This window comes from Shewanella sp. SG41-3, from assembly GCF_014164545.1.
GTDB classification, from domain to species: Bacteria; Pseudomonadota; Gammaproteobacteria; order Enterobacterales; family Shewanellaceae; genus Shewanella; species Shewanella vesiculosa.
Genome location: NZ_JACJFJ010000001.1, coordinates 173,014 through 230,684, shown reverse-complemented (window position 1 = coordinate 230,684; position 57,671 = coordinate 173,014). Strand labels below are relative to the sequence as shown.

General features: G+C 42.4%; 47 protein-coding genes and 1 tRNA gene (2 of these 48 only partly in view). 35 read left to right on the top strand and 13 right to left on the bottom strand.

Annotated features, from left to right (window positions below):
• Positions 1-1,979 carry the final stretch of a glutamate synthase large subunit gene (gene gltB, locus H5164_RS01045; RefSeq protein WP_182754341.1) on the top strand. The gene continues 2,470 nt to the left of window position 1, outside the view, so the window shows 1,979 of its 4,449 coding nt (coding positions 2,471-4,449); the start codon falls outside the window, past its left edge; its stop codon occupies positions 1,977-1,979.
• A 5-nt stretch (positions 1,980-1,984) separates the two neighbouring features.
• A complete protein-coding gene (locus H5164_RS01040) occupies positions 1,985-3,391 on the top strand; it encodes an FAD-dependent oxidoreductase (protein ID WP_182754338.1) in 1,407 nt (468 codons plus the stop codon).
• Positions 3,392-3,530: 139 nt separating this feature from the next.
• On the opposite strand, the gene H5164_RS01035 is transcribed toward H5164_RS01040, so the two are convergent.
• Positions 3,531-4,199, bottom strand: coding sequence for a flagellar brake protein (locus H5164_RS01035; protein WP_182722521.1), 669 nt, complete (start codon positions 4,197-4,199; stop codon positions 3,531-3,533).
• Between the two features lie 605 nt (positions 4,200-4,804).
• Between H5164_RS01035 and H5164_RS01030 the strand changes: the two genes are divergently transcribed.
• Positions 4,805-6,655 (top strand): cytochrome c/FTR1 family iron permease, encoded by a 1,851-nt coding sequence (locus tag H5164_RS01030; RefSeq protein ID WP_182754335.1) that lies wholly within the window; start codon positions 4,805-4,807, stop codon positions 6,653-6,655.
• Between the two features lie 141 nt (positions 6,656-6,796).
• Here H5164_RS01030 and H5164_RS01025 read toward each other — a convergent pair whose 3' ends face one another.
• Positions 6,797-7,210 carry a hypothetical protein gene (locus H5164_RS01025; protein ID WP_182754332.1) on the bottom strand — a complete coding sequence of 138 codons (414 nt, stop codon included), beginning with the start codon at positions 7,208-7,210 and terminating at the stop codon, positions 6,797-6,799.
• Positions 7,211-7,454: 244 nt separating this feature from the next.
• Here H5164_RS01025 and H5164_RS01020 point away from each other — a divergent pair, with 244 nt between their 5' ends.
• The 14 genes from H5164_RS01020 (at position 7,455) to H5164_RS00955 (ending at position 25,016) form a co-directional block, all read left to right on the top strand.
• Positions 7,455-9,815 (top strand): TonB-dependent siderophore receptor, encoded by a 2,361-nt coding sequence (locus H5164_RS01020; RefSeq protein ID WP_182754767.1) that lies wholly within the window; start codon positions 7,455-7,457, stop codon positions 9,813-9,815.
• A gap of 11 nt (positions 9,816-9,826) precedes the next feature.
• Entirely contained in the window at positions 9,827-11,980 is a 2,154-nt protein-coding gene (locus tag H5164_RS01015) for an FAD-dependent oxidoreductase (RefSeq protein WP_182754328.1), read from the top strand.
• A 145-nt stretch (positions 11,981-12,125) separates the two neighbouring features.
• On the top strand, positions 12,126-13,049 hold the full coding sequence (locus H5164_RS01010) for a DUF547 domain-containing protein (protein ID WP_182754325.1): 924 nt from the start codon (positions 12,126-12,128) through the stop codon (positions 13,047-13,049).
• Positions 13,036-14,328: an ABC transporter substrate-binding protein gene (locus H5164_RS01005; RefSeq protein ID WP_259396707.1), complete on the top strand. Its 1,293-nt coding sequence runs from the start codon at positions 13,036-13,038 to the stop codon at positions 14,326-14,328. The genes H5164_RS01010 and H5164_RS01005 overlap by 14 nt, the downstream gene beginning before the upstream one ends.
• Positions 14,325-16,049, top strand: a complete 1,725-nt coding sequence (locus H5164_RS01000; protein WP_182741374.1) for an ABC transporter permease — start codon at positions 14,325-14,327, stop codon at positions 16,047-16,049. Before H5164_RS01005 ends, H5164_RS01000 begins: the two co-directional genes overlap by 4 nt.
• Positions 16,050-16,051: 2 nt before the next feature.
• Entirely contained in the window at positions 16,052-16,720 is a 669-nt protein-coding gene (locus H5164_RS00995; RefSeq protein ID WP_259396706.1) for an ATP-binding cassette domain-containing protein, read from the top strand.
• Between the two features lie 127 nt (positions 16,721-16,847).
• A complete protein-coding gene (locus H5164_RS00990; protein ID WP_182754322.1) occupies positions 16,848-17,513 on the top strand; it encodes a CDP-alcohol phosphatidyltransferase family protein in 666 nt (221 codons plus the stop codon).
• Positions 17,510-18,325 carry a sterol desaturase family protein gene (locus tag H5164_RS00985; RefSeq protein ID WP_124017079.1) on the top strand — a complete coding sequence of 272 codons (816 nt, stop codon included), beginning with the start codon at positions 17,510-17,512 and terminating at the stop codon, positions 18,323-18,325. The genes H5164_RS00990 and H5164_RS00985 overlap by 4 nt, the downstream gene beginning before the upstream one ends.
• A gap of 425 nt (positions 18,326-18,750) precedes the next feature.
• Positions 18,751-21,015, top strand: a complete 2,265-nt coding sequence (locus H5164_RS00980; RefSeq protein ID WP_182754319.1) for a bifunctional diguanylate cyclase/phosphodiesterase — start codon at positions 18,751-18,753, stop codon at positions 21,013-21,015.
• 520 nt (positions 21,016-21,535) lie between these two features.
• Entirely contained in the window at positions 21,536-22,228 is a 693-nt protein-coding gene (locus H5164_RS00975; protein WP_182754315.1) for a 5'-methylthioadenosine/adenosylhomocysteine nucleosidase, read from the top strand.
• 89 nt (positions 22,229-22,317) lie between these two features.
• On the top strand, positions 22,318-23,325 hold the full coding sequence (locus H5164_RS00970) for a cobalamin biosynthesis protein (protein WP_124017077.1): 1,008 nt from the start codon (positions 22,318-22,320) through the stop codon (positions 23,323-23,325).
• A gap of 200 nt (positions 23,326-23,525) precedes the next feature.
• Positions 23,526-23,915 (top strand): DUF2721 domain-containing protein, encoded by a 390-nt coding sequence (locus H5164_RS00965; RefSeq protein WP_124017076.1) that lies wholly within the window; start codon positions 23,526-23,528, stop codon positions 23,913-23,915.
• Positions 23,912-24,538, top strand: coding sequence for a trimeric intracellular cation channel family protein (locus tag H5164_RS00960; protein ID WP_124017075.1), 627 nt, complete (start codon positions 23,912-23,914; stop codon positions 24,536-24,538). Before H5164_RS00965 ends, H5164_RS00960 begins: the two co-directional genes overlap by 4 nt.
• Positions 24,539-24,605: 67 nt before the next feature.
• Positions 24,606-25,016, top strand: coding sequence for a nuclear transport factor 2 family protein (locus H5164_RS00955; protein ID WP_235781991.1), 411 nt, complete (start codon positions 24,606-24,608; stop codon positions 25,014-25,016).
• A gap of 137 nt (positions 25,017-25,153) precedes the next feature.
• On the opposite strand, the gene tyrS is transcribed toward H5164_RS00955, so the two are convergent.
• Entirely contained in the window at positions 25,154-26,350 is a 1,197-nt protein-coding gene (tyrS, locus tag H5164_RS00950; protein WP_124017073.1) for a tyrosine--tRNA ligase, read from the bottom strand.
• A gap of 125 nt (positions 26,351-26,475) precedes the next feature.
• On the opposite strand from tyrS, the gene H5164_RS00945 reads away from it, so the two are divergent.
• The 4 genes from H5164_RS00945 to H5164_RS00930 all read left to right on the top strand — a co-directional run bounded on the left by H5164_RS00945 (position 26,476) and on the right by H5164_RS00930 (position 30,120).
• Entirely contained in the window at positions 26,476-27,996 is a 1,521-nt protein-coding gene (locus H5164_RS00945; RefSeq protein WP_182754312.1) for a peptidoglycan DD-metalloendopeptidase family protein, read from the top strand.
• A gap of 34 nt (positions 27,997-28,030) precedes the next feature.
• Positions 28,031-29,143, top strand: a complete 1,113-nt coding sequence (locus tag H5164_RS00940) for an anhydro-N-acetylmuramic acid kinase (protein ID WP_182742058.1) — start codon at positions 28,031-28,033, stop codon at positions 29,141-29,143.
• A 114-nt stretch (positions 29,144-29,257) separates the two neighbouring features.
• Positions 29,258-29,644: a DUF2750 domain-containing protein gene (locus H5164_RS00935; protein ID WP_165870124.1), complete on the top strand. Its 387-nt coding sequence runs from the start codon at positions 29,258-29,260 to the stop codon at positions 29,642-29,644.
• Between the two features lie 5 nt (positions 29,645-29,649).
• Positions 29,650-30,120 (top strand): hypothetical protein, encoded by a 471-nt coding sequence (locus H5164_RS00930; protein WP_124017069.1) that lies wholly within the window; start codon positions 29,650-29,652, stop codon positions 30,118-30,120.
• Between the two features lie 111 nt (positions 30,121-30,231).
• Here the strand turns inward: H5164_RS00930 and erpA are convergent, their stop codons facing one another.
• The gene (gene erpA / locus H5164_RS00925; protein WP_124017068.1) at positions 30,232-30,582 is read right to left on the bottom strand and encodes an iron-sulfur cluster insertion protein ErpA; all 351 of its coding nucleotides are present in this window, start codon (positions 30,580-30,582) and stop codon (positions 30,232-30,234) included.
• Positions 30,583-30,591: 9 nt separating this feature from the next.
• Positions 30,592-31,377: a DUF6776 family protein gene (locus H5164_RS00920; protein ID WP_182754310.1), complete on the bottom strand. Its 786-nt coding sequence runs from the start codon at positions 31,375-31,377 to the stop codon at positions 30,592-30,594.
• 311 nt (positions 31,378-31,688) lie between these two features.
• Here H5164_RS00920 and H5164_RS00915 point away from each other — a divergent pair, with 311 nt between their 5' ends.
• The 4 genes from H5164_RS00915 (at position 31,689) to nhaD (ending at position 37,692) form a co-directional block, all read left to right on the top strand.
• A complete protein-coding gene (locus H5164_RS00915) occupies positions 31,689-33,413 on the top strand; it encodes a chloride channel protein (protein WP_124017066.1) in 1,725 nt (574 codons plus the stop codon).
• Between the two features lie 387 nt (positions 33,414-33,800).
• The gene (locus H5164_RS00910) at positions 33,801-34,820 is read left to right on the top strand and encodes an aspartate carbamoyltransferase (RefSeq protein WP_124017065.1); all 1,020 of its coding nucleotides are present in this window, start codon (positions 33,801-33,803) and stop codon (positions 34,818-34,820) included.
• Positions 34,821-34,846: 26 nt separating this feature from the next.
• Complete coding sequence (gene hemL / locus H5164_RS00905) at positions 34,847-36,133, top strand: glutamate-1-semialdehyde 2,1-aminomutase (RefSeq protein WP_124017064.1); 1,287 nt, start codon at positions 34,847-34,849, stop codon at positions 36,131-36,133.
• 311 nt (positions 36,134-36,444) lie between these two features.
• The gene (gene nhaD / locus H5164_RS00900) at positions 36,445-37,692 is read left to right on the top strand and encodes a sodium:proton antiporter NhaD (protein ID WP_124017063.1); all 1,248 of its coding nucleotides are present in this window, start codon (positions 36,445-36,447) and stop codon (positions 37,690-37,692) included.
• Between the two features lie 155 nt (positions 37,693-37,847).
• Here nhaD and H5164_RS00895 read toward each other — a convergent pair whose 3' ends face one another.
• Positions 37,848-38,960, bottom strand: coding sequence for a general secretion pathway protein GspB (locus tag H5164_RS00895; RefSeq protein ID WP_182754307.1), 1,113 nt, complete (start codon positions 38,958-38,960; stop codon positions 37,848-37,850).
• Complete coding sequence (locus H5164_RS00890) at positions 38,960-40,633, bottom strand: ExeA family protein (protein ID WP_182754304.1); 1,674 nt, start codon at positions 40,631-40,633, stop codon at positions 38,960-38,962. The genes H5164_RS00895 and H5164_RS00890 overlap by 1 nt, the downstream gene beginning before the upstream one ends.
• Positions 40,634-40,763: 130 nt before the next feature.
• On the opposite strand from H5164_RS00890, the gene H5164_RS00885 reads away from it, so the two are divergent.
• Both H5164_RS00885 and H5164_RS00880 read left to right on the top strand, forming a co-directional pair.
• Complete coding sequence (locus tag H5164_RS00885; protein ID WP_182754301.1) at positions 40,764-41,996, top strand: multifunctional CCA addition/repair protein; 1,233 nt, start codon at positions 40,764-40,766, stop codon at positions 41,994-41,996.
• Between the two features lie 280 nt (positions 41,997-42,276).
• Positions 42,277-42,543, top strand: coding sequence for an Lpp/OprI family alanine-zipper lipoprotein (locus tag H5164_RS00880; protein ID WP_124017059.1), 267 nt, complete (start codon positions 42,277-42,279; stop codon positions 42,541-42,543).
• 343 nt (positions 42,544-42,886) lie between these two features.
• Here H5164_RS00880 and H5164_RS00875 read toward each other — a convergent pair whose 3' ends face one another.
• The 4 genes from H5164_RS00875 to folB form a co-directional block, all read right to left on the bottom strand.
• The gene (locus H5164_RS00875; RefSeq protein ID WP_182754298.1) at positions 42,887-43,729 is read right to left on the bottom strand and encodes a putative RNA methyltransferase; all 843 of its coding nucleotides are present in this window, start codon (positions 43,727-43,729) and stop codon (positions 42,887-42,889) included.
• A gap of 88 nt (positions 43,730-43,817) precedes the next feature.
• Positions 43,818-44,618 (bottom strand): undecaprenyl-diphosphate phosphatase, encoded by an 801-nt coding sequence (locus H5164_RS00870; protein WP_124017057.1) that lies wholly within the window; start codon positions 44,616-44,618, stop codon positions 43,818-43,820.
• A 38-nt stretch (positions 44,619-44,656) separates the two neighbouring features.
• Positions 44,657-45,169 carry a 2-amino-4-hydroxy-6-hydroxymethyldihydropteridine diphosphokinase gene (gene folK, locus H5164_RS00865; protein ID WP_124017056.1) on the bottom strand — a complete coding sequence of 171 codons (513 nt, stop codon included), beginning with the start codon at positions 45,167-45,169 and terminating at the stop codon, positions 44,657-44,659.
• Positions 45,170-45,207: 38 nt separating this feature from the next.
• Positions 45,208-45,561: a dihydroneopterin aldolase gene (folB, locus tag H5164_RS00860; protein WP_182722506.1), complete on the bottom strand. Its 354-nt coding sequence runs from the start codon at positions 45,559-45,561 to the stop codon at positions 45,208-45,210.
• Between the two features lie 278 nt (positions 45,562-45,839).
• Here folB and plsY point away from each other — a divergent pair, with 278 nt between their 5' ends.
• Complete coding sequence (gene plsY / locus H5164_RS00855) at positions 45,840-46,433, top strand: glycerol-3-phosphate 1-O-acyltransferase PlsY (RefSeq protein WP_371697747.1); 594 nt, start codon at positions 45,840-45,842, stop codon at positions 46,431-46,433.
• 72 nt (positions 46,434-46,505) lie between these two features.
• On the opposite strand, the gene tsaD is transcribed toward plsY, so the two are convergent.
• The gene (gene tsaD / locus H5164_RS00850) at positions 46,506-47,522 is read right to left on the bottom strand and encodes a tRNA (adenosine(37)-N6)-threonylcarbamoyltransferase complex transferase subunit TsaD (protein WP_182698996.1); all 1,017 of its coding nucleotides are present in this window, start codon (positions 47,520-47,522) and stop codon (positions 46,506-46,508) included.
• Positions 47,523-47,980: 458 nt separating this feature from the next.
• Here tsaD and rpsU point away from each other — a divergent pair, with 458 nt between their 5' ends.
• The 4 genes from rpsU to rpoD all read left to right on the top strand — a co-directional run bounded on the left by rpsU (position 47,981) and on the right by rpoD (position 52,453).
• Complete coding sequence (gene rpsU / locus H5164_RS00845; protein WP_006080725.1) at positions 47,981-48,196, top strand: 30S ribosomal protein S21; 216 nt, start codon at positions 47,981-47,983, stop codon at positions 48,194-48,196.
• Positions 48,197-48,203: 7 nt separating this feature from the next.
• Positions 48,204-48,647, top strand: coding sequence for a GatB/YqeY domain-containing protein (locus H5164_RS00840; protein WP_124017052.1), 444 nt, complete (start codon positions 48,204-48,206; stop codon positions 48,645-48,647).
• An 89-nt stretch (positions 48,648-48,736) separates the two neighbouring features.
• Positions 48,737-50,464 carry a DNA primase gene (gene dnaG / locus H5164_RS00835; protein WP_182754292.1) on the top strand — a complete coding sequence of 576 codons (1,728 nt, stop codon included), beginning with the start codon at positions 48,737-48,739 and terminating at the stop codon, positions 50,462-50,464.
• A 150-nt stretch (positions 50,465-50,614) separates the two neighbouring features.
• Positions 50,615-52,453: an RNA polymerase sigma factor RpoD gene (gene rpoD, locus H5164_RS00830; RefSeq protein WP_124017050.1), complete on the top strand. Its 1,839-nt coding sequence runs from the start codon at positions 50,615-50,617 to the stop codon at positions 52,451-52,453.
• 182 nt (positions 52,454-52,635) lie between these two features.
• Here rpoD and H5164_RS00825 read toward each other — a convergent pair whose 3' ends face one another.
• The gene (locus H5164_RS00825; RefSeq protein ID WP_182754289.1) at positions 52,636-55,476 is read right to left on the bottom strand and encodes an FAD-binding and (Fe-S)-binding domain-containing protein; all 2,841 of its coding nucleotides are present in this window, start codon (positions 55,474-55,476) and stop codon (positions 52,636-52,638) included.
• 938 nt (positions 55,477-56,414) lie between these two features.
• Between H5164_RS00825 and H5164_RS00820 the strand changes: the two genes are divergently transcribed.
• The 3 genes from H5164_RS00820 to H5164_RS00810 all read left to right on the top strand — a co-directional run.
• Positions 56,415-56,491 (top strand) — tRNA-Ile (locus H5164_RS00820).
• A 173-nt stretch (positions 56,492-56,664) separates the two neighbouring features.
• Positions 56,665-57,042, top strand: a complete 378-nt coding sequence (locus H5164_RS00815) for a hypothetical protein (protein WP_182754286.1) — start codon at positions 56,665-56,667, stop codon at positions 57,040-57,042.
• A 54-nt stretch (positions 57,043-57,096) separates the two neighbouring features.
• A protein-coding gene (locus H5164_RS00810) for a hypothetical protein (RefSeq protein WP_182754282.1) crosses the window boundary here: on the top strand, positions 57,097-57,671 show its 5' portion. It continues 91 nt past the right edge of the window; only the first 575 of its 666 coding nucleotides appear in the window; the start codon lies at positions 57,097-57,099; the stop codon falls past the right edge of the window.

Genomic DNA, 57,671 nt, shown 5'->3' with positions numbered 1-57,671 from the left:
GCCCAGTGGCAACGCTGCGCGATTTAATTGGCATTAAAGGCCAGCTTGACCCAGTTGAGCAAGAGACTGTTGAAGGCGCTGAAACACTTTACTCACGCTTTGATAGTGCCGCCATGAGTATTGGCGCATTAAGCCCTGAAGCCCATGAAGCATTAGCGGTTGCGATGAATCGTCTTGGCGGTCGCTCAAACTCAGGTGAAGGCGGAGAAGACGCGCGTCGTTTCAATAGCGAACGTAACTCAGCCATTAAGCAAATTGCATCTGGTCGATTTGGAGTGACAGCTCACTATCTGGTTAACGCTGATGTGCTGCAAATTAAAGTGGCACAAGGGGCAAAACCCGGTGAAGGTGGTCAGTTACCTGGTCATAAAGTGAGTGTGGAAATTGCCGGATTACGTCATGCACGTCCCGGTGTGACCCTCATTTCACCGCCACCACATCATGATATATATTCTATTGAAGATTTGGCTCAGCTGATTTTTGATTTAAAACAAATCAATCCAAAAGCCTTGGTGTCGGTCAAGCTGGTTTCAGAACCAGGCGTGGGCACTATTGCAACGGGTGTCGCCAAAGCCTATGCCGATATGATCACCATATCGGGTTACGATGGCGGTACTGGTGCAAGCCCAATCACCTCAGTGAAATATGCTGGTTCTCCTTGGGAACTCGGTTTAGCGGAAGTGCATCAGTCACTGGTAGAAAATGGCTTACGTCATAAAATTCGCTTACAAGTGGATGGCGGTTTAAAAACCGGTACTGATGTGATTAAAGCTGCATTACTCGGGGCTGAAAGCTTTGGATTTGGCACTGTGCCTATGATTGCGCTTGGGTGTAAATACTTACGTATTTGTCATCTTAATAACTGTGCCACAGGTGTTGCGACTCAAGATAAAAACTTACGTGATAATCACTATCACGGCTTACCAGAACGTGTCATGACCTACTTTGAGTTTGTTGCTCAAGAAGTGCGTGAATGGATGGCAGCATTAGGTGTCACCAAGTTCGAAGATTTAGTTGGACGCAGCGACTGGTTATATGCGATTGAAGGTCAAACAGACAAGCAACGTGGCTTAGATTTAGCGCCGATTTTATACAAGCCTAAAGTGCAGCCAAATACATCACTGACATGGAAAGAAATCAATCCGCCATCCGATGTGGGTCAGTTAAACCAAACCTTGTTAGCTGATTGTCGTACGGCAGTTGATCTCGGTGAACCGTTTACTTATCAATATCAAATTAATAATACCGATCGCTCTGTTGGCGCAACACTGTCAGGCTATATTGCCACTAAAGTCGGGGTCGCGGGCGCAAAACAACCGTTAACCCTTGGTTTTAGCGGTAGCGCAGGACAAAGTTTTGGGGTTTGGAATAGTCCAGGCCTTGAACTTAGGCTTTGCGGCGACGCCAATGATTATGTTGGTAAAGGGATGTCAGGCGGTAAAATCGTTATTCATCCTCCTATTGGTAGCCCGTTCCAGAGTGAACGCAGTGCCATTATGGGCAACACCTGTTTGTATGGCGCAACGGGCGGTAAATTATTTGCCGCAGGCCAAGCGGGTGAGCGTTTTGCTGTGCGTAACTCTGGCGCCATCGCTGTCGTTGAAGGCAGTGGCGATAATTGTTGCGAATACATGACCAGTGGTATCGTGGTTATCCTAGGTAAAACTGGAGTTAACTTCGGTGCAGGTATGACAGGCGGATTTGCTTATGTGTTTGACCAGTTTGGGCGTTTTAATCGTCGGGTAAACACCGAAATGGTCGACACCCATAAAGTAGAATCAAAAATCCACCAGCAGCACTTAAAAGGTCTTATTGAAACTCATTATGAAGAAACAGGCAGTGAGCATGCCAAAATGATATTGAGTGATTTTGAAAACTGGTTGGATTGTTTCGTATTAGTTAAACCAACGAATATTGCCGTTGCTGACCTGCTAAAAATTGAGCAGAAGAGTCCGGAATTAGTGGTAAAAGCAGGGTAATTATTATGAGCAATGACTTTCAATTTATCGAAGTGGGTCGAGTAGACCCGGTAAAACATGAAGCCAAGAAACGTGCCACACAATTTATTGAAATTTATCAGCCGTTTACACAACCAGAAGTCAAGCAGCAAGCTGATCGTTGTCTGGACTGTGGTAACCCGTATTGCGAATGGAAATGCCCACTGCATAACTACATTCCAAACTGGTTAAAACTGGCAGAAGAAGGCCGGATTATGGAGGCGGCAGACTTGGTGCATGAAACCAATACGCTGCCAGAAATTTGTGGCCGAGTGTGCCCACAAGACCGCTTATGTGAAGGTGCCTGTACCTTAAACGATGACTTTGGTGCTGTGACTATTGGTAGTGTTGAAAAATACATTACCGATACTGCCATATCACAAGGTTGGCGCCCAAACATGACTCAAGTGACTCCTCGTAAAGAGCGTGTTGCCATCATTGGAGCGGGTCCTGCAGGTCTTGGTTGTGCTGATATTCTGGCACGCAATGGTGTGCAAACAGTAGTGTATGACAAGTATCCACAAATTGGTGGTTTGCTCACTTACGGCATACCGTCATTTAAGCTTGATAAAGAGGTCATGGCGACACGTCGCTCAGTGCTTGAAGGTATGGGCATCAAATTCAAAATGGGTGTCACTGTCGGAAAAGATGTGAGCTTCCAAAGCCTGTTAGATGAATACGATTCTGTATTCTTGGGTATGGGTACTTACACCGCCATGAAAGCAAAACTGCCTAATGAAGATGCCCAAGGCGTGATCCAAGCCCTGCCGTATCTTATTGGTAATACTCATCACATTATGGGTACTCAAGACGAAGCGACACCGTATCTAAGCCTTGAAGGTAAAGATGTCGTGGTGCTAGGCGGCGGTGATACTGCAATGGACTGTTTACGAACAGCCGTTCGTCAAGGAGCTAAAAGCGTGACATGTGCTTATCGCCGTGACGAAGTCAACATGCCGGGTTCACGTCGTGAAGTACAAAATGCTCGCGAGGAAGGCGTTAATTTCTTATTTAATCGTCAACCTGTGGCCATTAAAGCTGAAAACGGTCAAGTGGTCGGGATTGAGTGCGTTGAAACCCGAATGGGCGAAGCTGATGCCAGCGGACGTCAACGCGCTGAAATCATTCCAGGTAGTGAGCAAGTGTTAGCAACTGATGCGCTGATTATTGCCTTTGGTTTCCAAGCTAGCCCTGCCGCATGGTTTAGTGATTTTGGTATCGAAACCAATGAATGGGGCCTAGTGAAAGCCAATAAAACAGATGACAACCCGTTTCAAACCACCAATCCAAAAGTGTTTGCTGGCGGAGATATGGTGCGAGGCTCTGACTTAGTCGTGACAGCGATTGCAGAAGGTCGAGACGCGGCATTAGGGATTTTAAACTATTTAGATTAATAGCTTGCTAGCCTAACAGGATAGACATTCTAGGTTAGCTTGATAATAACAAGCTGTTATAACGTGTTTGCTTGTGAATTTTTGCGCATCTTATGATGCGCTTTTTTTTTAGTTTATTTTTACTATGACTCACTGTTAATTATGAGTGTCGAGTCGAATTAACTAAAAAATAGCTGAAGATATTGTCTTTTAATAACGAATTATCATCTGAAAATTTGATCCCCACGTGTAATAGCCCTTCAACATTTTTAACTTTTACCGCACTGCCAGATAAAATGCCAGAAAGTTCAGTATTGATCGAAATAGACACGTGTATTTGCTCGCCTTCGGCAAAACTTGCCGCGTTGGCGTCTAAGGTTAGCAAACACCCCGAAAATGAAAAATCAACCATTTTGGCGCTCACTTTAGCGTCATTGTGAATAACAAATACATCTTGTTCAATATTAACTCTGAGCTGATCGCGTAACTTTTTCTTAATGATGATTTTCGGAACACTGAGACATAACATCTTAATTGGTTGATTAACGATAGATAAAATAGATGACTTAAACGCAATGATGTCTTTAAAGCCGCTATTGGTCATGGCTCTTACAACAATTTCAGCATTCACTAGCATATGCTGATAAGCCTCAGAAAGACCTTTGTTTGGATACTCAATTAAGATAAAACGCCCAAGTTGATAACCAATCATACTCGAACGTGATTGGACGGTTTTGCCATTGGCAAAATGAATTTCAATAAATAAATCCATGCCTATGTCGATCAAACTAAGATCACCATAAATTGGAGCGCTTGCTGGGGTAGTCATTGTCTACCTGCTCTTATATAACTCGTCATTATCGGCCTGTGTGTTATCAAAACATCTCGTCAGAATAGCTATAATAAACAGAATAATCTTATTTTGCTCATTATAGCTAACCCGAGCCAGATTCAAATCGGATAAATGGTCAGATAACGCAGACGGCAAGATAAAGGACGATTGCCAAACCGTTTATTATCTTAAATGAATGTGACTTATACCAAACAGTAATAATGAATACTGCACGCCAACTAATCATAACTCAATGTTTTAGTGACTATAATAATAAAAAAATTATTGCAGAATCATTTCTTCACCCTGAAATCAGATCATACTTGCGCAAATAAACTGGATTAATACTCACCAGCCTCACCAACAAGCTTTCACAGTGATTGATAAGCTACTAACAAATAAGTAGAATACAAATCATTATCATTTACTTGGTTTATTTTAGAGAATAATTCTTTTATTCCTATTGGGGCAATACCTTGAATACTTTCTTAAACAGCTTGACGTTAAGACGGCAATGGCTCAACTCATCCTTCTTCAATCGATGCCTATTGCTTGCTATTAGTGCGATTTTTTCAACGACGCTATGGGCGCAGAGCCCGGCAATGACATCTGACGATATTGTCAAACAAACACGACAAATTCTCCAGTTAGCTGAATATATTGGGGTGGATTACTCAGAAGCGGTTACAGCAGGTAATATTACTAATCCTGATGAATTTGCTGAAATGCAGCAATTTGCCAGCATTATTATTGAAAAAACCAACCTGCTCGCGAATGATATGCAAAATTCAGTAATGACAGATGCATTGCAATTACAACAAGCCATTGAAGACAAAGCGCCACTGGCTGTTATTCAAGGATTTAGCCAACAAATCCGCCAACAGTTATTAAGCCAGTCCCCGGCCTTAATACTGCCATCACAGCTATTAACCAAAGATCATGTTCAGCAATTGTTTATCGAAAATTGCTCAAGCTGTCACGGTGATTTAGGCCAAGGCAATGGGCCATTAGCCAAATCATTAGCACCTGAACCAACCAATTTCACCGATCAAGAACGGGCGTTAAATCGTTCGTTACTGGGACTGTATGACGCCATTTCTGATGGCTTAGATGGCAGCGCGATGCGGGCTTTTAGTGAGTTAAATGATCAACAACGTTGGTCACTGGCTTTCTATGTTGGCAGCTTAGCATTTGAGCCAACGACCACGGCAACTGAACATAGCAAACATGATACTAATGTTGAATTACAACAATGGGTCAATAACAATCCAATACAATTACTTCAGCAAGATATCGGCATTGATCGTAGCCAACTTGAGTTATTACGCTCACAACCTGAATTACTGTTTCAACACGCCGAGTCGCCGATTTCAACTGCACGCACAAACTTGCAAGCTGCAGTAGAGGCTTATCACGCCAATGAGTTAGCGCAAGCACAAACCTTGGCGGTAAGTGCATACTTAGATGGATTTGAGTTAATTGAAAATACCTTAGATGCTCATGACAGTAGTTTACGAAAATCGATCGAGAGCCAACTGCTTAACTTTAGAAACTTACTGAAAGTACCAGGCCAAACCACACAGATTAATCAAGAGTTTGCCAGTATAATGACTCAGCTTAATCAAGCTGACACTGTATTAACAGGCCAATCGTTATCAAATAATGCCATGTTTTCGGCGGCATTAATTATTCTATTGCGCGAAGGTTTAGAAGCACTGTTGGTGATCATTGCCTTAATGACAGTGTTAATTAAAACCGAGCGCCATGATGCGATTAAATTTGTTCATTTTGGTTGGATATCGGCACTCGCTGCGGGAGTATTAACCTGGTGGGCGGCAGATAATCTGATTAGCATTAGCGGCGCATCGAGGGAGTTAATGGAAGGCGGCGCTGCATTAATGGCTGCTCTGGTGTTGTTCTATGTCGGTTATTGGATGCACAGTAAAACCCAGGGTTCCAAATGGCAAAGTTACATTAAAAATAATGTTGATCGTCATTTAAACACTGGTACCTTATGGGGTCTCACAGGGCTTGCGTTTATTTCGGTTTATCGTGAAGTCTTTGAAACCATTTTGTTCTATCAGTCATTACTGACTCAAGCCATAGGCTCTGATAGCAGTAATGAGCAGGTCAGTTACCTGGTTTACGGCTTGCTAGCCGGTATGGCTATTTTAGCTGTGATTGCTTGGTTAATGATGCGCTACTCAGTTAAATTGCCATTAGCCCGCTTCTTTGCGGTGAGTTCATACTTCATGCTGGTGCTAGCGTTTATCTTGGCAGGCAAAGGTATTTCAGCATTACAAGAAGCTGCGGTAATTAGCCTTACGCCCTTCCCTTTAGATGTGTCGATTAGCTGGTTGGGTATAGCGTCGACATGGCAAGGCTTAAGTACGCAAATGGTAATTGTGGTGTTATTTAGCTTTTTGGTTATTCGTAATCGTTACGCCAAATAATACCCAAAATTGACAGCATGACCTTGAGTGCTTAACCCTCAAGTTTGGTGTTTTGTATTCGAGTTTAACATTGAGCAGCCAATAAAAAGGCCGGCTAAATATATTTAGCCGGCCTTTTTGTGCCTAAAATCGGTTAGTCATTTATTGCACAGTAAACTTAGTATCTTCATCTCTTAACATGTACAGCGCAAAACACGCGGCCCACATTGGCCATGCAGCAAAAAACAATAAGTTATTAAACGCATCAAAATATTGATTAAATGCCGACAAGGTTGAAGCGCCGTGCATGAGGAAGATAATCCCGTAAGTAATACGCTTTTTAAACCCCAATACAAACGTAAATACTAAGATTAATTGCAGTGCGCCCATAATATAGGCGGCAACTTCATTCATGCCGCTAATGCCATAAAACTTTTCAAATATCTTCATGCTATGGCCAGGATTAACAAACTTATCCAATGTCCACACTAGCATCACCAAAAATACGCCTAAACGTAAAGCCAGTAATGACCATTGCAATTTGCGTTGAACATCGCCGCTAAGTGTTGTTTGCATCATCATTCCTTAAAAAATAATAATAAAGTGGTATCTATCTAAAACTAATGAGCTTTTAATAGGCTAAACTGACTTTTTAATCAAAAATCGCATTTGCCACTAATTGACCGAATAACGCGCAACTATGTTGCACTGACATCTATGCCATTTAGACCTAAGCCTATAAAAATAGGCATAACATGGTTGAAACAAAAAAGTTAATTAGAAGGTCTCTTTAACCATGTTCATCACAGCAGAAAATATTATGCCTACTCATCGCCATCAAAATCGTTCACTTATCGCGCTAGCGGTTAGCCTAGCCTTGTATTCATCTTTGACAACTGCAGCTGAAGACACTTCCACTATCGAAGTGATTCAAGTATCAGGTAAAGCGATTAACGATACAGGCATGTCACCTAAAAACACTAAGATCAACGGCCCCTTTGGGGATGGCATAGCATTAAAAGATATCGCCCGCTCGGTCACGCCTATCACCAGTGAAATGATTGAACACCTTAATATCACTGATTTATCAGACATTCAAAAAGTCAGCCCTAACAGTTATTCAGCCAGCGGCTTCGGTGCATCGAGTTTGCCAACCATTCGCGGTCAATTAGGTGAACTGTACCAAGATGGTGTTCGTCGCCAGGCCGGTAATAACGGCTTTGGGATTCCCATGTCATTTAATGCAGTAGAGCAAATTGATGTAGTCAAAGGTGCACCACCAGTGCTACTCGGTACCAGTCAACGTAACGGTGGTTTTGTTAATTTACATTCGAAAACTGCGCCAACTGACAGTAAATTTGGCAAGATCACGGCATCGGGCGGCAGTTGGGACCATTATCGCGCTCAATTAGATGTCGCCACAGACATAGTCGCCAACAAAAGTGGCATACGTTTAAGCGCTGAACACATAGATAACGGCAGCTATTACGATTACTCAGGCTTCAAAAGTGACAGTATTTTTGTGGCATTTCGATTACTGCCCGACGATGTCAGTACTTGGGATATTAACGTCGAATACTATGATGTTGAATTTACCGATAACGCGGGGATTAATCGCCCTACTCAAGCATTAATCGACAACGGTTTATATATTACTGGTCAAGGTGTTCAACCTAATGGCAGTACTATTGCTGGAGCCAATGCCATCGTATCGCCAACCGGCTTAGTTGAGATATATCGCAGCCAAGTATTAACCGATCCCGATAACACTAACGACGCACAAACCTTTTTGCTGCACAGCACATATGTGCGCCAACTTAGTGATAATGCAACCCTTAAAAACATTACTTATTATCAGCATTTAGAACGTGAAGAAATTGCTCAAAACAGTTTTGTTGAAATCATTGATGGTGCTGACACAGCCCAAAACCGCCTTGAATTAGCCTATCAATGGAATGACAGTCAAAGTACCATTACTGCGGTGGATATTCGCTACAACAAAGTGTTAGGTTACAGCCAATTTACCACCGAAGCTGACTTACCTATCGACTTGACGGGTCCAATTGAAAACCGCCGTATTCCACTGACTGCTGAGCAGCAAGCAAAGCTAGTTGAGCTGCGCCCAGGTGTGTTTGTGTCACCCGGGGCCCAATACGATACCAACGGCGATGGCAGTGGCAACTTTTCATTGTCTGACACCACAGACTCCAGCAGTTGGCAAACCGGCTTGGCGATCCAACACAACAGTCAATGGACCGATAAGTTTTCGACCAGCATAGGTTATCGAGCTGATTTTTATGATGTCCAGGCACGCGATCCTATTGCGCCACAAGGTCAAATTGCGGCCAGCGATTCTATTCATGAAATGCTAGAGTCTGGACAAATTAGTCTCAGCTATAAACTCACCGATGCTATCACTACCTATGCCAGCGCTAGCTATAATGAATCAACCTCAAACAGCATGGGTGGTGGTAATACCTTAGGTGCAAACAACCAAATTAGTCGTCAAAACTTTGCCACTGAAAATACCCTTAATGAAGTCGGTATAAAATACTCACCAACAGACAGCGCTTGGTATGTCGATGCCGCTGTGTTTGATCAAAAACGCAGCCTGCGTAATCGAGATGGCAGCAATACCGGCATTCGCACCAAGGGATTTGAGGCACAAGCCTTTTTTGATGCCGATCCATATTGGTTTAGCGCAGGTTACAGCTATTTAGACGCTCGCTATGATGACTCAGCAAGTAGCCAAGACACAGTGCAAGTGGCCGACAGCTTTGACAACTCGCGCCCGGATATCATCCAAGGTACAGGAATTGGAGCGCCAAACTTTGCCTCATTTGCACCATCAAATCGTCGAGTTCAAGGCTTGCCTGAGCAGACATTGACAATTAATGGTGGTATTGCCATTACAGAAAAATGGCAAGCTGGTTTCTCCAGTCTATATACCAAGAGTTACCCATTAGATTTTTTAGCGACTGTGTACATCCGCGATCAATACACGCTTAATATCAACACTCGCTATGACTTTACACCGCAAACAAGCTTAAGGCTGGACGTGAATAATGTGACCAATCAAAACAACTGGCGCCCTGTATTTGAAGGCGGTTATTTTGGCTCAACCTTGGTTTTCCCTGAACTGCCTGTTAACGCCACGCTGACCTTGCAACACTCATTTTAAGGCGACTGTTTATGATTAAAAAAATTATCCTATTACTCATTGCTACATTATTAGTAGTACTGTTTTTCTACTTCGACTTGCATCATTTACTGACCTTAGAAGGCTTAAAAGCCTCGATGAATGATTTCCACCAATGGCGCGAGCAATCGCCGTTATTAGTTATTGGTGGATTCTTTATACTGTATGTAACTGTGACGGCATTGTCTCTTCCCGGCGCAGCCATTCTCACCATTGCCTCTGGAGCACTATTTGGTATTGTTGAAGGGTTGATTATTGCTTCGTTTGCTTCAAGTATTGGCGCATTACTGGCCTTTTTAGTCTCACGCTACTTATTGCGCGACTCAATCAAAAAGCGCTTCCCTGAACGTTTAGCGGCGATTGATAAAGGCATTGAAACAGAGGGGGGCTTTTATTTATTCACCTTACGCTTAGTGCCCATATTCCCATTTTTCATGATTAACTTATTGATGGGCGTCACTTCATTTAAATCGTGGACTTTTTACTGGGTAAGCCAGGTTGGGATGTTTTTGGGCACCTTTGTGTACGTTAATGCGGGTACTCAGCTGGCGCAGATTGACAGCTTAACGAACATTTTATCGTTTAATCTGATTATATCATTTGCACTATTAGGCTTATTCCCTCTTATTGCTAAAGCGATAGTCAATACCATTAAAAAACGCCGCGTATACAGTCAATGGACTAAACCCGCTAAGTTTGATCGCAACTTAATTGTAATTGGTGCAGGTGCCGGAGGCCTAGTTACTAGCTATATTGCTGCCGCAGTAAAAGCAAAAGTAACCTTAATTGAAGCCGGAGAAATGGGCGGCGACTGCTTAAACTATGGCTGTGTGCCCAGTAAAGCGATTATTAAAAGCGCTAAAATTGCTCAGCAAATAAGAAACGCCCATCATTACGGCCTAGAAGACACTTCACCTGAGTTTTCTTTTAAAAAAGTCATGGCGCGCGTGCATCAAGTGGTGGCCGATATTGCTCCCCACGACAGCATTGAGCGTTACACCAATTTAGGTGTCGACGTCGTCAAAGGCTACGGAAAATTAGTCGACCCATGGACAGTAGAAATTAGCCACCCTGACGGTAACACTAGCCGCTTAACCGCGCGCAGTATTGTCATCGCAACAGGTGCTAGCCCGTTTGTGCCACCGTTACCAGGCATAGAAGAAGTCGGCTATGTCACCAGTGATACCCTGTGGGATGAATTTGCCAAACTCGACACTGCGCCGCAAAAATTGGTGGTACTTGGCGGCGGCTCTATTGGTTCTGAACTGGCGCAAAGCTTTGCCCGTTTAGGATCGAAAGTCACTCAAGTTGAAATGGCTGAGCGCATCATGATCAAAGAAGATCGTGAAGTGTCAGAGTTTGCCACCCAAGCCTTACAAAAAAGTGGTGTGAATATTTTAACCTCTCATCAAGCACTGCGCTGTGAACTACGCGATGGTAAAAAGTACCTTATCGTTGAGCATCGACAGCAAGAATTAGCGTTAGAGTACGACCAGCTATTATGTGCCGTCGGTCGCAGTGCCCGCTTAAGCGGTTACGGTTTGGAAGAGCTAGGCATTGAGACAAAGCGCACTATCGTCACCAATGAATACTTAGAAACCTTATACCCAAATATCTATGCGGCAGGCGATATTGTTGGCCCGTATCAATTGACTCACGTGGCAGCGCATCAAGGCTGGTATGCGGCAGTCAATGGACTGTTTGGTCATTTGAAAAAATTCAAAGTCGATTATCGCGTGATCCCGTGGACCACCTTTATCGATCCAGAAGTGGCTCGAGTGGGTATAAATGAATACGAAGCCCAGCAGCAAGGCATTGATTACGAAGTAACTCGCTTTGATTTTGCTGAACTTGATCGTGCCATTACCGACAGTGCCACCCAAGGGTTTATTAAAGTGATTACCCCTAAAGGTAAAGATAAAATCTTAGGTGTGACCGTGGTATCAGAACACGCTGGCGATTTAATTGCAGAATTTGTGTTGGCAATGAAACACGGCTTGGGACTGAATAAGATTTTGGGCACAATTCACAGCTACCCAACCTGGGCCGAAGGCAACAAGTACGCCGCTGGTGAATGGAAGCGAAACCATGCTCCAGCAACTGTGCTGCGCTGGTTAGAAAAATACCACACTTGGCGTCGTGGCTAACCCTACTGAGTAATCACTTGGGTTTATGAAAATGGGCCTTAGGTTATAGGCCTTAACTAATCGTTCTGATGATGATTCTTAGAACATAACTCTCGATAATGGCTGTTATAAAGCGACTCTATATAACAAGAATAGGTCTCAGATAATGAAAAGATTAACGCGATATGCTCAATCGTTTATGCTGACTGTCGGTTTATTGCTGAGTTTGCTTGCTAGTCATGCGGCTATTGCGGCAGTGGATCAGTCTGACGTTATTTCTGCTATAAAGAGTCCGGCTATTAGTCAGGCGATCAACAACCAAGCTGCTGATAACAAGACACTAGATAACCAGATCATGGCGCTACACGATAACTGGAATACATTACTCAGCCGTCATGTTAAGCCGATAAACCAAGGTCACAGTAGCGCGATAGACTACGCCGCCATGCAGCAAGACCGAGCGATATTGACCCTGTATCTCAAACAACTCGGTCAAATTACTCAAACTCAATTTGATGCTTGGGATAAGCCGGCACAACTGGCGATGCTCATCAATGCTTACAACGCCTGGACAGTTGAACTAATCTTAACCAAGTACCCTGATATCGACTCAATCAAAGACTTAGGTGGATTTTTCAGCTCACCATGGGACAAGAGTTTTATCCCATTACTGGGTAAAACCCGCAGTCTCGATGATATTGAGCATAAACTGATCCGCGGCAGCGATCGTTACAATGATCCTAGAATTCATTTTGCGGTAAATTGTGCCAGCATTGGTTGCCCTGCACTGCGCGAAGAAGCTTACACTGGCGCTAAACTCGACATGCAACTCGATGCACAAACCCAACGTTTCCTTGCCGATAGCAGCCGCAACTACGCCAAAGGTGACACAGTCTATTTGTCTGCAATTTTTAAATGGTATGGCGACGATTTTACCAAAGGCTTTGACGGAGCTGATTCTGTTGACGCATTTTTATTACTCTATCCTAGTGGGCTAAAACTCAGTCCGGCACTTCAAACTGCGGCAGAAAAACAGCAATTGAATATCGATTTTTTAGATTATGACTGGTCATTAAATGCGGTTCGCTAAGTGGATGTTATTCAGCAAAACACCTAAACCTATAGTGCATATCATTGCCACAACGGCGTTAATTATCAGTGTATGCGCCAGTCTTTGGACTGGTGAAGCTGATGCCAAAACCACTAGTTCAGCAACATGGTCAGATATTGAAGCTCGTGGAATAAACCAAGACGTATACTTTCATGCTTGGGGCGGCGATCCACAAATCAATCGTTATATTCAGTGGGTTGCCAAGCAAGTTAAGCAGCAGTATCAGATCAATTTACACCATGTAAAACTCACCGACACCAGCGAAGCGGTCAGTCGAGTATTAGCAGAAAAGTCAGCAGGTAATAACACTCAAGGCCAAGTCGATTTAGTGTGGATTAACGGTGAAAACTTTGCCGCCATGGCCAAGCATCAACTCCTTGCGCCAAACTGGGTCGCACAATTACCCAACTTTAGCTTAACTGACCCAGACAACAACCCAGCAATGACCCGCGACTTTGGCGTACCAACACAAGGCATGGAAGCGCCATGGGGTAAAGCTGCGCTGACTTTTTATTACGACAGCCTAGCGACACAATCACCACCGCAAACCTTGCAACAATTAAGCGAATGGGTCAAACAACATCCAGGCAGGTTCACCTACCCTAAGCCACCAGACTTTTTGGCCACCAGCTTTTTAAAGTATGCCCTGATTGTACTGAATAACGCTCAACCTGAGGCAATCAAAAATCGACTTTATCAACCTGCCACGGCACAAAGCCAAGCTCTGTTATTGCCGGTGTTGTGGCAATATTTAGATGAGTTACACCCGTATTTATGGCGCAAAGGCCGCCACTTTATGTCCAGCGGTATGGAATTACGTCGTTTAATCGGCGATGGCGAACTTGCCCTAGCATTTACCTTTTCAGCCGCTGAAATTCCGGCGGCAGTGGCGCGTTTTGAATTACCCGACAGTAGCCGCAGCTATCGTATGCAAGATGGCAGCTTGAGTAATATCCACTTTATCGCCATTCCCTATAATGCTGCTCACGCTAATAGCGCTAAACTGCTCGTCAATTTTTTACTTAGCCCACGAGCACAAGCAAAAAAACAACAACCCAGTGTATGGGGCGACATCAGCGTGTTGGCAACATCTAAGCTGACTGCCGAGCAACAAGCCTGGTTTAATCCATCCGCTCAGTCACATCCCAGTGCAACTATCGCTAACCAAGCAATCAGCCCAGCGTTAAGCGAGCCCGATCCAAGCTGGAGTAAAGTGATTGCAAAGCTATGGTTAGAACGCTATGGAGTGATGCAATGAGCACGGTAGCCAGGTTGTTTAATCCTATTGTACGCATCAGTCCATATATCATGATGGCATTGTTAGTTATTCCGGTAATGGGTGGCTTAATTGGCGTAATGTTGCCTGCATTTGGTTGGATCCCAGCATTAGATCAAACCTCATTGAGCTTGAATGGTTTTAGCCAATTATGGCAAACACCGGGTATTGGTCACATGGCGTTATTGAGCATCGGCACCAGCTTTGTCAGCACCTTATTAGCCTTTTTAATCACGATACTTATCCTAGCAAGTTACTTTACCAGTCCTTGGCTGGGTTATATTCAACGGCTTTTAGGGCCAATCCTTGTTATCCCTCATGCCGCGGCGGCAATTGCTATTGGATTTCTTATCACCCCGTCGGGCATGATATCGCGCTTAGTCTCACCTTGGTTAAGTGGTTGGAATGCACCTCCCGATTGGTTATACCCACACGATGCGATGGGGCTGAGTATTATTCTTGGCCTAACATTAAAAGAGCTGCCTTTTTTATTGCTGATGGCGCTGGGCGTGTTAGCGCAACCCGATCTTGGGCAAACATTGCGGGCACAGCATAAAGTGGCATTGAGCTTAGGTTATTGCCCAATAACCGCATTTTTTAAAGTGGTGTTGCCAAGCCTCTATCCTCACTTACGCTTACCAATATTGGCAGTAATGGCCTACGCCAGTGCTAGCGTCGAAATTCCCTTAATTTTAGGCCCTAACAACCCACCGACATTGGCTGTAGCGATTATGCAGTGGTTTCATGATGTGGATTTAAGCCTAAGAATTAAAGCATCAGCAGGGGCAATATTACAAATTCAACTCACCTTATTCGTATTAGCCTGCTGGTGGCTACTAGAAGGCTTAGTGTGTCAATTCGCTAACTCGATGTTAACCAATGGCCGGCGCGATTACGGCGGCGCCATCATCCAAAAGATAACCCATGTGATCACCGCCTTAATGATGGCCATCATAGGTTTGGCATTAGTGGGAATGCTACTATGGTCTTTTGCTGGTTTCTGGCATTTCCCTGATGCCTTGCCGCAACAAGTTGTCATGCTGCATTGGCAAACAGCATTACAACAAATGCACACGCCGCTTATCGACACGGTACTGATTGCCCTTTGCGCCACTGCCCTAGCCATAAGCTTAACCTTACTCACCTTAGAAGCGGAGCAGCACAGCGGAAAATCGCTATCGCTACTGGGGAGTGTATTAATTTATCTGCCTTTGCTTATTCCAAGCATCGCGTTTTTATTTGGTCTGGTGTGGTTACTTGAGCAAGTCAACAGTCAGCATACCTTTATCAATGTGGTACTGGCCCATTTGTTGTTTGTATTACCTTATGTGTTTTTATCACTGGCTAGCAGCTATCGACGTTTAGACCCACGCTTTAGTATTGTTGCCGCCAGTCTTGGTGCGACCAAAGCGAAAATCTTTTTTAGGATTAAACTGCCCATGTTAATTGGGCCAATATTCATTGCTTGCGCGCTTGGTTTAGCCATTAGCTTTAGTCAATACTTACCCACTTTGCTCACCGGTGGCGGGCGAATTAACACCATTACCACCGAAGCGGTTGCACTCGCCAATGGAGGAAGCCGCAGGATCAGTGCCGTATATGCGTTAATGCAAATGATCCTCCCCGCTTTAGGTTTTTTATTAGCTTGGTTATTGCCAAAAATGATTACCAAAATGTTAATCAAGCGCCACCAACAAGGATAATAATGCAAACATTCGCCAGTACAGCCAAAAGCTCAAGTACAACTACAGCATCAGTTCTCACCATTGATGGGCTGATCTTGCGTCGTCAGCAACAAGACTTATTATCATTAAGTGCAACCATTCGTGGCGGTGAAATACTGACGATTATGGGACCATCTGGTAGCGGAAAATCGACGTTATTAAACTGGTTAACTGGCATGTTACCAGCGGGTTTTAGTGCTGAAGGACAATTGCATTTAAACGGCCAAAATATCACTACGACAGCCAGTCATTTACGCCATATTGGTTTGCTCTATCAAGACCCATTATTGTTTCCGCATTTATCTGTGGCAGGAAACATCGGCTTTGCCATGCCGCCGAGCCCTAAAGCACAGCGACAAACCGCAATTAGTGAGGCATTAACCCAAGTCGGTCTGGGCGGATTAGAGCAGCGTAATCCACAAAGTTTATCTGGCGGCCAGCAAGCTAGAGTAGCATTGCTGCGGGTATTGCTTAGCCAACCTAAAGCCATTTTATTAGACGAACCCTTTAGTAAGCTCGACAGTCAATTACGCCAAGAAATCAGGCAACTCGTTTTTGATCAAATACGCCAGCACCAGCTACCCGCCATTATGGTGACTCACGATCAAACTGATGCCGACGCAGCCCAAGGCGAAGTCATTTCACTTTGAGAAATGATACTGTAATCAGCAGTACTGATATGGGTAGAACAGTTATAGATATAGATAAGCCGTGACGTAACAAAATCGCGACGTTAAAGAATTGAACGATAATCAATAGATTAATTGGAATGACATCATGCTAGATAGATTTATCACCCCAGTAATAAAGCCACTGTTAGCGCCTGCGGTGCTGTTACTCGATAAAAAAAATGTCCACCCTGATCAGCTCACCTTAGTAGGTTTCGGTTTAGGCATGTTGGCCGTCCCCTTGTTGGCATTACAATTTTGGTATGGCGCCTTGTTCTTTATCGCACTTAATCGAATTATCGATGGCCTTGATGGTGCGCTTGCTCGCCACCAAAAACACAGCAGTGCCGCGGGTGGCTATTTGGATATTTGCCTCGATTTTTTATTTTATGCCGCCATTCCGCTAGGGTTCGCCTTGGCCAACCCTAATGAAAACGCCTTAGCCGCAGCGGTGTTGTTAAGCGTTTTCATCGGCACAGGCTCAAGCTTTTTAGCCTTTGCCATACCGGCTGAAAAGCTGAATTTGCCTCGACCACAATTTGCCAATAAGAGCTTTTATTTTTTAAATGGCTTAACCGAAGGCACCGAAACCATCGCCTTCTTTGTGGCATTTTGTTTATGGCCAACTTATTTTCCACAACTTGCCTATAGTTTTGCCTTTTTAGGGGCCATTACCATTTTTACGCGCATTCATGGCGGCTACTACACACTTAAAAATCAGCTTGTCAAAGGAGCAAAGACTCAGAAATCAGCCGTTAAGGAGCCAACAACATGATAGATGAGATGGTAGCGATACGCTTAGGTGTGTTTTTAACGATTCTGGCATTGATGATGAGTCTAGAATGCCTATTCCCCGCAAGGAAACTAACCAAAACACCACAAACAGCCTCTATAGTCACTCGTTGGTTTGGCAACTTTGGCTTATTGATAATTGCTTCTGTGGTAGCAAGATTACTATTACCTTTGGGTTTAGCTGGGTTTGCCTTGTACACCACACAACAACAATGGGGCATATTGCACTGGGTTAATCTGCCCCATTGGGTCAATATTATAAGCAGTCTGTTGTTACTGGACATGCTTATTTACTGGCAACATAGGCTATTTCATCGCATACCGTTATTGTGGCGTTTACATAAAGTGCACCACGCAGATCGCCATGTCGACAGCAGTACGGCTTTGCGCTTTCACCCCTTAGAAATCATCGCCAGTCTTGGGATTAAAGCGCTAGCGATTATCATATTAGGTATACCTGCTGAGGCGGTGATACTGTTTGAGATCTTGCTTAATGGATTTGCCATTTTTAACCACGCTAACATTCGCTTACCTAAAAAAATGGAACATATTGCCCGATATGTGGTGGTAACCCAAATACTGCACCGCATACATCACAGCCAAGTGATGGCCGAAAGTAACACTAACTTTGGTTTTAGTATTGTGTGGTGGGATCGGTTATTTGGTAGCTATTCTGCTAAGGCCAGTAAAGCAGACGAGGATATCGACATAGGATTAATCGAATACCCAAACGCGAAACAAAATGCATGGTTAACAGGCTTGTTATGGATGCCGTTTACCCACAAAAAGAAGTGATGCGTAAAACTAAAGCGAGAACATTCGCATAACTAGCGCCATTAAATAACTGCCCCTATCCTTTAGGCTAAATACACATCTTGGTCGCAACATATGGCTATTTAATTGACACAATGTTGCAGCCCCTTCGCTAACGAAAGATTGCTGCTAAATATGGGTAATAACGGTTATACCGCACCGACTCAGCATCAATACTATAAATCTTCACTGTCATTTTATTGTTCACACAAGTAGACCTTCGAGCAAAAATATTCTGCGCATTAAATCGATGAATAATTTTTAACCATAAAACTGCCCACCTCAAAGGAATAGCATTACATATAATAGATATTTACATTTTACTGTCACGAATAATCATACAGTCCATTGATTTATAAAAGTAAATGCTATTTAATTAATTTCTGGCAATCAAAATATGTGTTTTCATGAATTTCATTAACCAATTTTTCCTGCTAAACGATGATAAAAACGCACATGAATCGATACCCAACTGGCGAATAAGTGCACTACGAATAATCCTCTCTTCGGGAATGTTGCTGTGCTTAGCTATTGCGTTTGACACATTCAATTCTGCCTTACAATTAAATTACTTATGGATAATCGCGCTTACTATTGGTTTCACTTCGGTGTTATTTTTATTGTTACTGGCCAGTAAGCGATTCTATCATTTATGTGCTCATATCCTCCTTGTTGCATTGGTATTGGCGAGTTTAGCAATCAACTTGTCGCTTCCAGACTTAGGACTAGCCAAAATAGGTAGTATGCTGATGTTTGTATGCCCTTCTATTGCGCTAATGTTGTTAGGGCACCGAGTAGCAATCTGTTTCGCCTTATTAAATATCGTGCCATTTTATATGATATTGCATGATATCGACCTGTCTCAATACACCGACATAGATAAACAACTCCCTGATGCGAGTTGGTATATTACTGGAGTGGTTTTTCTATTTTTTAATATCTGCGTGCCTTTAGCAGTAGCAAGAACCATTGTCGCGGCTAAACGTCTCAATAAAGCAACGCTAAGCTCAAACGCTTATTTGAAAAGCAAAAATGAGCTATACCGCACTTTTTTTGCAGAATCGACTATCCCAAAAATTATTGTCGATGATCTGGGAAAGATTACTGATGCTAACCAACAAGCGATTGATTTACTAAAATTACCTAAACCATTAAAAAGCGAAACGTTATTGCTTTCATCTGTCATGCCAAACATCAAAACCTGTAACGCAGGCAAACAAGAACAAATATTGCACTTCAACAATACCTATCAGCGTGTTGTCCATCAGCAACTGACCGATGCTAATTTTTGTGTTTATGAATTTCATGATTGCAGTGCAGAACAGAGCATTAAAGGTAATTTGGCCGCCATGGAACAAGAGAACAGACGTCTACGTTATCGCGATACACAAACACAGTTACCGAATCGAGATTGGTTTGAACTGCAATGTGACCGCCTAATTGCAAAATATCGAAAAGGCTTTTATGTGGTTGTGGCTCAAAGTGCCAATAACGACTATTTAAATATAAAATTTGGTAACCATAATTCTCAAGCCATTACTAAAACAGCCTTTAAACGCCTGCGTAACAATATTGAAGGACCTTTATTATGTGCTCATATTGGACCTGGGAAAATTGCCTTTATTCTTGGTAGCCTTAACGAAACCGATCTGTATAGCGCCTTACCTAAAATCAAACATACTTTAGATGAAGATTACAACTTACTAGGAATTAAGTCTTCGCAATCATTTCTATTTGGTATTGCCCATTGCCCTGAACACGGGGATGCAAGCTGTAAAGTTGTCGCTCATGCTATCGAGGCGCTTAAATTAGCCAATACCAACGATGTATTTAGCTTATATGACCAAACCAATTCACAAAGCTTTTTAGAGAAATATGAAATATCGATGTTGCTCGATGAAGCACTACAGCAAGGTGAGCTAACCGTTTATTATCAACCTAAAGTAACGGCATCAGGACAATGTATCGGCCTTGAAGCGTTGGCTCGATGGCACAGTCCCATTTTAGGTACAGTATCACCAGCGGTATTTATCCCTATCGCAGAAGAGTACCGAATGATCAGCCGTTTAACGGATTTGGTGATACAAAAAGTCTGCTCGCAAATCAATCAATGGACTCAACAAGGGCTTAACTGTGTACCTGTGGCGATTAATATCTCACTAATTGATTTCACTCAAACCGACTTTATGTCCAAGTTAGTTAAGTATTTAGCTGACTTTACTGTCAGCCCAAAACAAATAGAACTCGAGTTAACCGAAACCTCACTAGAAGCGAATCAAGCCCACTCGTTAATGTTAATGAAAACTCTACAAGCGTGGGGTTTCACCATTTCGGTAGATGATTTTGGCGTCGGTTATTCTAATATTGCTCGTTTGGCTGACTACCCAATTAATAAACTCAAATTAGATCGTTCATTAATCAGCCAAGTTACCTCTTCAGCACGTCAACAAAGCTTGGTAAAAGCGATCCATAATATGTGTGAAGAACTAGATATCAAGTGTGTGTCTGAAGGTGTAGAAACTGCGGAACAGGTAAGCATTATGGCGGATATGGGCTGCAAAGAATTTCAAGGGTTTTATTTTTCAAAACCCATGACGCCTGAACAATTTTTTGCACATGTCAGTAAGAAAGGACTGAAGTTTGAGCATCAGGACAGTTTAATAAAAGCGTAAACATTTATACCAATCTGTAAAGGAGGTTTGGTGTGAGTCGCTTGTTGCTCGAAACTAGATTCCAGTCAACATAACAGCATGGGATAAACGTGTCTTGCTGGGTTTAGCATTAACGCTCGAAACTGAGAATCCAAGTAACGCTTTAATCTTCTCAATCTTATCTGCTGGGATTTTTTACTGGCATTAAAGGCTTTAACGCCTTGGCGCGGTTTGTATAGTAAGTCATATCATGTTGCATGATGTTGCCTCTACAATAATAGCGATGACGCTTTAATCGGCAATACTGAAACAGGCTGTGTTAAATTGTCGTTATTGTGGCGTAATTAATTAAGGTGTAAAAAAGCTGTTACCTCCAATAACCATGAATTAAATCACCCATAATAAAATAGTTTTAACTCGAGGCCCTGGTGCAAATAACCAACCCATTGATCAATAAAATCACTGTCAGCTTGCACACATTTATCGTGCTCGTGATATATTAGCAGCCATTCAAATTTGCTTATTCAGTTAAGGTTCACTCATGAAAATCGGTATTATTGGCGCAATGGAGCCAGAAGTTGTTCATTTAATTCAAGCCATCATTGAGCCTGTGCATAGCACTATTGCCGGAATCGAATTTATTAGCGGTAGCATTGCAGGCAAAGATGTCGTCGTCACTCGCTCGGGGATCGGTAAAGTGGCAGCCAGTATCGCGACCACATTATTAATCGAAAAATTTGCCGTAACCCATGTGATTAACACAGGATCCGCAGGCGGTTTTGTGGATTCTCTCGCTATCGGCGATATTGTGATTTCATCAGAAGTACGTCACCACGACGTAGATGTCACTGCATTTGGTTACGAAATAGGCCAAATGGCCCAGCAACCAGCAGCATTTATGCCTGATATCAACCTAGTGAATGCGGCCAAACAAGCTGTAGCATCATTAGGTGAAGTAAACGCAATAGAAGGATTAATTTGCACTGGCGACAGCTTTATTTGCGACCCGGTACGGACAAAATTGATGCGTGAAAACTTTCCGACTATGGCAGCATGTGAAATGGAAGGGGCAGCTATAGCCCAAGTTTGTCACCAGTTTACAGTACCTTTTGTGGTTATCCGCTCTCTATCAGACAATGCCAACAATGACTCACCGGTTGATTTTGACTCTTATATTATTAAAGCAGGCCTGCATTCTGCCATGATGGTGATCGCACTGTTACAACAGCTATAAACCTTCTAGAATCAGTACAGAGACAATAACCTCATAGTCTCTGTACTGAGCAACCCTAAGGTTAACAACAGCCTAACTATTGAGTGTCTATGGTCAATCAATTATTTAATCCTCAATTACTTAGCCAAGATGGCGGGTTACTGCAAAGCTGTTGTATTTTATTTTGTGCCTTAATTTTGGCTCGATTTGCGCCCATTCCTAGAGATCTACAGCCATTATTATGGTTCAACCGCTTAGCCACCTTGATAGCCATCAAAGTAAATCATCCAGAGCGAGCGGTGAGCCAGCAACTTATTGCAGGGATTTTAGCGACACTCATTTTAATTGTGCCTAGCGGGATTATCGTGAGCTTTTTACTCAGCCTTGCTGCTTATCCTTGGTTTTTTGAACTGATCATCTTGTATTTCTGTTTATGTGATTCCGCTTTTAAGCCTGTGGCACAAAAAGTGGTTGATGCCATAAAAACCGGCAATAAACAACAGGCCAAACAACTTCTGGCTCCTTGGGTGAGACAAAATACCCAAGCCTTATCAGAGGTGGGGTTAAGTAAAACAACCATAGAGAAACTGTTTACTACTCCCATTTACGGCACCTTAGCAACCATACTATTTTTCAGCATAGGCGGCGCTACGATGACATTAGTGGTGCGTATGTTAAGACAACTACAACATTGCTGGCCGCCTTATCATCCACATTTTTATATTTTTTCAAGTTTTGTCGGCCAGTTAAATAGAGTCATATTTTTCATCCCGACGTTACTTTGGCACTGCTCAATCGCCATTCAATTTGGCCAATTGGGTATCAAGTCTATTTTTTCACAACCAATATCGACAACAGTGAATAAAGATCAGCTCAATAACCATTACACGAGTTATGCATTAGCGGCCAAATTATTAAAAATAGAATTAGGCGGGCCGCAGCAATTTATTGAAAATGGCAACACCATTCGGGTAGATTTACCCAAAGTAAAATCAGGGCCCTTGCCGGATCATCGCCACATTAGCCAAGCCATAACTGTCACGCACACAGCCAATCTTTTTTGGATCAGCCTAACCTTGCTACTACCGCTTATTTGGACCGGATTAAGATTTATTTAAACCATATAAATCTTGTTTTAAACAGGCTATCATTTAGCGATTATGGACTCGTGTGCGTTTGATGTAGGCCTGTTACAACCGGATGTCACCACTCGTTGTTAACATAGGTCAATTATGCCGACAAATGGCTTATATCTTTGTAACATAAATCCTCTATAACTAATTATTAGCTGCATGAAAACCAGTTTAGGAATGCCATTTTGTTCAACCATTTACATGTATCATTAACCACACCAGCATTGCTGTTTCCGGCTATTTCATTGTTATTGCTGGCCTACACCAATCGATTTTTTTCATTAGCGGCATTGATCCGTCAACTCAGTAACGATAAAAAACCGGTACAAGGCGATCAAATTAAAAATTTACGCCAGCGAATTATTATTATTCGCAAAATGCAAGAAGCTGGTGTCAGCAGTTTTGCCTTGTGTGTGTTATGTATGATTTTGATTTACGTTGGCTTTAATCAAGTGGGCTCATTGGTGTTTGGATTGAGTTTACTGCTGTTATTGTATTCGTTGATTTTATCGGTAATAGAAATCCGTATTTCAGTAGATGCCCTCACAATTCATCTCAAAGAGCTAAGTAAATGAGTCAATGGATCTACTTTTTTGATTTATGTGGTACCGCTGTATTTGCCCTTTCGGGAGCGTTAGCTGCTGGTAAGCACCGCATGGATCCTTTTGGTGTTATTGTATTAGCATCTGTCACAGCTATTGGCGGCGGCAGTATTCGTGATGCCTTAATCGGCGCGACACCGGTATTTTGGATCCGCGATCCGAATTATATTATTGTCATTCTTGCGACCGTAGTGGCGTGCTTAGTGTTGGTGCGTAAACCCCATAAATTACCTGCACGCACACTGCCCATAGCCGATGCATTAGGTTTGGCATTATTTACCGTTATTGGCGCAGAAAAGGCCTTATTAATGGGATTGTCTGGTATGGTCGCGGTAGTCATGGGCTTAATCACCGGTGTCGGCGGCGGGATTATTCGTGATTTATTATGTCGACAAATTCCAATGGTGCTGCGAACAGAAGTTTACGCAACCGCTTCTATCGTTGGAGGCATCTGTTATACCTTAAGTATATTTGTCGGCATGGATAGCATGACATCATTACTGATCGCTATGTTCAGTACGCTAATCATCCGTCTGAGTGCTATTCGCTGGCACTTATCTTTACCGGCTTTTGATTTGAAAACTAAGAGAATTTAATGTGCGAATAATCTTCATATTATGCTGTTTGCTATTGAGCTTTCCCACTAAAGCCAATATTGGTGACATGCCGCGAGAACAACAACTTGCGATGCAATACATGGAAGCACTCACTGATCACGATTATACCGTCTTACGTCGATTTTATTCACGCGAAACAGTATTTTACGATAAGACAGCCAATACGACCTACAAAGGTGGTCGGCACATTATTGCGTTTTTACAACGAGCCCATGAAGGGGTATTAGAATACCGCTTAAACGTAGAACACATGTTTAATACTGGCTCATTGGTGGTAATCATTGGTAGTTATCGCTTACGTGGTCCAGGCGATCAGTATGGTAAACCCGGAAAGATTATCGACCTTGCCGTACCCGGTGTCACAACCCTTAAATTTGATAGCAATACTGAGCGCCTAGTGGAGCAAATGGATTTAATGGATTATCAAACCATGACTGACCAACTTGCGGCTCAGTAATAAAATCAGAGTCAATTGCGCGCCGCGAGCGCTTTAATTGGCTGTGTTATATGGCTTCAGTGATATCGATTTCATTACGTATCAGACATAAAAAAACGGCTTAGTTAATAAGCCGTTTTTTATTGATTTCGTAAAACTTATTTCAAGATAACTTTAGCAAATTTTCGCTTACCAACCTGGAATACCGCTTCAAGACCAGCATTAAAACTGATGCGACTGTCTTCCACTTTTTCGCCATCCATTTTAACCGCACCTTGCTTGATCATCCGCATACCATCAGATGTAGAGCCGACAAGACCGGCATCTTTGAGTAAGTTAGCAATCGCTAAGCCTTCACCTGCTTCTAAAATGACTTCTTCGATGTCATCTGGAATGGCACCTTTTTGAAAGCGATCGATAAACGCTTGATGTGCAGCTTCTGCTTGGGCTTCATCATGGAAACGAGCAATAATTTCTTTGGCTAATAAAATCTTGATATCGCGAGGATTAGTGCCATTTTCAACGTCTAGTTTAAACTGGGCTAATTCAGTTAATGGACGGAATGACAATAATTCAAGATAACGCCACATCAAATCATCTGAAATCGACATGATTTTACCAAACATTTCATTTGCAGGCTCACTCACACCTATGTAGTTGTGGGCCGATTTAGACATTTTTTTAACACCGTCTAAACCTTCAAGCAATGGCATCATGATAACAGTTTGCGGCTTTTGGCCTTCTGACTTTTGCAGTTCACGACCCATAAGCAGGTTAAACTTTTGATCGGTTCCACCTAATTCAACATCGGCTTGCAATGCAACTGAATCGTAACCTTGCAATAAAGGATACATAAATTCATGAATCGCAATAGATTGACCTGATGCATAGCGCTTTTTAAAATCGTCACGCTCCATCATACGAGCAACCGTTTGCTGTGAAGCTAAACGGATCATACCCGCGGCACCTAATGGCTCTAACCAGCTAGAGTTGAATTCGATACGCGTTTTTGCTGGGTCTAAAATTTTATAAACCTGTTCTTTGTAGGTTTCTGCGTTAGCAAGCACTTGCTCACGGGTCAATGGCGGACGAGTACTGTTTTTACCGCTAGGGTCGCCGACCATACCGGTAAAGTCACCAATCAAGAAAATCACTTCGTGACCTAACTCTTGAAAAGTACGCATCTTGTTCAAAATAACCGTATGACCTAAGTGAATATCTGGAGCGGTAGGGTCTGCGCCTAACTTGATGCGTAATGGACGCCCTTCTTTCAGTTTCTCAAGCAAATCCGCTTCAAGTAATATCTCATCGGTACCGCGCTTAATCTCTGCCAATACTTGATCTAAATTCGCCATCTCTACTGCAACTCCCAGGGCTTGCACAAAAAATAAAGAGCTCTATGTTACTTGTTAGCCACAGCAAATGAAAGAGTGTACACTTAGCAGATAACAACGAGATAGAGAAATTGGTAACAGAGTCAATGGCAAAGCTTCTTACTTTATTCACATTGCTGCCAAAAGCACATCAAATCACATTATCTTTATTAGTGATTTTAACGACATTTATTCTGATGTTCCCATCGGAAGACGCTCAAGCATCTAAACAAACCCAATTGATGAGCCAATCAACTGAGCAACCCGATATAGAAATCAACAAGCGTTATGCTATTCCACTTGCCTTTCGCACGCCTACAGCACCAAATAGTAATGATAATATTGATGCCGAAAAGTCTGATGAACTCCTATCAAAAGATGACAGCGACAATACCAACAGCGGTGAAACGGCAGATGACGAAGCCTTTGCTCAACACCTTTCGATGTTGCAAACCAGCACTTCTGATATTGACGGTATGATCAATGATATCGACCAGCAAGTGGCTAATCAAAAAGCCAAGTTAAAGCAAGAGGTCGCTAACGATGATAATAGCGTTGAATACTATGAAGTTGTTAAAGGCGATACATTGGGCGGCTTATTTAGTCGTGCTGGACTCAGCGCTAAAGACGTCTACGACATTACCCAATTACCGTTAGCCAAAAAGAATTTGCTCAAGATTATGCCCGGCGAAGAAATTGCCATTAGTAAAAATGCCCAAGGTGAATTACAAGAATTAACCTATCGAATGGACAAAGTGTCGACATTAGTGATCAGTCATCACAATGAGCAATACAAAGAAACCGTCAACACCAAAGAAATCGAAAATCGTACCTCATTTATTACCGCCAATATTAAAAGTAACTTTTGGAATGCTGCGGCAGATGCCGGTTTATCGGGTAATCACATTATGGAATTGGCCAATATCTTTGGCTGGGACGTCGATTTCGCGCTTGATATACGTAAAGGCGATCATTTTTCATTATTGTTTGAACAAGAATACGCCGATGGCCAATTTTTACGTAATGGCAATATTCTCGCCGCGGAGTTTTTTAACCAAGGGGAGCGTTACACCGCCGTACGGTATACCGACGGAGAATATTATTCAGAAGATGGCAGTAGTATGCGCAAAGCATTTTTACGCTCGCCAGTAGACTTTAAATATGTCAGTTCTAACTTTAATCCTCGTCGTTTGCACCCAGTAACGGGGCAAATTAAAGCCCACCGCGGCGTAGACTATGTGGCCGCAATAGGTACACCGATTAAAGCGGCGGGTAAAGGTAAAGTGGTTGAGGCCGGTTATAACCAGTTTAATGGCAACTATGTATTCATTAAGCACAACGAAACCTACACCACTAAGTATTTGCATTTAACTAAGCGCAAAGTAAACCGTGGTGAAACGGTTAAACAAGGCCAAATAATCGGTACCTTAGGTAAAACAGGCCGAGTCACCGGTGCTCACTTACATTATGAATTCATTGTAAATGGTGTTCATCGCAATCCACGAACCATCGACTTACCTAAATCTATGCCGATTGATCGTAAAGAGAAAAATAAATTTACGGCACTCAGTAAACAATTGATGGCTCAGCTAAAATCAAATCAACAACAGCAATTGGCAAGTAATTAATAGCCTAATATTGCCATTCACAGAGAGTTACCTCATGTCTAAGCCAGAATACTTTATCGGTCTAATGTCAGGCACAAGCATGGATGGTGTTGATGCGGTGTTGGTTGATTTTTCAACTGATCATCCTATTTTAGTTGCCAGCCATACCGAAGCAATACCAGCACATTTATTAAGTGGTTTACAACGTTTATGCCAGCCAGCAACAGATGAAATAAACCGCCTCGGTCGACTCGATCGCAGCGTTGGTAAACTGTTTGCACAAGCGGTTAATCACTTATTGGCTAAAACAACTGTCACTGCCGATGAGGTTATAGCCATAGGGTCACACGGACAAACTGTGCGTCATATGCCTAATTTAGAAATGGGTTTTACATTGCAAATTGGCGATCCTAATACCATTGCTATTGAAACTAATATCGATGTCATTGCTGACTTTAGACGTAAAGATATTGCCCTTGGCGGCCAAGGGGCACCGTTAGTTCCAGCATTTCACCAGCAAGTGTTTGCTCGCCAAGGTCACTCTAGAGTGATTTTAAACATAGGTGGAATTGCCAACGTAACCTATTTACCTGGTAATAGTGAGCAAGTATTAGGCTTCGATACCGGTCCGGGTAACAACCTAATCGATGCCTTTATTCAACAAAACTTGAACCTTCCTTTTGATGAGGATGGTGCTTGGGCAGACTCCGGAACCAGTAATCCTGTCTTACTCAAACAGCTATTATCGCACTCTTACTTTTCGTTAGCTTACCCAAAAAGTACTGGTAGAGAGCTATTTAATCAAGCTTGGCTTGAGCAACAAATCGCTGACTATAGTCATTTAGATCAAGAAGATATTCAATCTACCCTACTTGATCTTACCTGCCACAGTATTGCCAACGACATAAATAAACTGGCACCGACAGGTGAATTATTTGTCTGTGGTGGCGGAGCATTAAATAAAGCCTTAATGCAACGACTAGCCATCTTGGTTCCCCATTATAAAGTCGCTACCACCAGCGCGTTAGGTGTGGATGCAAAATGGGTTGAAGGCATTGCCTTTGCCTGGTTAGCCATGCGTTATCACCATGATTTACCCGCTAACTTACCCGCTGTTACGGGCGCGTCACGCGCTGCTGTGCTAGGTGGGCGTTTCAAGGCGAGATAAACACACCAAAATGCGTGGTTTACTTTTGCAATTGTGGCCTCAATGTTATGATGCCCACAAATTTGCTTAATTGTTTAAAATTGAGCAAAGCCAAAACTTAAGATGAGAGTCAATATGAGCAATAAAACCAAAACTGTATCTGAACTAATGAATCTAACTCCAGAAGGTCGTTATGATTATATGGTTGATCAGATTAAAGCTGAAAAAATTATTTGGACACTTCAAGATCAAGATGGTTGTGTCATGCTGACCACTGAAGATGAAGACTGTATTCCAATGTGGCCATCTGAAGAGACTGCCGCACTATGGGCTGTTGATGAATGGAAAGACTGCGAGCCATTAGCGATTCCACTTGACGAGTTTCAAGAACGTTGGGTAAGCGGTATGGAAGATGATGACTTATTTATCGCAGTTTTCCCCGTTCAAGAAGACTTAGGTGTTGTGGTTCCTCCTTTTGAAATGAATGAGCGAATTTTGCCAAAGAAACAACAAAAGCATTAATTGTAATGACCGATACCAACTCTGAAACCAACCACGCAGACCAGGCTCACAGCGTTGCAAAGCCACATTTACCAAAACGGCTAATTGGCTTGATGATCGTTTATACCTTGTCGGCCATCAGCGGGCTATATGCTGCCAACTCCTTGTCTGAGTTAAGTGCAATGCTATGCATATTAACCTTAATGATGGTGCTCGCAATAATCGGCCGCCAAAAAGCAGGCTTATATCTTCTGCGGGTATATTGCGTACTGCAACTTTTGTTATACAGCGTACTGCCAATCATTATGTATGACCCCGACAATTTAGTTGCCGGTCCAACCACGTTTGATTTTGGTTTGTTTCAAACCGTTGTTGCTGATTGGGTTATCTACTCTGTGCTTATTGCGCTGGGGATCATTCAAGTGTGGATTAGCTTTAATGCAAAAGTGAAGGCGTGGTTTAAACCGCGGATGAATTTTAATATTATGAGCAGTTAGTTGTGGGTGTATCGGTACACTATAGACATCAAAAAAGCCGTCGAAAGACGGCTTTTTGTTAGCTATTCGATTACATGTCCCCAGACAGGTTAATCACTGTAATAACGCGCATTACACCGAGAAACTCGCTCCGCAGCCACATGTTGTGGTCGCATTAGGATTTTTAACAAAAAAACGTGAACCTTCAAGACCCGATGTATAATCGACTTCACCACCAACAAGGTACTGAAGACTCATTGGATCAACAACCAATTGCACACCTTGTTTCTCAATGGTGAAATCACCTTCGTTGACTTTCTCATCGAATGTAAAGCCATACTGAAAACCAGAGCAACCACCACCTGTTACATACACACGCAGTTTTAATTCAGGATTCTGTTCTTCTTCTAACAGACCTTTTACTTTTATCGCCGCCGCATCGGTAAATTGGATCGGCATTGCTGTATCAACTTGTTCAGTCATTACTACCTCTTACTTCGGTTTCTGCGGAGAATTATCCTTTACCTGACTATTTTGTTCAAGTATTACCCGCAGTTCTTTTTCACCCATCAACAGCTCTGGTACATTATAGACTTGCTCAATCTCGCCACCTTTGACACCACGACGAGCAGCCACCTTCACTTTGACCATGATTCGTTGAAGATTAAATCCCACTGGAAGTTCAAAATTGTTATCTATAATTTGAAAATAATTAAATTCAAAATCCAGTTTTTTATTGATTAATTTGCTCAAAGACAGCTCAGCTGGCTGATCATTTTGTGTACCTAGCAACAATACCGTCGAACTCGTCTTCACTTTAACTTGGTGTTTTTGCAACTGAGTGAGAATTAATCGTAATTGATATTGACCAGCCGTCACACCCTGGGCTAATTCCACCCCATGAATAGACACGCCTTCAACACCAGAATCAGTCACCATTATACTGCGATAAAACGCTAATTCTTTCTCTAACGCTTTTTGATCTGATAATTGTTGGCTAAACATCTCTTGCATTTCTTTATTGGCATTTTCAGCAATGCTTAATGCTAAATTACGACTGGCAAGCACTTGCGCCTGTTCCTCCAGTTGTTGTAACAGTTTACGCTTGCCACTGGCACTATTCGGCGTAGCCTCTGGGGCAAATGAAAGCCATAAATTAAAACTTATTGCTCCCAATAAAAAACACACTAACATTAAACCAATCAAGTATATGCTTGATGTCCTATTTTTACGTTCTAAAACTTGCAGTCTATCTAACCAACGGTGATAATTTAACATTAAGTTACAACCTTTTAATAAAATACAGTATGCTTGGCGAAGCATATTTTTCTTGGGTTTATTTTTGTGCCCTAGTTAACGTTTTGTGCAAATCATACCCGTATTACACAAGGTTATAATGCTAATATTTAGCGAGCCCAATAACCCTTTTTAGCCTATTAACTGTGTTAAATCAGATATGCAGCCAGCATGTATTAAGCGGTTAGTCCTATTGATGGAGAGTAATAACATGACACTAGCGCGTTATCAAACGATCAATAAACAGCTGCACAAAACACCCTTAACATATCAACAGGCCTTAGAGTCAAACCGTGCGATTTAAGATAAATAAAGCCGCTATTATTCACGCCAAAAGAACGACGCGCAAATATCTACGTAACGAATTTAGAGATAAGTTATCTCAGGCTAAAATTAGTGTGCAACTTTGTGCACTGGCGCTGCTGTTTGCCATCATAGCTTCTGTGGTGATTATCTTATTCCGTTTAAGCTTAGTGTGGGCAGATCAATACCTGCATTCAGATAGCTTAACCTTAAGCTCAACCTTAACTAATTGGCGATCTTACTTACCAATAATCGGCGCATTACTCATTTGGCTACTGTCTTTATTGGGCTCAAAACGCTATCGGCGCATGGGGATTGCCTATGTACTTCACCGGTTCAAATTACATTACGGTAAGGTACCGCTTCAATCTGCTGCTGGACAGTTTTTTCAAGCATTAATCGCCTTAATGGCTAATTTTTCTGTCGGTAAAGAAGGCCCTGCAATTCACTTAGGTGCGGTAAGTGCCAGTGTTATGGCCGAGAAGTTTTCATTACCAGACAATAGCGTGCGCATTATGTGTGCCAGCGGTATTGCCGCCGGCATTGCAGCAACCTTCAATGCACCGCTTGCTGCGGTATTATTTGTATTTGAAGTGATTGTGCGCGAATACAAAATCCATTATTTCTTCCCAATCATGCTTTCAGCCATTTGCGGCGCGGTATCCAGTCAATTGGTGTTTGGTAATATTCATGAATATGAATTGATTAATGTCATTCATATTCCACTGGATCAATATCCTATTTTGCTGATTGGCGGCCTTGCCTTAGGCTGTGTCGCTGCGTTGTTTAACTATTCACTGCTAAAAGTAACCGCGACAGGTCAGCAATGGCCGTTAATTTATAGGCTGCTTATTGCGGGTGTGATTACTTCATTTGTGGCGCTGTTGCTGCCACAAGCTTTAGGTTCTGGTGATCTGGCGATTAAAGAAGCCATTAGTGAGCATCCTAGTTTACTGTTTTTAATTGCACTGTTGTTGGCAAAAATCTTGGCCACCATCGCTGCTATTGGCTTTGGTGTCCCCGGCGGATTAATTGGTCCACTCTATGGTATTGGCGCATTAGTTGGGGCTATCTTAGCCTTAGTCAGCAGTTTACTGTTTCCATCCATTGCACCTTATGTGGGTTTATATACTGTCATTGGCATGACAGCAATGATGGGGGTTTGTCTGAGTGCCCCTCTAGCTGCATTAGTTGCGCTACTTGAATTAACCAACGATGCGTCGATTATCTTACCGGCGATGTTTGTCACCATTCCAGCATTTTTAGTGGCATACCAGGGATTTAATACTCATTCTATCCTACTTAAACAACTGGATATTATGGGGTTAGGCTATAAGGTTGCCCCACTGAATCAAGGGTTACAAAAGAAAGGTGTTAGGGTACTGATGGATAAACGCTTCGTGATTGTTAACGATGATGACGAACTACTGCTTGAAGTACTTAAACGCGCTGCTGGCCGCCCAGTATTAGTTCGAAATGCTGAAGGCGAAATTGAAATGTTGCGACTTGAAATGCAATCCTTTGAAGATTCAACCACCCTATCGCGTCATCTCATGCCCGGATTACCTGATAGCGCCACCTTAAATGAGGCTTATGAAGCACTGCTCCCAAAACGATCTGGCGAAGTGTATATCTATCGTGATAACACGCAAAAAGTTGTTGGGGTGATCAGTTGGGCGAATTTATTGCAAGAAATTCGCTCAGGGCAAATTTAATTAAACCTCTTTGATCTCATTAGTCCTCAATAGTGTGACAAAGTGCGGCTTAATCTTCACTTGTCGCTCCATATGAGGTGCTTGAGCAAATTACAGCTTCAGATGTTATCTCAGTGGTTCTAAGGCTAATTCGCTGCGGCACGAGCAAATAAATGAGTCTTTCAAACACGATTAAGTTAACGGCCAAAATCATGTCAATGTTCTTGATAACAGCAAGTGAATCTCTGTGTTAAGCACGGTTATTATATTTATCTGGCGGTTATTTTCTGCTACAATTTTGCCTCAGCCACCCTAGACATAATCTCTATAACACCCTATATAATAATACGGTAAAATAGCATGCTGTTCTGGTGAATATTTTGCCCCTAAACTTTGGAAATTAGGCTGATGACGCAGTTCGAAGGTTCACATATCCTTTCAGTAAGCCAGTTAGATCTGGATTCAATTAACACTATTTTCAACGTCGCGAATAAAATGACACCTTATGCTTTGCGTGAAAAACGCACCAAAGTATTAGAAGGTGCCATTTTAGGCAATCTGTTTTTTGAACCCAGCACCCGAACTCGTGTCAGCTTTGGCTGTGCCTTCAATTTACTTGGCGGACATGTTCGAGAAACCACAGGAATGGCATCATCGTCATTATCCAAAGGCGAATCACTTTACGATACGGCTAGAGTACTCTCTACTTATTCGGATGTGATTGCCATGCGTCATCCAGACGCATACTCAGTTAAAGAATTTGCCGAAGGCAGTCGCGTACCTGTAATTAACGGTGGCGACGGACCGAATGAACACCCTACTCAAGCCTTACTCGATTTATTTACCATCAAGAAAGAGTTAAGCCACTCAGGTATGGGTATAGACGGTATGCATATCGCTATGGTAGGTGATTTAAAATATGGTCGTACTGTGCATTCACTATCACGCTTACTGTGCATGCATAAAGATATTAAATTCACCTTGATATCGCCAAGTGAACTATCAATGCCTGACTATGTGATCGCTGACATTGAAAATGCTGGCCATAAGATCACAATAACCGAGCAACTTGAAGGCAATTTGCATCATGCAGATATTTTATATCTGACACGCATTCAAGAAGAGCGCTTCCCATCACAGGAAGAAGCCAATAAGTACCGAGGTAAGTTTCGCTTAAATCACAATATTTATACGCAACACTGCAAGTCAAATACCGTGATTATGCATCCATTGCCTCGTGATTCACGCGCGCAAGCAAATGAACTCGACAATGATTTAAACAGCCACCCAAGTTTGGCTATTTTTAGACAAGCCGATAACGGCTTACTTATACGTATGGCACTTTTTGCATTAACACTTGGGGTTGAAGACCAACTCGAAAAGTATGAGTGCCCAGTAAACTGGTATTCACGTAAAGCCGATAGATAATTGGCACACAATATTAAGGATTAGACATGACCCGTTCCGAGGTTTTATTTGAACAGGCTAAAAAGACCATCCCTGGTGGCGTTAACTCACCTGTACGAGCTTTTAATGGTGTAGGTGGTTCACCTTTGTTCATTGAAAAAGCTGATGGTGCTTATATTTTTGATGCCGATGGTAAAAAGTATATCGACTATGTTGGTTCATGGGGACCGATGATTTTAGGTCATAACCACCCTAAAATTCGCCAAGCAGTGTTAGATGCCGTTGAAAATGGTTTGTCGTTTGGTGCACCAACGGAACTTGAAGTTAAAATGGCTGAAAAAGTCATATCAATGGTGCCATCAATAGAACAAGTTAGAATGGTCAGTTCAGGTACTGAAGCCACCATGAGTGCGATTCGTTTAGCACGTGGTTTTACTAACCGTGACAATATCTTAAAATTTGAAGGTTGCTACCATGGCCATGCTGACTGCTTATTAGTTAAAGCAGGTTCTGGCGCGTTAACCCTAGGGCAACCAAGCTCACCTGGTATTCCAGAAGATTTTGCTAAGCACACGTTAACAGCAACTTATAATGATCTTGATTCTGTACGCGCTATCTTCGAACAAAATCCAACCAGTATCGCCTGTATCATCCTTGAGCCCGTTGCGGGCAACATGAACTGTATTCCACCTGTCGAAGGCTTTTTACAAGGCTTACGTGCCATGTGTGATGAGTTTGGTGCACTATTAATCATTGATGAAGTGATGACAGGTTTCCGCGTGTCTATGAGTGGCGCACAAGGTCACTACAACGTAACACCTGACTTAACCACACTCGGCAAAGTTATTGGCGGCGGCATGCCTGTAGGCGCATTTGGTGGCCGTAAAGATATCATGCAGTTTATTGCACCTACGGGCCCTGTCTATCAAGCCGGTACCTTATCTGGTAACCCAATTGCGATGTCTGCTGGTTTAGCCCAAATGGATGCATTGTGTGAACCCGGTTTATACGAAGCGCTTGCAGATAAAACGAAACGCGTTGCGGAAGGTTTTAAAGCCGCTGCAGACAAACACGGTATTCCATTAAATATTACTTATGTGGGTGGTATGTTTGGTTTCTTCTTTACTGAAGATAACACGCCAATGACCTCGTTTGCCCAAGTCACAAAATGCAACATGGAACACTTCCGTCATTTCTATCATGCCATGTTAGATGAAGGTATTTATTTAGCGCCAAGTGCTTATGAAGCGGGTTTCATGTCAATGGCTCACGGCGATGCTGAAATTGAATATACTCTGGCCGCTGTTGATCGTATTTTTGCTGCAATGAAATAAATCAACAGACAGCTCAAGCTAAGCAGTCTTTTGGTAACAATAAAGAGGATAAATAACCACGTTATTTATCCTCTTTTCATTTGTGTTAACAAACTCCAATTTCTTTTCACTGTATTGCTTTTTTATACGCTACTTTGGTCGATTATTGACAAAATAACTGTGATCTCAGTTGCGAAATCCCTCGTTGTGTGATGTGATCGCCCCGCCAAACGGAAAGCTTAATTAAACCTTAACGCTAGGGCCAAATTAGGTTAGCAAAAATTCATGGTAATGATGTTGATTACCTACAACACAAAGTTGGAATTGCAGTCATGCTACATACTTTTCTTATCTCACTTGCGGTACTTGCATTGCTCAGTATCGTGTTCGAAGAAGTTACCCATATAAATAAAGCAAAAACCACCCTATTCCTTGGCTGTATAGCTTGGATTACCTTGTTCATAGCTTCTGGTAGCCCAGAAAAAAGTAAAATCGTGGGCGAAAACCTCAACGAAAACTTATTAGAAATTGCTACATTATGGTTATTTTTAATGTCGACCATGACTTTTGTGGCCTATCTTAATGCTAAAGGCATGATCCAAGTATTGGTTCAAAAAATATTTCCGCAGCAAGTCTCTGTGCGAATGTTGATGATGCAAGTCGGGTTATTCTCATTAGTACTGTCGACTTTTTGTGACAACGTCACTGCCACTCTGGTGTCATTAGGTTTACTAACAACCTTTAATTTAGATAAACAAATGCGCCGCCGTATGGCCGTGTTAATTATCTTTGCGGTAAACTCTGGTGGGGTGGCATTAATCACGGGTGATGTGACTACCTTGATGATTTTCCTCGCCGGTAAAGTGCATATCTCAGAATTGTTAATCTTGTTTATTCCAGCAGGAATTAGCGTCATGGTCCTAGCAGTATTGTTTTCACTTAAAGCCGAAGGACATGTAAGCACTACGCCTATCGAGCAAAATTACAATACGGTTGATATTGTCATCGGAGTCATTTTCTTTACTACCATAGTATTAACCATGGTACTTAACGTGCTGTTTGGTATTCCGCCGGTATTGACCTTTTTATTCGGCTTATCGGTGATGTTCTTAGTGGGCCGCACCAATAAAAGTAAAAGTGAAGAAGTTCAAGTATTAGAATATATCCGTCAGGTTGAATTCGATACTCTATTGTTCTTCTTAGGTATCTTGTTACTCGTTGGCATGCTTAAAGAAATTGGCACCTTACATTTATTAACCGAAGTGTACGGCATGTATAACCCTAGCATTTCTAACTTTTTCACTGGCGTGGGTTCTGCCCTGTTAGATAACGTGCCATTAACCGCAGCGTTATTAAAAGCCGATCCGGTTCTAACAACAGCACAATGGTTAGGACTGACTTACTCTGTTGGTGTCGGTGGATCGTTATTAATCATAGGTTCTGCATCAGGCATCATTGCCATGAGTAAAGTGGAAGAGCTCACATTTGTCAGCTACTTAAAATACGTACCAGCATTACTATTATGTTATTGCATCGGTTATGGATTAACCTTGTTTTTAGCCAATAACATTCATGGTTAATATGGCGAGTTAATTCAACCTATAACACTAAGGCGCAATAAGCGCCTTAGTGTTATTTATCGATTGAGACTAACAAACTATATAACGAAGTTGCGATAGGTTTGTTGAGGTAAGTATGGTAAACCGAGATTGAAATACTTGTGCTAAAGCAGCATCTAAATAGCCGGCACTCTAAATTGTTCACCGTTAATTTCTAACACTATATCCCTAGGCCTTATCTCAACAATGGTAAGCTTATTCTGAATCATATCGCCCTGCTGTAACTCAACACCATCGACATTTAGCCAACGATTGTTTGGTTCAGATGAATATACATGGGCATTAATATTAAACTCAGGCACTTGTAACTGTACGCTAGCAGGTAAATCACCATATTTAGGAATTTGTAGATTGGTAGGTCGAGGAATAGGATCGAGCTTTTCCTGCGTCACTTGCTGATTTGCAGACTGCTCATATTCAACATCTTTTAGCGCGGTTTGAAATGCGGCTAACAAGTTATTGCGCTCATCAATTGAGGGCTCTTTTACCGAAGCAAAATCGACCTCTTCAGCCGCAGCATTAACTTGCAGCCTTAATGCTTCTAGTTCAGCTTGCCCACGTCGATTCGCATTGGCGCCTAATATAATAGGTTCGGCATTATTCGTCAGATTAGAAGACGCACTGCGTCCCGACACTTGATGGGGTTGATCGTCAGTTTGTTGAGCCATTGCCTGAGCATCGTCATTACGACCCCAATCCTGATTACGCGCTTCATTATCTGATGCCGATTGATAACCTGACTCCATAGGTTCAGCAGCAGTGTTCTCAACATTACGCTGCAAAGTACCCAAGGATTGATAACTATTTTGAACAAGAGGTTGCGCAATAGGCAAAGCCACTTTACCGGCTAATCGCACTCCATCATGGCCTTGATCTATGGCACTCTGATTACCGCGTGGCAGCTCACGAGATCCATTAGCAGCTACCGCATCAGCAGATAGGGTTGACGGGGCTACAGCCACGGTATCAGCCACGGCTAACGGTGCATTGTAACGCTCAACGGGTAAGGCAACAGTTTGCACACTAGGCACTGCAGGATGTAGCAACAAACTCATGCTCCAAGCCGCACCAACACCAAACGCAATAGATAACGCCAGCAGAGTGAATTTTCGGGTGTTGGCTGATATTTTCGGCGGCGGAGAATAATTGGCTCTGGGCGTTAAAATAACATCAACAATATTTTCTTGTTGCTGCTTTTTACGGTTAACAGCGTCTAATAAAATTGACATTAACTGCGCTCCGAAGATGCACTCAAACGCGGGCCTTGCTGGCTTAAATATAAGTTCAGTTGTACTAAGGTTTGATTGCCAGCAATACCATCAGGCTTTAGGCCATGCTGACGCTGAAATTGCATTAATTGCTGTTCTAATTCACCATCGAATTGCGTCAGTAAGCGTGCTCGGCGTTTATTGACTGACGCTAAGCTATTTTCTAACCACTGTACTTGCGCCAAACTCGAAGACTGACCGATTTCACGGGGTAATACACCGTCTGGTTGCCATAGAATTTCGAAGGTACCGCTAAAATGACGATCAAACCAATCTTTGTTGACCCAGAATTGTTGCTCGCCCAATTGCAATAAAATTTGCTCCACTTGGCGCTCTACAATCACCCCATAAAACACATTTGCCTGAGCATCTTGCAAATACACCACAGCAGGATAATTTAACCGCATAATACTGTACCAATTACCTTGTTGCTGGTAACAGGCTAAATCTTGTTGCTGCGCAGCCTGGCAGGCAGATAAACCAATGATAGGCTGTTTATTCCATAAACCAAATAACCCGGCAAAAGCATTATCAATGCTACTGCTTTGTAACATAGCTTGACGCAAAATCTGTTGCTGCGCGTTAACAACTGGCGGGCTGGTTTGTAGTTGCGATGTCGATGCTGTAATAGATTGATTTGTGGCACTAGGAATAGTGGCTAACGCTGGCGGATTAACAGACTGCTGCGTTTGATTGCTAGCTAATGCTGTATTGGAGTTAAGGCTATCGTCATTAGCCGAGCGATTAAACAGATAAAACGACAAACCAAATGCCAATACCAGCGCTGTTGCTGCAACAAATGGCCAACGCTTATCGCTAGGAGCATCAATATCACCTAACACTTCAACGGCGGCTTGATTAACCATCTTGTGATCAATCGGCACCTTAGCTTGACCATAACCAGCCATTAGCGCTCGTTCACATAATAAGTTAGTCAAGCGTGGAATACCGCCAGAGTGCTTATGTAACGCGGCTATCGCTTTACGGGTAAATAAAGGCTCGTGCCGACCCGCTACTTGTAAACGGTGCAGAACATATAAGCCAATTTCATCTTTATTCAATGGTAATAGATGGTAACGAGCGGTGATCCGCTGTGCTAACTGGCGAAGATCTTGGCGTTTTAACAGTTGCTGTAACTCTGGTTGGCCAATCAAAATGACCTGCAACAGTTTTTTGGTATTGGTTTCAAGGTTAGTCAGCAAACGCAACTGCTCTAACACCTCAGAACGCAAATGCTGCGCCTCATCAATAATCAGTACGGTATTACGGGCATTTTTATGATTAGTGAGTAAGTAAGTACTGATGAGATCGGTCAGCTGTTTTAAGGTCGGATTTTCGCCATACTTAATTTCCAACTCATCACACAATGTCGCCAAAAGCTCTAACTCGGTAAGTGATGGATTAAGAATAAATGCCGTATCTGTATTTTCCGGTATTTGTTGTAATAAACAACGTGAAACGGTAGTTTTCCCTGTACCAACTTCCCCCGTCAACAATACAAATCCACCTGTTTCACCTAACCCGTAAGTTAAGTGTGCCAGCGCTTCGCGATGACGATCGCTCAAGAACATATAATGAGGGTTAGGCGCAATTGAGAATGGATTATCGTTTAATCCATAGAAGGCTTTATACATTCGACCAAAAATCCTTATTTGAAACTGACGGCTCACGTTAATGCTTGTGCAACAGCTTGTCAAAAGTTAGCCGTAAAAATCTAACTCTGATAAGATTTAAGCAACTTATTATTACACGTTGTGGTACGCCATGAAGATTTATTTAGTCGGCGGGGCCGTGCGCGATACACTTCTTAAACAAACTGTTGTCGACAAAGACTATGTGGTCGTTGGCAGCAGTATTGACGAAATGTTGGCTCAAGGCTATCAGCAAGTTGGAAAGGACTTTCCGGTTTTCTTACACCCAAAAACTCAACAAGAATATGCACTGGCGAGAACAGAGCGTAAAACAGGTAAGGGTTACCAAGGGTTCAGCTGCGATGCTAATAAAGATGTCACTCTTGCTGATGACTTACTGCGCCGCGATTTAACCATTAATGCCATTGCACAAGATAGCGAAGGTAAACTCTATGATCCCTACCATGGCATTGATGATATCCACGCCAAAGTACTGCGCCATGTATCCGACGCCTTTATTGAAGATCCCTTGCGCGTATTGCGAGTGGCCCGATTTGCGGCTCGATTTCATCACTTAGGTTTTACCATTGCAGCTGAAACCTTACAGTTGATGACCGATATCGCCAATAGTGGAGAATTAGAGCACCTCACGCCAGAACGCGTATGGCAGGAATGCGATAAAGCATTAAGCAGCCAAAGTCCGCAAATATTTTTCGCCGTTTTAAAGCAATGCCAAGCATTAACTGTGTTATTTCCAGAAATTGATGCGTTATTTGGCGTCCCCCAACCAGTAAAGTGGCACCCAGAAATAGACACCGGCGTCCATACGCTGATGGTTCTGGAGCAAACCAGCCTACTAAGCAGTAATAAAGCGGTCCGCTTTGCAGCATTAGTACATGATGTGGGCAAGGGGTTAACCCCAAAACAAGAGTGGCCGAAACATCATGGTCACGGCCAAAAAGGCTTAAGCATCATTAAAGCACTTTGCCAACGAATACGCGTGCCTAATGAATACCGTGATTTAGCCCTATTGGTCAGCGATCAACATCAGAATATTCATAATGCTTTTGAACTGAGGGCTGAAACCATCGTTAAACTGTTTGATAAAGGTGATTTCTGGCGTAAACCGCAACGGTTAACAGAGCTTTTATTATGTTGTCATGGCGACATAAGAGGACGAACTGGATTTGAACAAGCAAGCTATCCGCAAGCTGAATTTTTACAACATTGCTATGAGTTGGCCAGCAACGTAGATGTGCAATCAATTATTAGCGCGGGTTACCAAGGATCGCAAATTAAAAGCCAACTTCAACTAACGCGCTCAGAAACAGTTAATAGTTATATAAAACAAAGAATTGAACAATAATAGTTACATCAGTAATCGTCTATTTAGGTTTTTATGTAAAAAAGCGGAAAAATGCAATTTTTAGCGGAGAATAAGCAATAAATCACTAAGATTTATATAAAATCGATAAATAATGATGCTTTTTGCCCAGCCAGCTTGCAATTTTCTTTTATTTCGCTATTTTAATTAAACAATGTTAAGTTTGCCTATAGCAAATTAAAAAATCTGTGACATAATTACGCCGTTGCAAAGGCACATGCCGTTGCACTATTTAACAACCTATATATTAAGGGATTTACCCATGAACAAGAAAGTACTGATGATTGCTGGTGTTGCGATGACTGCTTTATTAGGTGGTTGTGCTAACACTACTGCTTTAGAAGAAAGCGTAGCAAACCTAGGTAACAAAGTTGATCAACTATCAGCAGAAGTTGGTTCTTTAAAGTCTGAGCAAAGCAAGCTATCTGCCGATGTTAAAGGCGCTAAAGCTGCTTCTATGGACGCACAAGCCGAAGCTAAACGTGCTAATGACCGTTTAGACAACATGGCTTCTTCTTACAAAAAGTAAGAACTGCTATTAAAAATTAGCTTATTTAATAGGTTGATTATTAGGGCTTGATTGTTGATTCCACTACTTTGTAGTATTTCAACATCAAGCCTTAATTATTTGTGCTTATTTAAAATGAGGTATCAAGCGAAAAATCTAAACACCGACGTCTTCTCGACAGCAATTTTTTTACGATTTAATCTATATCGCCTTCAACCATTTAGCCTTTGAAAGCAATCTATTCCAAACCCTCGCATTAGCACTTATAGCGCCTAACCACTAAGCGCCCTAGCCCTTTAACGCTCTCAGCACATTGTTGTCATTATCGCTTATCAGCCTTCTCGCTCGTTACCTTTTCGACCATTTATAGACGTTTTTTTAGGACTAAAATTTGCCAATTAAACTCTAAATCGGCAATCGCAGTCGATTTCACTTGATGCTTTAGCTGATCATTTGCACGCCATCCAAAGACCGACATATCAAGTAATGTTAATGCCTGCTCACCAGTAACAGATTGAACGAATACAACTTGTTGCTGCGATTCAATTTCAACATCGTTGGGTAAATTGAGTTGAAGCGGCTTCTCAACTAAGTCGGGATAAACTTGTTGTTTTATCTGCCATAAATGGCGAACACCCGGCTGTAAAAGCACAATACGTCCATCATCTTTTAAAATTCGAATGCACTCTTTACCTTTTAGAGGTGAATCAAGTACTGTGACAATGTCGATTGATTGCGCGTCAAAGGGTAATTTTTTTAATGCTAACAATAATAAATTAGCTGGTGTTTCAGCTTTAGCGGCTGCGAAAATAGCATTTTCAGCATCGGTAATTCCCCAATGCTCACATGACACATTTGCTTCAGCTACAGCTGGAACAAGCTGACGTAAATAGAAGCCATCGGCACACTGGTAATCGATATGCTGTAATTGGGTTTCACCACGTGAGGTACACAAATCCAACAACACGGTTTGGAGTTGCTTAATTAGCGGTGCAAACAAACCTGACTCTAATAAAAAATGTCGTCCGCGCATTTGCTGGCGAGACTCCACTTGTGGCTTAGACTTAGCCTTAGTGTTGCTCAGTAGTGGCCAATAGCCATTAGAATGCTTATCAAAATGATGTTTATTGTCGCAATAAAATCCCGATGAAGCTTGATGTTGCTTGAGTGGAGCAGAACACACTGGACATAATAAAGATAACGTCATAATTACACTGATAGTTAATTAAAAGAGCATAAAACAAAACGGGTTGATACCAACCCGTTTTGCAAACAAAGGTCGCTTAGATGCTTACCTAAAGATAGAGTAATCCAAGCAATACCGCACCAAGAACCAGTCGGTATAATACAAACGGTGTCATGCCTATTTTGCTAATAAACTTTAAAAAGAAATGAATACATAAATAGGCTGCAACAAAGGATACAACAATACCTAAACCAAGCGCTTGGTAATCGATAGGTGCTGGGCTAGTCACTAAGTCTTTGGTCACCAATAACGCTGCCCCAAAACTTACCGGCACAGACATCAGAAATGAAAATCGTGCAGCAGCTTCACGGGTCAGCCCTAACATCAGTGCGGCTGTCATGGTAGCGCCTGAACGTGAGGTCCCAGGGATTAATGCCATCGCTTGAGCTAAACCAATAAGCAACGCTTTTTTCCAGCCCATTTGAAATTCGTTTAACTGCGCTTTCGACATTCTATCGGCCAACCACAGCAACAGACCAAACACGATTGTTGTGATAGCGATGACTAAGGTATTTCTAAAATGGGTTTCTATAAAATCTTTGGCGGTAAAGCCAACAATAACCGCAGGTATCGTGGCTAAAATAATCCACCAAGCGAGTTTACTTTCTTGCGTTTGTTGCTTAGCGACTAAACTGATAAACCAAGCTTTAGCCAGTGCCACTATCTCATGACGGAAATAAATCACTACCGCAAATAAAGAGCCAGTATTTACCGCAACATCAAATGATAATCCTTGATCAGCCCAACCTAAAATTTGCGACGGTAAAATTAAATGTGCCGAGCTAGAAATCGGCAAAAACTCAGTCAGCCCTTGGATTAATGCCAGCAAAATAACTTGTAACGTGTCCATATCTTTCCTTTGTAAGAAATTAACTTATTGATGAATAATTAATATTTAACGGGTAATAATTCGGCTGGGAACTCGAAGGTAATAGGCCATAACTGCTGGCGTTGCTTGTCATAGTCTTGCCAAAGCGCACCATAGGTCTGTAGCGTGACCGGATGGGGTAACTCAGGGGCAATTTCAGCTAAAGGCCATAAAACAAAGGCATTAAACAAAATTTCGCCGCGGGGAAGTTCTACCGGAATGTTACAAATCACATCGTCATAGAGCAGCAAATCAATATCAAGGCTTCTAGGGCTAAATTTTTTCTCACCTCTGATACGGCCGTTGTCTTGCTCAATTTTCTTAAACGTTGCCACAACCTGTGCAATCGATAATTCAGTATCAGCAGCGGCAACCATGTTTAAAAAATTAGTGCCTTTGAAGCCAACCGATTCACTCTCATATACGCGTGATAATTGTAATGGGCCAAAATATTGCTGTAAATCAACCAAACCGGCTTTAAGATGTTGCTCAGGAGAAATATTGGTGCCCAAGCTAATGTAAATACGTGCCATTGACTGACCTAATGCTAAACGAAAAAATAAAATAACACTTAAATGTTACCGCGTTCAATCTCAACACCAACAGAAACCGCATGAGGTATTGCCCCGGGCTTCATCACGACCACTTTAACCCAAGGCACATTGAACTCTTGTTGCAAACAATGGGCAATCATTTCAGCGACAGTTTCAATCAACTCAATCGGATTTTCAGTGATCAGTGCGGTTAAACGATTCGATACGGTTTCATAACACAAAGCATTTTCGTAACTATCACTAGCAGCGGCAAGACGATTGTCCCATGCCATATCTAAATCGATAAGTAATGTTTGATGGATCTTTTTTTCCCACTCATAGATACCAATTATGGTCTCTATCGCTAGCTGACGGATGAGTACTTTATCCATATAATTCCTACCTTAATCGACATAAAAACTTTCAAGAACATCCTAATCAAACTTAATTATCGATTATATGCTTAATAATCCACATTTAAGCTTTTTCCTAATCAGTTAAAGCAGTAGGATAGGCGCTATTGTGCAATTAATATCAACGAAATGGTTAATGTTAACGCAAAGGTGGCTTCAGAGGATACTGAAAATCACTTGCCCAACAAATCAATGCGCGATGATACCCTAAGAAGAGTAAGGAAACCAATTTGAACGCCGTTACTGTCACCGTGTTGATGATCATTGCCGCCTACCTAGCGGGTTCGATCTCAAGTGCCATACTGGTTTGTAAAATAAGAGGTTTACCCGATCCAAGAACCAGCGGTTCCGGCAATCCTGGGGCCACTAATGTGCTTCGCATCGGTGGAGTCAGTTCGGCAGTATTAGTATTATTTTTTGATATGCTCAAAGGCGCCGCGCCCTCTTACCTTGGCTATAAAATGGGACTTGATGCGGCATCATTAGGCTTCATTGCTGTCAGCGCCTGCTTAGGGCATATATTGCCAATCTTTTTTGGTTTTAAAGGCGGTAAAGGTGTCGCGACCGCTTTTGGTGCAATGGCTCCCATTGGTGGAGATTTAGCCCTTTGCCTAATCCTGACTTGGATTGTATTTGTGCTGTTAACGCGCTATTCATCTGTGGCCGCTATGGCAACGGCCACCTTAGCGCCTTTTTACACTTGGTGGTTAGATGAACGCTTCATCCTTCCTGTCGCTATGCTATCAACGCTAATTTTAATTCGTCACAAAGACAATATTGGCCGTTTGCGTCACGGTGAAGAAAGCAAAGTCTCACGAAAAAAATCCATTAAAAAACCCGATGCCAAATAGTATCAGGTTTTCATTAATAGCAATCGTAGAATCACTTGCTAGACTAAGCTACCAATCGCATAAACTCATCGATTAATCGACTGCAGGTAAGGTATCCAAAGGCCACCTTGGTTGGCCTTTAACCGCGAGTCCTTCAGTGTGTCCAGCACGTAAGCGCTGTAATCCAGCATAAGCAATCATGGCACCATTATCAGTACAAAACTCTCCGCGAGGATAATATACCTGCCCACCTAGATTAGTCATCATTTCGGCTAATGATTCACGTAAACGAGTGTTCGCACTCACACCGCCAGCGATCACTAATCGCTTATAACCTGTCTGCTTTAAAGCTCGTTTACATTTAATCGCTAAAGTATCAACAACGGCTTCTTCAAAAGCACGGGCAATATTGGCACGAGTCTGCGGATCGTTAGGCTCTTTAGCAATCGTGTTTGCGGTAAATGTTTTTAAGCCTGAAAAACTAAAATCTAACCCAGGTCTATCGGTCATTGGGCGCGGAAACTTATAGCCTACTGATAAGCCTTTTTGAGCTAACTTGGCTAAGCGAGGGCCGCCAGGATAATCTAATCCCATTAACTTGGCTGTTTTATCAAAAGCTTCACCGGCCGCATCATCTACAGACTCGCCTAACACTTGATAACGACCAATGCCTTCAACTTGTACCAACATTGAATGACCACCAGAGACTAGCAAAGCTATGAAAGGAAATTCTGGCGCATCATCTTCTAACATAGGCGCCAGTAAATGCCCTTCCATGTGATGTACACCAACAGCAGGTTTGTTCCAAGCATAAGCTAACGATCGCCCTACACAGGCTCCTACAAGTAAGGCACCAATGAGGCCAGGACCTTTAGTGTACGCTACGCCGTCGATATCATTTAAGCTCGAATTAGCTTGCGCTAAGGCCTGTTTGATTAAAGGCACTATTTTACGAACATGATCACGAGAGGCAAGCTCAGGCACAACACCACCATAGTCGGCGTGCAATTTAACTTGGCTATACAGCACATGTGACATTAAGCCTAATTTATCATCATAGACTGCTATCCCAGTTTCATCGCAGGATGTCTCAATACCAATAACGCGCATAATCTCTCGTCTTCATTAAAATAAGGCCGCCAATTCTACCCGTCTCTGCGTCAATACTCCAATATTTCAGAATTAAATAACACGGAAGATGAATAAGAGTTTCGGTTAACAAATCCCAGTTATAAGCTTGTTTTATACAAACCTAATGCTCAATTTAACCATTAGGTGACGATAATTTCGCTAATCATGATGCGCTTTATTTAACGCAGACCATACTGCTCTGAGACTAAGGCAGATGCGGCGCAGTTATCCAAGATGACCGCATTTTGATTCACTATCACAAAATAGCACGATGAGCCGCTCCCTAAAGAGAAAATCAAGTCAGGGGGTTTACAAATGGTCACCGCTCGGTGTAAAATTCCGCACCATTTTAAATAGCCTTTGGTTTGAGTTAAATCACTAAAAAAGTTTAGTCGATTTAGTCATCCAGCATAACTACACCTAAGGGGTGATGGCGTATGCCAATTATTAAAGTACGTGAAAACGAACCATTCGACGTAGCTCTTCGTCGTTTCAAGCGCTCTTGTGAAAAAGCAGGTATTCTAGCTGACGTGCGTGCTCGTGAATTTTACGAGAAGCCAACTACTGCCCGTAAGCGTGCAAAAGCAGCTGCAGTTAAGCGTCTAGCTAAGAAGCTTTCTCGCGAAAACGCACGTCGCGTACGTTTATATTAATCTCATTATGAACTTAACCGAACAGCTAAAAGACCAAATGAAAGATGCTATGCGCGCTAAAGAAAAAGTGCGCCTAGGAACAATTCGTATGGCTCTTTCTGCCATCAAACAGATTGAAGTGGATACCCGCGAAACACTGACTGATGAACAGACAATAGCTGTATTAACCAAGATGGTTAAACAACGCCGCGATTCGATTGCTCAATATGAAGCAGCGAATCGTCCGGAGTTGGCAGAGGCAGAAGCAGAAGAAATTCGAGTAATCGAAAACTTCTTGCCTACGCCGCTAACCGAAGATGAAGTTGCAGCGATTATCGATGCAACAATTATTGAGGTTGGTGCTGGAACCATGGCGGATATGGGTAAAGTAATGGGAGCATTAAAATCTAAAGTTCAAGGCCGTGCAGATATGAGTGCCATTGGTACAATGATCCGCGCTAAATTGAAGTAATCAATTTTTAATGTTGAATAAGCCGTGCACTTGCACGGCTTGTTTGTTTAAATCAGTTGATAAAGTAAATTCGAGAACAACAGCAATCAATGGCGATACCTCGTGATTTTATCAATGAGCTAATAGCTCGAGTAGACATAGTCGATCTAATCGATCGTAAAGTGCCGTTGAAAAAAGCCGGTAAGAACCATTCGGCTTGTTGTCCTTTTCATAGCGAAAAATCACCCTCTTTTACCGTCAGTAGAGACAAACAGTTTTACCACTGTTTTGGCTGCGGTGCCCATGGCAATGCTATTGATTTTGTCATGGAATATGATCGCCTAGAATTTGTTGATGCCATTGAAGAAATTGCCGGTCAACTTGGTCTTGCAGTACCACGAGAGCAAGGCACAGGAAAAAGACCTGATCAAGGATTAAGTCGAGATTTATACGAACTGATGGAAGAAGCCAACCTCTTCTATCAAAGCCAGTTGAGGCAGCACACAGACAAACAGAAAGTTATCGACTATCTTGAGTTTCGCGGATTATCGACTGAAGTTGTTGAGCAGTTCGGCATTGGGTTTGCTCCCGATGGTTGGGATGGTTTACTGGGGCGTTACAGGCAAAATGTGCCCGCCCAAGATAAATTACTGACAGCAGGCATGTTAATTGCCAATGATAGCGGTAAACGCTATGACCGTTTTCGCGACAGATTAATGTTCCCAATACGCGATCGTCGTGGTCGTGTGGTTGGATTTGGTGGAAGAGTTTTGGGTGACGGTACCCCAAAGTACTTGAATTCTCCAGAAACGCCCATATTTCATAAGGGTAATGAACTTTATGGTTTATATGAGCTAAAACAAAAGCACCGTGACCCTCAGCATGTATTAATTGTTGAAGGATATATGGATGTTGTCGCCCTCGCCCAGTTTGGGGTTGATTATGCCGTCGCATCCTTAGGTACCTCGACTACAGCTGAACAATTTCAGCTTTTAGTGCGTAGTGCAAAGCAAGTGATTTGTTGTTATGACGGTGATCGCGCCGGCCGAGAAGCCGCTTGGCGCGCACTAGAAACAGCACTACCACTGTTAAAACCAGGTGACCAGGTCAAGTTTATGTTTCTGCCGCAAGGTGAAGACCCAGACACTATGGTACGCAAAATTGGCAAAGAGGCCTTTGAAGCCTTAATGCAACAAGCCATGTTACTGCCCGAGTTTTTATTTGACACATTGAGTGCTAACCACGGGACAGACAAAGGGGCATTAGCCAAGCAAGCCATTGCGCTAACTGAAAAGGTACAAGATACCGTCCTACAGAATTTATTGTTAGAAAATTTAGCCCATAAGTTAGGCATGAACAGTGCCGATGATTTAAAGAAAAAATTAGGTTTTACGGTAAAAAAAGTAAAACCATTAAATGCTAAAGGCTTACAAGGTCGCGGCACGCCATTAAGATTGGCCATTGCCCTCCTAGTCCAAACCCCCAGCTTAGGCTTTGGTTTGGCAAAACAGCCAGCACTAAATCGATTACAAATGACCGGCATAGAATTGCTCAATCATTTGTTAGATATAACTCGAGAGCAAACGTTAAACAGCGCACAACTACTTGAAATGCATAGAGAGCATGACCAAAAAAGCACTCTAATTAAGCTAGCCCAATGGGATCATCAAGTGGCGGATGAAAACGTACTGCCAGAGTTTAAACAAACCCTGATTTGGTTAAACAACCAATATATTGAACAACGATATCAGGAGTTAAGCCTGAAACAGGCTTTAACGAAAGTTGAAAAAATACAGCTAACTAAGCTGATTTCTATAATGAAAGGCATAGCGAAGTAGTTCGCAGCTTATTCGTTAAGAATATGCGAACAAACATTGCCATGGACTAGCTAAGGTTAGCCCACACAGCTATAATTGACGATTTGCGTGCCACTTAGCATAGCTAACTGGCCTATCGTTTTATCAGTTCCCCAAAATTGGATGATATCTATGGATCACACTCCGCAGTCGCAACTCAAACTGTTGCTCGCTAAAGGTAAAGAGCAAGGTTATTTAACCTATGCAGAAGTGAACGACCACTTACCTGCAGACATGGTCGATTCCGATCAGATTGAAGATATTATCCAGATGATAAATGACATGGGTATCCGCGTTTTTGAAGAAGCGCCAGATGCCGATGACATGATGATGTCGGAAGACAACACAGACGAAGATGCTGCAGAAGAAGCAGCGGCAGCTCTCGCAACCGTAGAAAGTGAGTTAGGCCGAACCACAGACCCTGTACGCATGTATATGCGTGAGATGGGCACGGTAGAGCTACTTACCCGCGAAGGCGAAATTGTTATTGCTAAACGTATCGAAGAAGGTATCAACACTGTACAGAGTTCTGTCAGTGAGTACCCTCAAGCGATTGCAATGATCTTAGAACAATTCGATAAGTATGAAGCTGAAGAATTGCGCTTGTCTGATATTATCTCTGGATTTATCAATCCTGACGACGATGACGTCGCCCCTACCGCCACCAACATTGGTTCTGAATTAGCGGACTCTAAAAAAGATGACGATGATGATGACGATGATGATGATGACGATGAAGAAGAGGAAGAAGGCAACAAAGGGCCTGATCCTGAAGAAGCTAAAGAAAAATTCACTCAACTTAGAGAAGCCTACGAAAAAAGCTTAGCGATCATTGCCACAAAAGGCCGTGACCATCCTGAAGCGATTGGCTCATTATTTGTTATTGGTGAATTATTCAAAGAATTCCGTTTAGTACCAAAACAGTTTGATCGTTTAGTTAAAAGCATGCGCAACATGATGGACCGCGTTCGAATTCAAGAACGCTTGGTCATTAAACTGTGTGTTGAACAAGCTAAAATGCCAAAGAAAAACTTTATTAAAGCATTCACTGGCAACGAAACAAACTTAGATTGGTTCAACAAAGAAAAAGCCAGCACCAAACCTTACGCTGAAGGCTTGCGTATGATCACTGATGACGTCACACGTTGTGTGACCAAGTTAGGTGCTATCGAAGTTGAAACAGATTTAACCATCGCAGGCATCAAAGACATTAACCGTCGTATGTCTATCGGTGAAGCGAAAGCGCGCCGTGCGAAAAAAGAAATGGTTGAAGCTAACTTACGTTTGGTTATCTCGATTGCTAAAAAATACACCAACCGTGGTTTACAGTTCTTGGATTTGATTCAAGAAGGTAACATTGGTTTGATGAAAGCGGTAGACAAGTTTGAATACCGTCGTGGTTACAAGTTTTCGACTTATGCAACGTGGTGGATCCGTCAGGCAATCACTCGTTCAATCGCTGACCAAGCGCGTACGATCCGTATTCCAGTACACATGATCGAAACCATCAACAAGTTGAATCGTATTTCGCGTCAAATGCTTCAAGAAATGGGCCGTGAGCCGTCTCCTGAAGAATTGGCAGAACGTATGATGATGCCTGAAGATAAAATTCGTAAGGTACTGAAAATCGCTAAAGAGCCAATCTCAATGGAAACCCCAATCGGTGACGATGAAGATTCGCATTTAGGTGATTTTATCGAGGACACTACCCTCGAGCTACCATTAGACTCAGCCACAAGCGAAAGTCTAAAGAACGCTACACACGAAGTCCTAGCTGGCCTAACAGCCCGTGAAGCAAAAGTACTGCGTATGCGTTTTGGTATCGACATGAATACCGACCACACGTTAGAAGAAGTGGGCAAGCAGTTTGATGTAACACGTGAACGTATTCGTCAAATTGAAGCTAAAGCGTTACGTAAATTACGTCACCCTTCTCGCTCAGAAATCTTAAAGTCGTTCTTAGACGAGTAAACGTAAGGTTTACGCTCTATAGCAAGACTATAAAAACCCAGCATATGCTGGGTTTTTTTATATAGATTGCCAAGCTTGCCACTCGATAAACGGTTCAGGTAGTGAATAACATGGGTATGACATCCGTAAAGCTAAAAAAGCCCACGCTATTTCGTGGGCTAATGAATATCAATATAAGCGTATTAGTGCTGTTTTTTGCTAGATGCTTTATCGAGTAGCGTTAAGATATTTTTATACGGAATACCTGAGTGGGTCGTTAACCCAACATCACAGGTTGCTGATACTGAGTAACCATGAGTACAACCTTGATCTTTAGTCTCCTCTTTTAAATGACGAAGACCATGCTCATTAAGCTCAGGGTAATTCATACCGCGGTTACCCGCCATGCCACAACACCCAACCTTCTCAGGCACCACAACCTCGGTAGCACAAAGTTTGGCAAGCTCAGTTAACTTACCAGCCATACCAAGCTTACGAGTGGTACAGGTTGGATGAACAGCCACTTTATCAACAACTTTGTTTATGTGTAGACGATCAACCAAGAATTCAAAAGCAAACTCTTCAGGGCCATACATCTGTAAACGGCTATCACAAGCTCGGCGCATCCGCTCAAGACAGGCAGTGGTGGCCACTAAAATTGGGTATTCACCATTGTTAGACGCCTTTAATAACCACACAGAGAGCTCATCAGACTTACGATCAGCCGCTTCGTCGTGACCATAAGACTCCCAAGGCTGACCACAACATAAGCCTTTGGTCTTCTCACCTAGGATCATCTCGATATTAGCCTTTTCGAATAGGCTCACAATCGTTTCAGGCAAAGAGCGCTGATCATCATGTTTAGCACTGGTGCCCATCATACGGTTCAAACATGCAGGGAAATAAACAGCTTTCATGTCACCAGAGGTTTTAGCCGTTGGTAAAGCTTTGCCCCGTGTCGGCATACCTTCAGTCCACAATGGGATCGGCATGCTAGGCATAATCTTACGAACGATTTTAGTGATTGCCCCCATACCTGATTCGCCAATCACTTTACGGCTAATGTCAGTGGCACCTAGCGCAAATCGAGCCACAGATTCCATGCTACCAAAACGATCGGCAGTAAAATCAGAAATTTTCTTATCCATATTACTGGCCCCTTCGGCCCGCAATACTTTCATATATTTACCGGTATCAATTGCCATTGGACAACCGAGTTTACACAGGCCATCTGCAGCGCAGGTGTCGATGGCAAAGTAAGGATAGTTCTTCTTTAGGTCAGCCAAGACGTCAGGCTCATCACCTGTGGCTTCTAAGGTTTTCATGACACGCGCAACAGCAGTACGTTGACGTGGAGACAAGGTTAAGCCATGGGCCACACAATGCGGTTCACAAAATCCACACTCAATGCATTTATCAACAATATCATGCACTTTTGGCATGGGCTTAAAGCCTTTTGCGTGACAGAGTGGGTCATCGTTAATGATGACCCCTGGGTTTAAAATACCGTTTGGGTCCAGGGTTTTCTTAACTCGCTTCATCAAGTCATAAACCGCGCTCCCCCATTCTTTTTCAACGAATGCAGCCATGCCAAAGCCTGTACCGTGTTCAGCTTTAAGCGATCCGTCATATCCAACAACTAGATCAGCCATTCCTTGCATAAAGCCTTCGAAACGTTCCACTTCAGCTTTAGTAGAGAAGTCCTGAGCGAAGATAACGTGATAGTTACCTTCAAGGGCATGACCATAGATCACCGCATCATCATAACCATGGGCAAAAGATAAGTTTTGTAAATCTATGGTGGCTTGTGGCAACACCTCAATAGGAAAGGCGATATCTTCGATAATACAAGACGTACCGACTGGGCGCATTGAACCGGCCAGCGGGAAAATGGCTTTACGAATGGCCCACATATTAGTGACAACTGCTGGATCTTGGGTGAACTCGACATCACGATACAAACCGTGCTTAGCCATAATCACTGACATTTTAGCAACGTTAGCATCAATCTGCTCCTGACTGTCGCCAAAGGTCTCGAATAATACCGCCGTCACATCTTTGTGAACATGTTTTAGAAAGTCTGGCGTTTGATATTTAGATTGAGCAACAGCCTTGAGGGCAAAGTTATCTAATAACTCGGCAGCATTGGTTTCTTTGAAGGCATCTCGTCGCAGCTCAACAATGGCCTCACAAGCTCCACGAAGTGAATCGAAATACACCATTGCCGACGCAGAAAAATTGTTTTTAACCACACTGTTCATGGTGATTTCAGATAAGAACCCTAGGGCACCTTCAGAGCCAACCATCAAGTGTAAAATAATGTCGATAGGATCGTGATGATCAACGAAAGAGTTCATACCAAAACCCGTTACGTTTTTAATCGAATACTTACGCTTGATACGGTTAACGAGTTCCTGATTAGCCATGATTTCGTCACGAATGGCTTCGATACCTTTGATGATATCAGGATGCTGTTGCTTAAACGCTTCACGACTTTGCGCATTTGCGGTGTCTAAAATCGAGCCATCGGCAAAGATGATTCGTGCAGAGTCGATTAATTGATAAGAGTTATGATGCGTACCACAGTTCATTCCAGAAGCATTATTAGACACAATCCCACCCGCCATTGCAGAGGCTATGGTGGCCGGATCTGGCCCAAATTTCCATCCCAGAGGCGCCAGCGCACTATTCAGTCTAGAACCTATGACTCCGGGCTGCATTTGTACCTTCTTGCCCGCTTCTAGCACCTTAAAGCGATTCCAGTGAAGGCCTGCAACCATCAAAACTGAATCAGAAATAGCCTGACCACAAAGCGCTGTACCTGCAGCCCTAAAGGTCACTGGAGTCGCACTCTGATAACATTGCGCCAATACTTTTGACGCCTCAGCTTCATCTTTAGTGTGGACAACCATTTGTGGACGCTTTTGGTAAAAAGAAGCGTCTGTACCCCAAGCTACGCGGCGTATGTAATCGGTATGAACTCGAGAAGGCTCAAGGAGTTGGCCTAATTTATCGGCAAGCACGGTCAAATTAGATTGCAACATGTGTGTATCCCCATTCATGTCATCTATATGTGAACAGAGTCATAGTAGACTCCATCTAAAACGTTATGCCGACTTTGCACCGTAACTTGATGACCTCGACATAGCCAAGATAAGCATTTTGGTCAGACATTCCTGCATGTTGATTTCGACTAATATCATGCAAATATTTGCCCCAACTATTTAAGACTGCCAATTTATACTCGTGCTTGTATTGTTGTTACCTTGATTTCAAGCTAAAGCAATTTGGGATCAAAATAGAAATAATTGTAACTTGCAGCCAAAACGATTCTCGTTATTAAGAACACATTATTATGGTGCAGTACATGGGTTTACTGACTGACGTAATAATACCTTGTCTACCTTTTTAGCAGAGTTAAACGCAACATACTGCAAATACTTTAGACCTTAATCTCAACCTTTAAATCAGCTCGAAATTTGTACTATTAACGTGAACAACCCCCTGATATCAAAACGTTATTGGTCAACTCGATCACAGAAAATAACAAAACAAAACCAAGCACACACACCGCCTTCACAGAATCGGATTAAACATGCGCTACAGCACTGGGATATAGAGGAAGCGTTAGCATTTTTGGCTAAATGGCGCCGACGACCTGGCAATGAAGGGGCAATGAGGATAGTTGTCATTTGGACGGACTTTTACAAAAAAATCACCACTGAGATTCAGGCTGAATAGCACAAGTCATCACGGGGGAACGTTGTGACAAAAAAGTCATCCGCAGTAACTGCGATCAACCTCTCTGTTTGGCATTTAAGTGCGACAAATACCTGCAAGCTTGTTATGGATATTTAGTTGTACTGATTAACAGATAACCAGTTGAATCATTTCAATAGAATTCTTGCAACATCAGAGGTGACAAGCACAAATAAACTTCGTATACTGCACACGCTTTTGTTAGTGACGACTAGCTTAAGTCGGCCCCTTAGCTCAGTTGGTTAGAGCATACGACTCATAATCGTCAGGTCCACAGTTCAAGTCTGTGAGGGGCCACCAATTCAGATAAGCCGTAGCAGGATAACACCTACTACGGCTTTTTCGTTTCTGAATGTTCATGTTGCTGTAATGGGTGACCAAGTGTTCAAACTCATATTAGTTTTTATCTTGCTTGCTTATATTTCACTAACTTTATAGAGTATATTTTTTACACACGTTAGTTAGGGATAATAATGAAACTTACAGGGATATTAACGTTTAGTGCTGCAATACTTCTCTCTGCCTGCACATACACTTCTAATGTGAACATGGGTAATAACTTCAGTTCAGATCAAACAGCCAAAATAACAAAAGGCAAAACAACTGAGACGGATATCATTACCTTATTTGGTCAGCCGTCTGTAAAGACTGTGCTGAATGAAACTGATGTTAAGTGGATTTATAGCTATACAGAAGGTAGTTCCTCAGCCCAAGCGTTCACGCTGAAAACAACATCTGACTTTACAACCCATACACTAGACATTCTTCTTCGAGATGGCATTGTTATCAATTTTGCTGAAACTCATGCGCCAATGAACATGAACCTCAACACTCAAAGTTCAATTAGGTAGCTCACAGTCCTTAATGTTAATTCGTTAAGGACGCTTAGATTTATGAAGTGACAAATGGACATATTAGATAAGTTTGATCTAAAAGATTGGTGGATTCAATCACTAACAACAAGCCAAAGAAAACAAATTGCTAACGACTATCGTCAGATGGGCTCATCTATTAGTGAAACACCTTTTTTATACCAGAACGTAGATAAAATGCATTTCAGCGATGGATTTGGTAAATTAAGTCTGTTACTCACGTTGTCACACGTAGCTGAATCCCCAGCAAAAGAAATACTCAAGACCAAAGCAGAAAGCGAGCTTACTAAAAGTGATAAGACAGCGAATATAAATCTTGTCGACATCCATCTAGCTCTTGCATCGCTTATTCAGCATCATTATTCATTAAGATCAGACAACAAGCATTATGAAAAAGCCAAAGAACTTTGCCTAATACAAATTTCTTTGGCCAGTAAAGTTGCCAAAAAACTTATATTCCCAGAAAAGCCGGAAGAATTAAAACGGTTACATAAAATAACAGAGATTAGACATCCTTATTATGATGAACCACAAATGCTTCCTTCACATACAGGCTATAAACAGCTAGCAATCATTCTTGAAAAAGAAGGGGATATTAAAGGTGCAAT

Bases quoted from the DNA above. Each gene is read 5' to 3' on its own strand.
- plsY (WP_371697747.1), top strand. From the start codon at position 45,840: ATGATCATTGCCGCCTACCTAGCGGGTTCGATCTCAAGTGCCATACTG.
- H5164_RS01000 (WP_182741374.1), top strand. From the start codon at position 14,325: ATGAGCACGGTAGCCAGGTTGTTTAATCCTATTGTACGCATCAGTCCA.
- H5164_RS00870 (WP_124017057.1), bottom strand. From the start codon at position 44,618: ATGGACACGTTACAAGTTATTTTGCTGGCATTAATCCAAGGGCTGACT.
- H5164_RS00815 (WP_182754286.1), top strand. From the start codon at position 56,665: ATGAAACTTACAGGGATATTAACGTTTAGTGCTGCAATACTTCTCTCT.
- H5164_RS01030 (WP_182754335.1), top strand. From the start codon at position 4,805: ATGACATCTGACGATATTGTCAAACAAACACGACAAATTCTCCAGTTA.
- H5164_RS01005 (WP_259396707.1), top strand. From the start codon at position 13,036: ATGCGGTTCGCTAAGTGGATGTTATTCAGCAAAACACCTAAACCTATA.
- H5164_RS00825 (WP_182754289.1), bottom strand. From the start codon at position 55,476: ATGTTGCAATCTAATTTGACCGTGCTTGCCGATAAATTAGGCCAACTC.
- H5164_RS00930 (WP_124017069.1), top strand. From the start codon at position 29,650: ATGACCGATACCAACTCTGAAACCAACCACGCAGACCAGGCTCACAGC.
- H5164_RS00960 (WP_124017075.1), top strand. From the start codon at position 23,912: ATGAGTCAATGGATCTACTTTTTTGATTTATGTGGTACCGCTGTATTT.
- H5164_RS00970 (WP_124017077.1), top strand. From the start codon at position 22,318: ATGGTCAATCAATTATTTAATCCTCAATTACTTAGCCAAGATGGCGGG.
- H5164_RS00840 (WP_124017052.1), top strand. From the start codon at position 48,204: ATGAACTTAACCGAACAGCTAAAAGACCAAATGAAAGATGCTATGCGC.
- folK (WP_124017056.1), bottom strand. From the start codon at position 45,169: ATGGCACGTATTTACATTAGCTTGGGCACCAATATTTCTCCTGAGCAA.
- H5164_RS01040 (WP_182754338.1), top strand. From the start codon at position 1,985: ATGAGCAATGACTTTCAATTTATCGAAGTGGGTCGAGTAGACCCGGTA.
- rpsU (WP_006080725.1), top strand. From the start codon at position 47,981: ATGCCAATTATTAAAGTACGTGAAAACGAACCATTCGACGTAGCTCTT.
- erpA (WP_124017068.1), bottom strand. From the start codon at position 30,582: ATGACTGAACAAGTTGATACAGCAATGCCGATCCAATTTACCGATGCG.
- tsaD (WP_182698996.1), bottom strand. From the start codon at position 47,522: ATGCGCGTTATTGGTATTGAGACATCCTGCGATGAAACTGGGATAGCA.
- H5164_RS00975 (WP_182754315.1), top strand. From the start codon at position 21,536: ATGAAAATCGGTATTATTGGCGCAATGGAGCCAGAAGTTGTTCATTTA.
- H5164_RS00945 (WP_182754312.1), top strand. From the start codon at position 26,476: ATGGCAAAGCTTCTTACTTTATTCACATTGCTGCCAAAAGCACATCAA.
- H5164_RS00985 (WP_124017079.1), top strand. From the start codon at position 17,510: ATGATAGATGAGATGGTAGCGATACGCTTAGGTGTGTTTTTAACGATT.
- H5164_RS00995 (WP_259396706.1), top strand. From the start codon at position 16,052: ATGCAAACATTCGCCAGTACAGCCAAAAGCTCAAGTACAACTACAGCA.
- dnaG (WP_182754292.1), top strand. From the start codon at position 48,737: ATGGCGATACCTCGTGATTTTATCAATGAGCTAATAGCTCGAGTAGAC.
- hemL (WP_124017064.1), top strand. From the start codon at position 34,847: ATGACCCGTTCCGAGGTTTTATTTGAACAGGCTAAAAAGACCATCCCT.
- H5164_RS00910 (WP_124017065.1), top strand. From the start codon at position 33,801: ATGACGCAGTTCGAAGGTTCACATATCCTTTCAGTAAGCCAGTTAGAT.
- H5164_RS00940 (WP_182742058.1), top strand. From the start codon at position 28,031: ATGTCTAAGCCAGAATACTTTATCGGTCTAATGTCAGGCACAAGCATG.
- H5164_RS00880 (WP_124017059.1), top strand. From the start codon at position 42,277: ATGAACAAGAAAGTACTGATGATTGCTGGTGTTGCGATGACTGCTTTA.
- folB (WP_182722506.1), bottom strand. From the start codon at position 45,561: ATGGATAAAGTACTCATCCGTCAGCTAGCGATAGAGACCATAATTGGT.
- H5164_RS00895 (WP_182754307.1), bottom strand. From the start codon at position 38,960: ATGTCAATTTTATTAGACGCTGTTAACCGTAAAAAGCAGCAACAAGAA.
- H5164_RS01035 (WP_182722521.1), bottom strand. From the start codon at position 4,199: ATGACTACCCCAGCAAGCGCTCCAATTTATGGTGATCTTAGTTTGATC.
- H5164_RS01020 (WP_182754767.1), top strand. From the start codon at position 7,455: ATGCCTACTCATCGCCATCAAAATCGTTCACTTATCGCGCTAGCGGTT.
- H5164_RS00885 (WP_182754301.1), top strand. From the start codon at position 40,764: ATGAAGATTTATTTAGTCGGCGGGGCCGTGCGCGATACACTTCTTAAA.
- H5164_RS00920 (WP_182754310.1), bottom strand. From the start codon at position 31,377: ATGTTAAATTATCACCGTTGGTTAGATAGACTGCAAGTTTTAGAACGT.
- H5164_RS01015 (WP_182754328.1), top strand. From the start codon at position 9,827: ATGATTAAAAAAATTATCCTATTACTCATTGCTACATTATTAGTAGTA.
- H5164_RS00875 (WP_182754298.1), bottom strand. From the start codon at position 43,729: ATGACGTTATCTTTATTATGTCCAGTGTGTTCTGCTCCACTCAAGCAA.
- rpoD (WP_124017050.1), top strand. From the start codon at position 50,615: ATGGATCACACTCCGCAGTCGCAACTCAAACTGTTGCTCGCTAAAGGT.
- H5164_RS00890 (WP_182754304.1), bottom strand. From the start codon at position 40,633: ATGTATAAAGCCTTCTATGGATTAAACGATAATCCATTCTCAATTGCG.
- nhaD (WP_124017063.1), top strand. From the start codon at position 36,445: ATGCTACATACTTTTCTTATCTCACTTGCGGTACTTGCATTGCTCAGT.
- H5164_RS01025 (WP_182754332.1), bottom strand. From the start codon at position 7,210: ATGCAAACAACACTTAGCGGCGATGTTCAACGCAAATTGCAATGGTCA.
- H5164_RS00935 (WP_165870124.1), top strand. From the start codon at position 29,258: ATGAGCAATAAAACCAAAACTGTATCTGAACTAATGAATCTAACTCCA.
- H5164_RS00990 (WP_182754322.1), top strand. From the start codon at position 16,848: ATGCTAGATAGATTTATCACCCCAGTAATAAAGCCACTGTTAGCGCCT.
- H5164_RS00980 (WP_182754319.1), top strand. From the start codon at position 18,751: ATGAATTTCATTAACCAATTTTTCCTGCTAAACGATGATAAAAACGCA.
- H5164_RS00955 (WP_235781991.1), top strand. From the start codon at position 24,606: ATGCCGCGAGAACAACAACTTGCGATGCAATACATGGAAGCACTCACT.
- H5164_RS01010 (WP_182754325.1), top strand. From the start codon at position 12,126: ATGAAAAGATTAACGCGATATGCTCAATCGTTTATGCTGACTGTCGGT.
- tyrS (WP_124017073.1), bottom strand. From the start codon at position 26,350: ATGGCGAATTTAGATCAAGTATTGGCAGAGATTAAGCGCGGTACCGAT.